Source organism: Rhodococcus sp. ACPA1 (assembly GCF_002300195.1).
Classification (GTDB): domain Bacteria; phylum Actinomycetota; class Actinomycetes; order Mycobacteriales; family Mycobacteriaceae; genus Rhodococcus_F; species Rhodococcus_F opacus.
Map to the genome: position 1 here is coordinate 173015 of NZ_NSDX01000014.1, position 54840 is coordinate 227854.

General features: G+C 66.0%; 60 protein-coding genes, 5 pseudogenes and 1 riboswitch (1 of these 66 running past the window's edge). Of the genes and pseudogenes, 39 read left to right on the forward strand and 26 right to left on the reverse strand.

Annotation, left to right across the window (positions count from 1 at the left end):
* From CJ177_RS43665 to CJ177_RS43700, 9 genes are all read right to left on the reverse strand, one after another.
* On the reverse strand, positions 1–1192 hold the 5' portion of the coding sequence (locus CJ177_RS43665) for an NADP-dependent malic enzyme (protein WP_095870834.1). The gene continues 2 nt to the left of window position 1, outside the view; 1192 of the gene's 1194 nt are visible here — the first part of the coding sequence; the start codon lies at positions 1190–1192; its stop codon straddles the left edge of the window (only 1 of its three bases is visible, at position 1).
* Between the two features lie 118 nt (positions 1193–1310).
* A complete protein-coding gene (locus tag CJ177_RS43670; protein WP_095870835.1) occupies positions 1311–1628 on the reverse strand; it encodes a WhiB family transcriptional regulator in 318 nt (105 codons plus the stop codon).
* Between the two features lie 179 nt (positions 1629–1807).
* A complete protein-coding gene (locus CJ177_RS43675; RefSeq protein WP_179443451.1) occupies positions 1808–2839 on the reverse strand; it encodes a cyclase family protein in 1032 nt (343 codons plus the stop codon).
* Positions 2836–3111 (reverse strand): hypothetical protein, encoded by a 276-nt coding sequence (locus CJ177_RS47810; protein WP_179443452.1) that lies wholly within the window; start codon positions 3109–3111, stop codon positions 2836–2838. The genes CJ177_RS43675 and CJ177_RS47810 overlap by 4 nt, the downstream gene beginning before the upstream one ends.
* A 559-nt stretch (positions 3112–3670) precedes the next feature.
* On the reverse strand, positions 3671–5062 hold the full coding sequence (locus CJ177_RS43680) for an MFS transporter (protein ID WP_095870837.1): 1392 nt from the start codon (positions 5060–5062) through the stop codon (positions 3671–3673).
* A 170-nt stretch (positions 5063–5232) separates the two neighbouring features.
* Positions 5233–6699 carry an NAD-dependent succinate-semialdehyde dehydrogenase gene (locus tag CJ177_RS43685; RefSeq protein ID WP_095870838.1) on the reverse strand — a complete coding sequence of 489 codons (1467 nt, stop codon included), beginning with the start codon at positions 6697–6699 and terminating at the stop codon, positions 5233–5235.
* Positions 6696–7817: an alcohol dehydrogenase catalytic domain-containing protein gene (locus CJ177_RS43690; RefSeq protein ID WP_095870839.1), complete on the reverse strand. Its 1122-nt coding sequence runs from the start codon at positions 7815–7817 to the stop codon at positions 6696–6698. Before CJ177_RS43690 ends, CJ177_RS43685 begins: the two co-directional genes overlap by 4 nt.
* Positions 7814–8203 (reverse strand): zinc ribbon domain-containing protein, encoded by a 390-nt coding sequence (locus CJ177_RS43695; RefSeq protein WP_179443453.1) that lies wholly within the window; start codon positions 8201–8203, stop codon positions 7814–7816. The genes CJ177_RS43690 and CJ177_RS43695 overlap by 4 nt, the downstream gene beginning before the upstream one ends.
* 68 nt (positions 8204–8271) lie before the next feature.
* Positions 8272–9138 (reverse strand): N-acyl homoserine lactonase family protein, encoded by an 867-nt coding sequence (locus CJ177_RS43700; RefSeq protein ID WP_218835195.1) that lies wholly within the window; start codon positions 9136–9138, stop codon positions 8272–8274.
* Positions 9139–9210: 72 nt separating this feature from the next.
* On the opposite strand from CJ177_RS43700, the gene CJ177_RS43705 reads away from it, so the two are divergent.
* Together CJ177_RS43705 and CJ177_RS49655 are read left to right on the forward strand one after the other, a co-directional pair.
* Positions 9211–11031 carry a GAF domain-containing protein gene (locus tag CJ177_RS43705; protein ID WP_179443454.1) on the forward strand — a complete coding sequence of 607 codons (1821 nt, stop codon included), beginning with the start codon at positions 9211–9213 and terminating at the stop codon, positions 11029–11031.
* 433 nt (positions 11032–11464) lie between these two features.
* Positions 11465–11704 (forward strand): annotated as a pseudogene (locus CJ177_RS49655) (IS30 family transposase); the annotation flags it as partial.
* Between the two features lie 140 nt (positions 11705–11844).
* Here CJ177_RS49655 and CJ177_RS43710 read toward each other — a convergent pair.
* Together CJ177_RS43710 and CJ177_RS43715 are read right to left on the reverse strand one after the other, a co-directional pair.
* Positions 11845–13188, reverse strand: a complete 1344-nt coding sequence (locus tag CJ177_RS43710) for an APC family permease (RefSeq protein ID WP_095870841.1) — start codon at positions 13186–13188, stop codon at positions 11845–11847.
* 29 nt (positions 13189–13217) lie between these two features.
* Positions 13218–14096: a carbon-nitrogen hydrolase family protein gene (locus CJ177_RS43715; RefSeq protein WP_095870842.1), complete on the reverse strand. Its 879-nt coding sequence runs from the start codon at positions 14094–14096 to the stop codon at positions 13218–13220.
* A 205-nt stretch (positions 14097–14301) separates the two neighbouring features.
* On the opposite strand from CJ177_RS43715, the gene CJ177_RS43720 reads away from it, so the two are divergent.
* The 4 genes from CJ177_RS43720 (at position 14302) to CJ177_RS43740 (ending at position 18564) form a co-directional block, all read left to right on the forward strand.
* Positions 14302–15198: a LysR family transcriptional regulator gene (locus CJ177_RS43720; RefSeq protein ID WP_095870843.1), complete on the forward strand. Its 897-nt coding sequence runs from the start codon at positions 14302–14304 to the stop codon at positions 15196–15198.
* A 120-nt stretch (positions 15199–15318) separates the two neighbouring features.
* Positions 15319–17151, forward strand: coding sequence for a hypothetical protein (locus CJ177_RS43725; RefSeq protein ID WP_095870844.1), 1833 nt, complete (start codon positions 15319–15321; stop codon positions 17149–17151).
* A 230-nt stretch (positions 17152–17381) separates the two neighbouring features.
* On the forward strand, positions 17382–17645 hold the full coding sequence (locus CJ177_RS43730) for a hypothetical protein (protein ID WP_095870845.1): 264 nt from the start codon (positions 17382–17384) through the stop codon (positions 17643–17645).
* A 739-nt stretch (positions 17646–18384) separates the two neighbouring features.
* Entirely contained in the window at positions 18385–18564 is a 180-nt protein-coding gene (locus CJ177_RS43740) for a YegP family protein (protein ID WP_005257571.1), read from the forward strand.
* Between the two features lie 221 nt (positions 18565–18785).
* Here the strand turns inward: CJ177_RS43740 and CJ177_RS43745 are convergent, their stop codons facing one another.
* The gene (locus tag CJ177_RS43745; protein WP_095870847.1) at positions 18786–19286 is read right to left on the reverse strand and encodes an N-formylglutamate amidohydrolase; all 501 of its coding nucleotides are present in this window, start codon (positions 19284–19286) and stop codon (positions 18786–18788) included.
* A 56-nt stretch (positions 19287–19342) separates the two neighbouring features.
* Between CJ177_RS43745 and CJ177_RS43750 the strand changes: the two genes are divergently transcribed.
* Complete coding sequence (locus CJ177_RS43750; RefSeq protein ID WP_218835197.1) at positions 19343–19840, forward strand: hypothetical protein; 498 nt, start codon at positions 19343–19345, stop codon at positions 19838–19840.
* Positions 19841–20204: 364 nt separating this feature from the next.
* Here the strand turns inward: CJ177_RS43750 and CJ177_RS43755 are convergent.
* Positions 20205–20524 (reverse strand): annotated as a pseudogene (locus CJ177_RS43755) (hypothetical protein).
* A 283-nt stretch (positions 20525–20807) separates the two neighbouring features.
* On the opposite strand from CJ177_RS43755, the pseudogene CJ177_RS43760 reads away from it, so the two are divergent.
* Positions 20808–21363 (forward strand): annotated as a pseudogene (locus tag CJ177_RS43760) (long-chain fatty acid--CoA ligase); the annotation flags it as partial.
* A 237-nt stretch (positions 21364–21600) separates the two neighbouring features.
* Here CJ177_RS43760 and CJ177_RS43765 read toward each other — a convergent pair.
* From CJ177_RS43765 to CJ177_RS43780, 4 genes are all read right to left on the reverse strand, one after another.
* Positions 21601–22860 (reverse strand): DUF4185 domain-containing protein, encoded by a 1260-nt coding sequence (locus tag CJ177_RS43765; protein WP_095870849.1) that lies wholly within the window; start codon positions 22858–22860, stop codon positions 21601–21603.
* Positions 22861–22873: 13 nt separating this feature from the next.
* Positions 22874–24385 (reverse strand): M15 family metallopeptidase, encoded by a 1512-nt coding sequence (locus CJ177_RS43770; RefSeq protein ID WP_095870988.1) that lies wholly within the window; start codon positions 24383–24385, stop codon positions 22874–22876.
* A 342-nt stretch (positions 24386–24727) separates the two neighbouring features.
* Entirely contained in the window at positions 24728–25081 is a 354-nt protein-coding gene (locus CJ177_RS43775) for a hypothetical protein (protein WP_095870850.1), read from the reverse strand.
* A complete protein-coding gene (locus tag CJ177_RS43780) occupies positions 25078–25293 on the reverse strand; it encodes a hypothetical protein (RefSeq protein WP_007298551.1) in 216 nt (71 codons plus the stop codon). Before CJ177_RS43780 ends, CJ177_RS43775 begins: the two co-directional genes overlap by 4 nt.
* Positions 25294–25490: 197 nt before the next feature.
* On the opposite strand from CJ177_RS43780, the gene CJ177_RS49660 reads away from it, so the two are divergent.
* Entirely contained in the window at positions 25491–25778 is a 288-nt protein-coding gene (locus CJ177_RS49660; RefSeq protein ID WP_095870851.1) for a recombinase family protein, read from the forward strand.
* Here CJ177_RS49660 and CJ177_RS43790 read toward each other — a convergent pair.
* A pseudogene (locus tag CJ177_RS43790) lies at positions 25753–25986 on the reverse strand (DDE-type integrase/transposase/recombinase); the annotation flags it as partial. The gene CJ177_RS49660 and the pseudogene CJ177_RS43790 overlap by 26 nt on opposite strands.
* Between CJ177_RS43790 and CJ177_RS43795 the strand changes: the two are divergent.
* The gene (locus CJ177_RS43795) at positions 25985–26266 is read left to right on the forward strand and encodes a hypothetical protein (RefSeq protein ID WP_257015010.1); all 282 of its coding nucleotides are present in this window, start codon (positions 25985–25987) and stop codon (positions 26264–26266) included. The pseudogene CJ177_RS43790 and the gene CJ177_RS43795 overlap by 2 nt on opposite strands.
* A gap of 65 nt (positions 26267–26331) precedes the next feature.
* On the opposite strand, the gene CJ177_RS47815 is transcribed toward CJ177_RS43795, so the two are convergent.
* Positions 26332–26640 (reverse strand): hypothetical protein, encoded by a 309-nt coding sequence (locus CJ177_RS47815; RefSeq protein WP_179443455.1) that lies wholly within the window; start codon positions 26638–26640, stop codon positions 26332–26334.
* Between the two features lie 830 nt (positions 26641–27470).
* Between CJ177_RS47815 and CJ177_RS43805 the strand changes: the two genes are divergently transcribed.
* From CJ177_RS43805 to CJ177_RS43835, 7 genes are all read left to right on the forward strand, one after another.
* Positions 27471–28046, forward strand: a complete 576-nt coding sequence (locus CJ177_RS43805; protein WP_095870854.1) for a hypothetical protein — start codon at positions 27471–27473, stop codon at positions 28044–28046.
* 6 nt (positions 28047–28052) lie between these two features.
* On the forward strand, positions 28053–29501 hold the full coding sequence (locus CJ177_RS43810) for an SRPBCC family protein (protein ID WP_095870855.1): 1449 nt from the start codon (positions 28053–28055) through the stop codon (positions 29499–29501).
* Positions 29498–29914, forward strand: a complete 417-nt coding sequence (gvpJ, locus tag CJ177_RS43815; RefSeq protein WP_095870856.1) for a gas vesicle protein GvpJ — start codon at positions 29498–29500, stop codon at positions 29912–29914. Before CJ177_RS43810 ends, gvpJ (CJ177_RS43815) begins: the two co-directional genes overlap by 4 nt.
* A 305-nt stretch (positions 29915–30219) precedes the next feature.
* Complete coding sequence (gene gvpJ / locus CJ177_RS43820) at positions 30220–30588, forward strand: gas vesicle protein GvpJ (protein ID WP_095870857.1); 369 nt, start codon at positions 30220–30222, stop codon at positions 30586–30588.
* Positions 30588–31412 (forward strand): GvpL/GvpF family gas vesicle protein, encoded by an 825-nt coding sequence (locus CJ177_RS43825; RefSeq protein ID WP_095870858.1) that lies wholly within the window; start codon positions 30588–30590, stop codon positions 31410–31412. The genes gvpJ (CJ177_RS43820) and CJ177_RS43825 overlap by 1 nt, the downstream gene beginning before the upstream one ends.
* Before the next feature lie 3 nt (positions 31413–31415).
* Positions 31416–31643: a gas vesicle protein GvpG gene (locus CJ177_RS43830; RefSeq protein ID WP_095870859.1), complete on the forward strand. Its 228-nt coding sequence runs from the start codon at positions 31416–31418 to the stop codon at positions 31641–31643.
* A 131-nt stretch (positions 31644–31774) separates the two neighbouring features.
* Positions 31775–32002, forward strand: coding sequence for a hypothetical protein (locus tag CJ177_RS43835; protein ID WP_257015013.1), 228 nt, complete (start codon positions 31775–31777; stop codon positions 32000–32002).
* 101 nt (positions 32003–32103) lie between these two features.
* On the opposite strand, the gene CJ177_RS43840 is transcribed toward CJ177_RS43835, so the two are convergent.
* The gene (locus CJ177_RS43840) at positions 32104–33369 is read right to left on the reverse strand and encodes a hypothetical protein (protein WP_095870860.1); all 1266 of its coding nucleotides are present in this window, start codon (positions 33367–33369) and stop codon (positions 32104–32106) included.
* 322 nt (positions 33370–33691) lie between these two features.
* Here CJ177_RS43840 and CJ177_RS49665 point away from each other — a divergent pair, with 322 nt between their 5' ends.
* The 5 genes from CJ177_RS49665 (at position 33692) to CJ177_RS48980 (ending at position 36550) form a co-directional block, all read left to right on the forward strand.
* Entirely contained in the window at positions 33692–34156 is a 465-nt protein-coding gene (locus CJ177_RS49665; RefSeq protein ID WP_373560086.1) for a hypothetical protein, read from the forward strand.
* Positions 34157–34247: 91 nt separating this feature from the next.
* Positions 34248–34484, forward strand: a complete 237-nt coding sequence (locus tag CJ177_RS49670; protein ID WP_373560087.1) for a hypothetical protein — start codon at positions 34248–34250, stop codon at positions 34482–34484.
* Positions 34485–34841: 357 nt separating this feature from the next.
* Positions 34842–35309 (forward strand): DUF4190 domain-containing protein, encoded by a 468-nt coding sequence (locus CJ177_RS43850; RefSeq protein WP_095870861.1) that lies wholly within the window; start codon positions 34842–34844, stop codon positions 35307–35309.
* A gap of 314 nt (positions 35310–35623) precedes the next feature.
* Entirely contained in the window at positions 35624–36034 is a 411-nt protein-coding gene (locus CJ177_RS43855; protein ID WP_095870862.1) for a PAS domain-containing protein, read from the forward strand.
* Between the two features lie 63 nt (positions 36035–36097).
* Positions 36098–36550 (forward strand): hypothetical protein, encoded by a 453-nt coding sequence (locus CJ177_RS48980; RefSeq protein WP_257015014.1) that lies wholly within the window; start codon positions 36098–36100, stop codon positions 36548–36550.
* A 76-nt stretch (positions 36551–36626) separates the two neighbouring features.
* On the opposite strand, the gene CJ177_RS43865 is transcribed toward CJ177_RS48980, so the two are convergent.
* The gene (locus CJ177_RS43865) at positions 36627–37274 is read right to left on the reverse strand and encodes a TetR/AcrR family transcriptional regulator (RefSeq protein ID WP_095870990.1); all 648 of its coding nucleotides are present in this window, start codon (positions 37272–37274) and stop codon (positions 36627–36629) included.
* Between the two features lie 279 nt (positions 37275–37553).
* On the opposite strand from CJ177_RS43865, the gene CJ177_RS43870 reads away from it, so the two are divergent.
* A complete protein-coding gene (locus CJ177_RS43870; protein WP_095870863.1) occupies positions 37554–37865 on the forward strand; it encodes a hypothetical protein in 312 nt (103 codons plus the stop codon).
* Between the two features lie 71 nt (positions 37866–37936).
* Here CJ177_RS43870 and CJ177_RS43875 read toward each other — a convergent pair whose 3' ends face one another.
* Positions 37937–38185: a hypothetical protein gene (locus CJ177_RS43875; protein WP_095870864.1), complete on the reverse strand. Its 249-nt coding sequence runs from the start codon at positions 38183–38185 to the stop codon at positions 37937–37939.
* A gap of 762 nt (positions 38186–38947) precedes the next feature.
* Here CJ177_RS43875 and CJ177_RS48985 point away from each other — a divergent pair.
* From CJ177_RS48985 to CJ177_RS43900, 6 genes and pseudogenes are all read left to right on the forward strand, one after another.
* Positions 38948–39073, forward strand: a complete 126-nt coding sequence (locus tag CJ177_RS48985; RefSeq protein WP_257015015.1) for a hypothetical protein — start codon at positions 38948–38950, stop codon at positions 39071–39073.
* Positions 39070–39426: a hypothetical protein gene (locus CJ177_RS43880; protein ID WP_095870865.1), complete on the forward strand. Its 357-nt coding sequence runs from the start codon at positions 39070–39072 to the stop codon at positions 39424–39426. The genes CJ177_RS48985 and CJ177_RS43880 overlap by 4 nt, the downstream gene beginning before the upstream one ends.
* 245 nt (positions 39427–39671) lie before the next feature.
* The gene (locus CJ177_RS43885; RefSeq protein WP_095870866.1) at positions 39672–39947 is read left to right on the forward strand and encodes a hypothetical protein; all 276 of its coding nucleotides are present in this window, start codon (positions 39672–39674) and stop codon (positions 39945–39947) included.
* A gap of 288 nt (positions 39948–40235) precedes the next feature.
* On the forward strand, positions 40236–40601 hold the full coding sequence (gvpJ, locus tag CJ177_RS43890) for a gas vesicle protein GvpJ (protein WP_095870867.1): 366 nt from the start codon (positions 40236–40238) through the stop codon (positions 40599–40601).
* Positions 40598–41401, forward strand: a complete 804-nt coding sequence (locus tag CJ177_RS43895) for a GvpL/GvpF family gas vesicle protein (protein ID WP_095870868.1) — start codon at positions 40598–40600, stop codon at positions 41399–41401. Before gvpJ (CJ177_RS43890) ends, CJ177_RS43895 begins: the two co-directional genes overlap by 4 nt.
* 337 nt (positions 41402–41738) lie before the next feature.
* Positions 41739–42231 (forward strand): annotated as a pseudogene (locus CJ177_RS43900) (hypothetical protein).
* A 60-nt stretch (positions 42232–42291) separates the two neighbouring features.
* Here the strand turns inward: CJ177_RS43900 and CJ177_RS43905 are convergent.
* The gene (locus tag CJ177_RS43905) at positions 42292–42966 is read right to left on the reverse strand and encodes a ScbR family autoregulator-binding transcription factor (protein ID WP_179443456.1); all 675 of its coding nucleotides are present in this window, start codon (positions 42964–42966) and stop codon (positions 42292–42294) included.
* A 66-nt stretch (positions 42967–43032) separates the two neighbouring features.
* The gene (locus CJ177_RS43910; protein WP_095870869.1) at positions 43033–43692 is read right to left on the reverse strand and encodes a pyridoxamine 5'-phosphate oxidase family protein; all 660 of its coding nucleotides are present in this window, start codon (positions 43690–43692) and stop codon (positions 43033–43035) included.
* 152 nt (positions 43693–43844) lie between these two features.
* Here CJ177_RS43910 and CJ177_RS47820 point away from each other — a divergent pair, with 152 nt between their 5' ends.
* The 4 genes from CJ177_RS47820 (at position 43845) to CJ177_RS43925 (ending at position 47137) form a co-directional block, all read left to right on the forward strand.
* Positions 43845–44003, forward strand: coding sequence for a hypothetical protein (locus tag CJ177_RS47820; RefSeq protein ID WP_166680860.1), 159 nt, complete (start codon positions 43845–43847; stop codon positions 44001–44003).
* Positions 44004–44613: 610 nt separating this feature from the next.
* Positions 44614–44827: riboswitch (cyclic di-AMP (ydaO/yuaA leader) on the forward strand.
* 8 nt (positions 44828–44835) lie between these two features.
* Entirely contained in the window at positions 44836–45417 is a 582-nt protein-coding gene (locus tag CJ177_RS43915) for a transglycosylase family protein (RefSeq protein WP_005570332.1), read from the forward strand.
* Between the two features lie 571 nt (positions 45418–45988).
* The gene (locus tag CJ177_RS43920; RefSeq protein ID WP_095870870.1) at positions 45989–46366 is read left to right on the forward strand and encodes an SHOCT domain-containing protein; all 378 of its coding nucleotides are present in this window, start codon (positions 45989–45991) and stop codon (positions 46364–46366) included.
* A gap of 282 nt (positions 46367–46648) precedes the next feature.
* On the forward strand, positions 46649–47137 hold the full coding sequence (locus tag CJ177_RS43925; protein WP_095870871.1) for a hypothetical protein: 489 nt from the start codon (positions 46649–46651) through the stop codon (positions 47135–47137).
* A 472-nt stretch (positions 47138–47609) separates the two neighbouring features.
* Here the strand turns inward: CJ177_RS43925 and CJ177_RS43930 are convergent, their stop codons facing one another.
* Entirely contained in the window at positions 47610–48431 is an 822-nt protein-coding gene (locus CJ177_RS43930; RefSeq protein WP_095870872.1) for a class II glutamine amidotransferase, read from the reverse strand.
* 510 nt (positions 48432–48941) lie between these two features.
* On the opposite strand from CJ177_RS43930, the gene CJ177_RS43940 reads away from it, so the two are divergent.
* The 6 genes from CJ177_RS43940 (at position 48942) to CJ177_RS43970 (ending at position 53599) form a co-directional block, all read left to right on the forward strand.
* Positions 48942–49550: a hypothetical protein gene (locus tag CJ177_RS43940; protein ID WP_095870992.1), complete on the forward strand. Its 609-nt coding sequence runs from the start codon at positions 48942–48944 to the stop codon at positions 49548–49550.
* A gap of 220 nt (positions 49551–49770) precedes the next feature.
* Positions 49771–50376: a Clp protease N-terminal domain-containing protein gene (locus tag CJ177_RS43945; RefSeq protein WP_257015017.1), complete on the forward strand. Its 606-nt coding sequence runs from the start codon at positions 49771–49773 to the stop codon at positions 50374–50376.
* 136 nt (positions 50377–50512) lie between these two features.
* Positions 50513–50884 carry a hypothetical protein gene (locus tag CJ177_RS43950; RefSeq protein WP_095870875.1) on the forward strand — a complete coding sequence of 124 codons (372 nt, stop codon included), beginning with the start codon at positions 50513–50515 and terminating at the stop codon, positions 50882–50884.
* A gap of 120 nt (positions 50885–51004) precedes the next feature.
* Positions 51005–51718, forward strand: a complete 714-nt coding sequence (locus CJ177_RS43955; protein ID WP_095870876.1) for a hypothetical protein — start codon at positions 51005–51007, stop codon at positions 51716–51718.
* 396 nt (positions 51719–52114) lie between these two features.
* Positions 52115–52468, forward strand: a complete 354-nt coding sequence (locus CJ177_RS43965; RefSeq protein WP_095870878.1) for a hypothetical protein — start codon at positions 52115–52117, stop codon at positions 52466–52468.
* Positions 52469–53314: 846 nt separating this feature from the next.
* A complete protein-coding gene (locus tag CJ177_RS43970) occupies positions 53315–53599 on the forward strand; it encodes a hypothetical protein (RefSeq protein WP_061043476.1) in 285 nt (94 codons plus the stop codon).
* Positions 53600–53911: 312 nt separating this feature from the next.
* Here the strand turns inward: CJ177_RS43970 and CJ177_RS43975 are convergent, their stop codons facing one another.
* Positions 53912–54262: a hypothetical protein gene (locus CJ177_RS43975; protein ID WP_143548817.1), complete on the reverse strand. Its 351-nt coding sequence runs from the start codon at positions 54260–54262 to the stop codon at positions 53912–53914.
* Positions 54263–54840: the final 578 nt, after the last annotated feature.

A 54840-nucleotide genomic window follows, 5' to 3' on the forward strand; every position in this document is an offset into this window, starting at 1 on the left:
AGTCGGTGACGCCTTCTGCGCGAGCAGCGGCGGCGACTGCCTCCGCGACAGCGGGGGCGACGCGAGGATCGAGCGGGCTGGGAACGATCTTGTCTACAGCCAGCTCGTCACCGACGACCGAGAGGATTGCCTCGGCGGCGGCGAGCTTCATACCTTCGGTGATCCGGCGGGCACCGGCATCGAGCGCACCCCGGAACACCCCGGGGAAGGCAAGCACATTGTTGATCTGGTTCGGGAAGTCCGAGCGTCCGGTGGCCACGATCGCCGCATGCTTGCGGGCGATGTCCGGGTGGATCTCCGGGTCCGGGTTCGACAGCGCGAACACGATGGAGTCCTTCGCCATCGCCCTGATCAGCTCCTCCGGCACGGTTCCCGCGGACACCCCGAGGAACACGTCCGCCCCATTGAGGGCTTCGGCGGTGCCGCCGCGGCGGCCGGCCGGGTTGGTGCGCGCGGCCAGATCCACCTTGACCGCGTTCAGGTCCTTGCGGTCGGCGGAGACGATGCCCTTGGAGTCGAGGACCGTCACGTCGGCGATCCCCGCGGCGAGCAGGATGTTCGCGCAGGCGACGCCGGCGGCGCCGGCACCGGAGATGACCACCCGCAGCTGGTGGAGGTCGCGGTCCTGGACCTTGACCGCACCCTCGAGGGCGGCCAGGACGACGATGGCGGTGCCGTGCTGGTCGTCGTGCATGACCGGGCAGTCCAGGGCCTCGATGACGCGCTTTTCGATCTCGAAGCAGCGCGGCGCGGAGATGTCCTCGAGGTTGACGGCACCGAAGCTCGGGCGCAGCCGGATCAGGGTTTCGACGATCTCGTCGGGGTCCTTGGTGTCGAGGACCAGCGGGATCGAGTTCAGTCCGGCGAAGTTCTTGAACAGGGCGGACTTGCCCTCCATCACGGGCAGGGAGGCGCGGGGGCCGATGTCCCCGAGGCCGAGCACCGCGGAGCCGTCACTGACGACGACCACGAGGCGGCTGGTCCAGGTGTATCGATCGGCGAGGGTTTCGTCGGCGGCGATGGCGCGGGAAACCTGCGCGACGCCGGGGGTGTAGGCGATGGACAGATCACGCTGGGGGTCGAGTGGGGCGGCCAGTTCGACGGACAGCTTGCCGCCGAGATGCCCGGCGAAGATCTCTTCGTCGGGCATCTCGACCTTCTGCGGTGTGGTGGGTTCGGACACGAGAGTCACGGCTTGTACTCCTGCTGTGGAATTGGGCGTCGGCGGTGGGAAAACTGAGTCCGGAATTTGGCGCGGGCTTTGCCGCAGCATGGGGTGCAGCTTCAGTGCACGTGCTGTTCGTGGGTGGCTAACCGCATTCGCGGGACGGTGTCGAGCAGTCGTTCGGCGCCGAGGAGAGGGAGAGGCGACGTCGGTCGTTTTCCGTCGTGCCTCCCCAGACGCCGTGCTCGCCGACCGCGATTGCGTGACTGCGGCATTCGCGCTGAACGGGGCATTGAGCGCATACGTGTTTCGCGGCGCGTTCCCGGCGGAGGCGGGCGCCGCGGGGTTCTCCGTCGTAGGTGAAGAAGAACTGGGTGTCCATCGAGCGGCATTGGGCCTGCCATCGCCACGACCATTCGTCGCTGTTCACAGGATCGTCTTGGTCCTGCGCCACAGAGTGCATTGGCAGATCTCCAGTACTTGTGATGGTCGGCGGTGGATTCGGTGTCCAGGGACGGCGGCAGTCCTATCTCCCCTTGTCGGAGGTACCGCGGTAGGGGCCGATTCCGTGTGATCGTTACGCGAGAAGCCGGTTCGCCGGCCGTGGTACGAAACGGTGCGTCGTCGGCTAGCGGGAGGGGGTCAGCGTAGGGCGGTTGCGTTGGCCGGTGATCCGACTCCGCCGACGATCGGGAGGGGCGAGACGGTGATCAGGCATTCGTAGCGCCCGTCTTGCTTGCAGGCGGCGGCAAGGGGGTCGAGGTCCCACAGTTCGCCGATGGGCATGCCGAGTAGCCCGATGAGGGCGCGGTGCATGATGCCTGCGTGCGGGTCTCCGGTTTCTCCGCGTTGTTCGGCGTCGGAGAGGAACGGCGTGCCCGGTTGCGCCGGCCAGCACTCGAAGGCGAAGTTGTCGGCCGCGACCATGGCGACACGGTGATCCCACAGCCATTCCACCACGTCCTGGCTTTGTAGCACTCCGGTGTGGAACTGCTTGTGCACGAGGTTTTCCCGCCACTCGGGTGTGCTGTGGTTGCGGTAGTGGTCGAGCCAGCCGAACCGGATCAGGACGATATCGCCGGGGCGTATCTCGGTGTCCTGGTCGTGCAGGGCGGCGGTGATGGTGGCGAGCGGGACCGGTTGGCCCGCGGTGTGGTCGATCGGTGTGCCGTTCGCGGCCAGGTATCGGTCGACGTCGATGAGGATCGCTCGCCCGGCGATGGGGAGGTGGGTGAGGTGGTGGATGCTCAGTGTCTCGGTGCCGGGTGTGAAGGTCTCTCCGTCGGCGCCGTTGTAGAACCCGTGGTCGGGGTGGGCGATGTGGCGGAGCCCGTCGAGCTGCGACCCGTATTGGGTGTAGAAGCGGTCGAGCCATTCGTCGCGGTGGAACGGTGTCCGTTGAAAGATGTGATGGATTAGTGGTTCTCGTGTCGGCGCCAGGGAGGGTGCAATGGTGTCGGAGCGGAGGTCGAGTGAGAACGCTTGCCCGGCTCGCACGGAGTGCGCGGACCGGCTCAGGTCGGCGAGCCGGAGGAAGTTCAGCGTGCCGAGTTGGTCGTCGGGTCCGAACAGACCCCAGGACGAGCCCGGTGGCGCGTCGGTTCGGGTGAGCAGTTCGCGGTAGCGGGGGTAGTTGCTGCCACGGGGTGGAGCGCTGTGTTCGTCGATGGTCACTGGATCGCCTTCCGCGCGTGGGGGTGAGCGTCGACGCCGCGATCGCCGGGGACGGTGCTGGCCGGCTCGGTGACGGCCGGTGAGTTGCCGGCATGGGCGGCGCGGAGCAGGGCACTCAGATCGTCGGCGGTGACCGGGCGGGGGTTGGATGGGGGGATGACGGGCAGGATCAACTCGACGGCCTCGGGAATGTCTTGCTCGGTCAGTCCGTAGTCCTTCAGTGCGGTCGGTGCGTGAAGCTCGGCTTGGAGGGCGCCGAGTCTGGTGGTCAATCTTCGACTGATCCATGGGATCCAGTGTTTCGGTCATCGTCTTGCCTTCTCGCCAAGAGAACTCGGCGTGTCGGCCAGATCCAGTTCAACCGTTATCCCGACAGTCCCTGCCGATGGACCGGATATCGACCGTTTGGTGCATGTGACTATCAGGTGCGTGACGACTGGCCTTCGCGAGCTCACTGGTCGAGCCCGAATCGATACCGCGATCGAAGTCGAGTGGATCCGTGCGGGTGGACTAATTGCGCACTTGTTTGCTTCGGCCGCACAGAGTTCCACTGAAGATTTCGCGCACTACAGGGGGGCCGCCAACTAAGAGCTTGTCTCATGTGGAGAGTTTCTTGAAGCAGGTGAGTGCCGCGGCTACCGACGGATCGGTGATCGTAGGTTGCGTGTGTTGCGAAACCGGATACTTCGTGATTCTGAATGTCAGCAATGCGTGCGTGCGACAGTCGCCGACCTCGGCCGAGTCGGGTTTTTCCCGGGTTCACAAAAGCAACCGCCCCTCGGCTGGCGCCGTACGTGAGGAGTGCCGTGCGTCCGGACTGGTTCTGCTCAGTCATGCTGGGGTTCCCGCCTTCGCGCCGGCAGCCTTCTCGTCCGCCAGGATCTGGGCGTCCGCCGCGTCGATCGATTCGAGCGAGATGCCCTTGGTCTCCCGGGCGACGATGACGGCGACGACTGTGACGAGGCACGCGATCGCCAGGTAGATCGCAATCGGAACGGACGAGTCGTACTTGCTGAGCAGGCTGGCCGCGATGATCGGCGCCAGCGAACCGGCCACGATCGACGTCACCTGGTAGCCGAGGGAGACACCCGAGTACCGCATGCGCGTCGGGAACATCTCGGCCATGATCGCCGGCTGGCCGGCGTACATGAAGGCGTGGAACACCAGGCCGATGATGATCGCTCCGAGGATGACGGCGTTGTGCCCGCTGTTCATCATCGGGAAGGCGAAGAAGCCCCACGTGCCCGCGGTCAGCGCGCCGATCATGTAGACGGGACGCCGGCCGATGGTGTCGGAGAGCCGCCCGACGAGCGGGATCACCGCGAAGTGCACGGCATGCGCGATCAGCATCCACCAGAGGATCTGCGCGGTGTCCGTGTGGACGACCACCTTGAGGTAGGTGATCGAGAACGTGACCACCAGGTAGTACATGACGTTCTCGCCGAAACGCAGGCCCATCGCCGTCAGCACGCCGCGGGGGTAGCGCTTGAGCACCTCGAAGACGCTGAAGGACGTCTCCTTGATGTGCTCCGCTTCCTTCTGCGCCTGGATGAAGATCGGAGCGTCCGTGACCTTCGTGCGGATGTAGTAGCCGACGAGGACGATCACGGCCGACAGCCAGAACGCCACGCGCCAGCCCCAGCTGAGGAACGCCGCATCGGACAGCGTCGTCGTCAGGATCAGCAGGACGACGGTCGCGACGAGGTTGCCGGCAGGCACGCCGGCCTGCGGCCACGACGACCAGAAGCCGCGGGACTTGTTCGGGCTGTGCTCGGCCACCAGCAGCACCGCGCCACCCCACTCGCCGCCGACGGCGAATCCCTGGATGAAGCGGAGGGTGACGAGCAGGGCCGGGGCCCAGTACCCGATCTGGCCGTACGTGGGCAGGCAGCCCATGAGGAACGTGGCCGCGCCGACGAGGAGGAGGCTGAACTGGAGCAGTTGCTTGCGGCCGAACTTGTCGCCGAAGTGACCGAAGACGATGCCGCCGAGGGGCCGGGCGACGAAGCCGACGGCGTAGGTGACGAACGCCGCGATGATCGCGTCGAGTTCGTTGTCCCCGGCGGCGAAGAAGACCTTGCTGAACACGAGCGTCGCCGCGGTCCCGTAGAGGAAGAACTCGTACCATTCGACGACGGTGCCGGCCATGGATGCGCCGACCACCTTCTTCAGCCCGGACGGCGGGGCTTCGCTCTCGAGTTTCGGCTTGTTGTGGACGTTCATCGTGGATTCTCTCGCCTTTCAAATAGGTGACAAACACTGCTAAGTCGGGGTTACGTTGCCGTCCGTGGTGCGCAGGATCCCTGGCCCCAGGACGAGCGACACAGTGGGTGAACAAACTGGGACACACCGTCAGATGCGCTCTGCGGGCGTGCACCTCTACTCGGCGTACGTCATATTCCAGCGATGCCGACGTACATCGTCTCCAGGTATTCGTTAATTCCTTCGCTTCCGCCCTCGCGCCCGACGCCGGAGTGCTTCACTCCGCCGAAGGGCGCGGCGGGGTTGGAGATCACACCCGAATTCATGCCCAGCATCCCGGTTTCCAGACGCTCGGGGAGGCGGAGCCCGCGTCCTGCGTCACGTGTGTACACGTATGCGACCAGGCCGAATGGAGTGGCGTTGGCCAATGCAACGGCCTCGTCCTCCGTGCGGAAGGTGACGACCGGTGCTACAGGGCCGAAGATTTCCGTGGACAGAATCGTCGCGTCGCTCGGTACCTCGGTCAGGATGGTCGGCTGGTAGAACCATCCGTCCCCCGGAATTGGGGAACCGCCGGTCGCGACCTTGGCACCCCGGCTCACCGCATCGTCGACCAGGGCCGAAACCTTGCCGCGGCTCTTCTCGTCGATCAGCGGACCCAGCTCCACACCTTCCTCGGTGCCGCGGCCGACGCGTTTGGCTTCGAAACGGGCGGCCAGGCGCTGCACGAACTCGCCGGCAACGTCCTCGTGCACGTAGAAGCGGTTGGCCGCGGTGCACGCCTCTCCGGTGTTGCGTAGCTTCGCCGCGAGCGCGCCTTCGACGGCCGCGTCGATGTCCGCGTCCTCGAAGACCAGGAACGGTGCGTTGCCGCCCAACTCCATCGACGTGCGCAGCACGTTGGCGGATGCCTGTTCGAGCAGTGTCCGGCCGACTGCGGTCGAGCCTGTGAACGACAGCTTCCGCAACCGCGGATCAGCGATCAGCGGTCCCGCGGCAGCTCCCGCGTGGGTCGTGGGGATCACGTTGATCACGCCTGCGGGCACGCCGACTTCGTCGAGGATCTGTGTGAACAGCAAGGTTGTCAGCGGTGTGAGTTCCGAGGGTTTGACGACCATCGTGCATCCTGCTGCGAGCGCTGGGGCGATCTTGCGTGTCGCCATGGCGAGTGGGAAGTTCCACGGTGTGATCAGCAGGCAGGGCCCCACCGGCTTCTTCAGCACGAGCAGACGTGAATTGCCGTCGGGTGATTTCGTGTAGCGACCGTCGATGCGCACCGCCTCCTCGCTGAACCAGCGGAGGAACTCGGCACCGTAGGTGACTTCACCTTTCGCCTCGGGCAGCGACTTTCCCATTTCCATGGAGATGAGGAGTGCGAAGTCGTCAACCCGGGCGAGGACCGCCTCGTACGCCTTGCGGAGCAACTCGCCGCGAACTCGGGGCGGCGTCGCCGCCCAGAGCTCCTGTGCCGCCGCGGCCGCGGCGAGCGCGGCGGCTGCGTCGTCCGGTGAGGCGTCGGCAACCGCCACCAATACCTGGGCAGTGGAGGGGTCGTCCACCGTGAATCGTGAACCGGTTGAGGATTCGCGCCATTCGCCGGCGATGAACAGCCCTGTGGGTATTGTCGCGAGAAGTTCCTGCTCGCGCTGTGCGGTCATGCGTTTGCGCCGTTCTCGAACAGGATCACCTGGCGGACGGAGGTGCCGTCAGCGAGGTTATCCATCGCCTGGTGGATCTCGTCGAGCGTGATCGTCGATGAGATGAGCGCCTCGACCGGCAGTTTTCCCTCACGCCACAGTTGGGCGAAGATAGGGATGTCCCGTGCGGGGACGGCGGATCCGAGGTAGCTGCCGACGATGGTGCGCGCTTCCGCGGTTATCCCGAGCGGGGTGATCGTGGCTGTTGCGGTGGGCGCGGGCAAGCCGACAGTGATCGTCTTGCCGCCCATGCCGGTAACCTGCACCGCAGTTTCGAATGCGCGGGCGTTTCCCGCCGCTTCGATGACGATCGGTGCCTTGAGGTCGGCCTCGATCGCTTCTTGCGGTGTGTACACGGCGGTCGCGCCCAGCTCACGGGCGCGCTCGAGTTTCTCGGCAACACCGTCGATGCCGATCACCGGGCCGCGTCCGAGCGACACCGCGGTGATCAGTGCGGCCATGCCGACACCACCGAGTCCGACGACGACGACGGTGTCGCCCTCCTGCGGATCACCGGCGTTGATGACGGCGCCGCCCCCGGTGAGGACCGCGCAGCCGAGGACGGCCGCAATCTGCGGTGGAATGTCATCATCCACCGGCACGACAGAACGTCGGTCGACGACCGCATGGTCGGCGAAGCCGGAGACGCCCAAGTGATGATGCACGTCCTCACCGTCGCGGTGCAGTCGGTGACCGCCTCCGAGCAGTTCGCCGGCGTTGTTCGAGGCCGAGCCGGGAGTGCAGGGCAGCCTCCCGTTGGTCCGACAGTTCGCGCACTCGCCGCATCGCGGCAAGAACGCCATCACGACTCGCTGGCCCGGGCGCAGGTCGTCCACTCCCGGCCCGACCTCGACGACCCGCCCCGCGGCCTCGTGCCCGAGGAGCATCGGGACGGGACGGACCCGGTTGCCGTCGACGACGGACAGGTCGGAGTGGCACAGCCCCGCGGCTTCGACCTTGACCAGAAGCTCTCCGGGTCCGGGCGGATCCAGGTCGAGCTCCCAGATGCCGATCGGCCGGGACTCAGCGTACGGCCGCGACGTGCCGATTTCCTCGAGTACGGCTCCGACGATCTTCACGCCGAATCACTCTCCTTTGCAGTAGGTTTCTGTGTTGCGTGGCTGTTGCAGCGACCGCCGCCGGATGTCGCGAGCGCGCTGGCAACGGATGCCTGGATGTCGTCGCCGGCGCGGAGGGGGCGGTCCGCGAAGATCCCTTCGTGAGCGAGAACCGGGCGGCGGTCGCCGGCAAGCTCCGGGTACCGCTCTTCGAGTGCCTCCCGCTTACGAGCGAGCTTGTGCCAGTGGGCAACGGTCTCCCTGTCGCCCTGCCTCACCGCCCGCCACGTGTTCGGCAGTTGTTCGCGGCTAGGCCCCGCCTTCGCCATTCCGCCGATGCGCACTTGTGAGAGACGCCGCCGGGTCTCGCTGCCGCACACGACGCAGTCGGGTGCCGCGGAGTTCATACTCGGTAGGACATCCTCGAAACGGTGTCCGTTCGCGCAGCCGAAATCGTAAATAATCATGTGCCCGTCTAGCTGTAGTAGCCGTCGGGCGCGAGCCGCAGTGTCTCGAACTGTTCGGCGTCGTGTCCGAAGATGACTTCCGCCCCGGTACGGTCCGCGATACCGCGCAGCTTGTCCACCGACTCGAGCCAACGGAGGTTGTCCCAGACGATCGCGGCTCCGGTGGCCGGCGGTCCCCAGCTTTCGCCGAGGTACACCGCATCGGAGGTGAAGATCTTCGTGCCGTCGTTCTCCAGGTCCAGCTGCAACGACATGGTTCCCCACGTGTGACCGGGAGTGTGGATCACGCTCACGCCGGGAAGGATCTCGGCATCTCCGTGGACCGCCTCCAAATCAAGGCCCTTGTAATCGCTGACGATGTGCGCGCCGCGCGAGTACCCGGTGATGCCCCGCGCGCCTTCGATCTCGTCAGCTTGCGCGAGGATCCGTGTCTTCGGACTTGTGAACATTTTCGCATTGGCGGCGTGATCGAAGTGCAAGTGGGACAAGATCAGGATGTCAATATCGTCGGGGGTGAGCTCGAGGCTCGCGAGCGACGTGTCGAGGTATCCCGGACCGTCTGCTGGATCGCTCACCGGAAAGAAATCGTGAAAACCGGTCGGCGCCCACCGCTCCTCCCAGTCGCGTGGGACACCTGTATCCCACAGGATCTTCCCCTCAGGGTGATCGATCAGTACGGCATGGGTAGGACATTCTCCCCACACCACGGGGTCATTCTTGTGGTTCCTGTCGCGGATCGTGTGGCCCCCCTGAAGCAGCAACCACGTCAAGTCCGTCTCCATAACGCCGGTGGAGAGGACGTGCACCTTCATATCGACCACTGCAACCTCCTTCACTTTGTGGCGTCTCTCACTCTGGCCGATCTTTTCGGCCACGAACACAGCGCAGAGTGACATACTTAGCCTGCAAAGATGGCAGTAGGTGCTACAGGTGGGTTCGGAGGACCAATGCACATTCCCAGCGATGCTTCGACGACAGTCGAAGCCGCGCCACCCCAGGCGCCCCCGTCGACGCCCGTGCTCACCCCTCCCTCGACGGACGACGTGCGCCGTGCGCTCCGCGAGTGCGCGGAGGACCTCACCAGCGTCCGGGACCGTGGAGTGGTACTGCAGGGAATTCTGCGCCGCGCCCGAACCCTCTTAGATGCCGACATGGCATATCTCAGCGTCAACGACCTCGAGCGCGGCGAGACATGCATCGAAGAGGCCGTCGGCGTGCAGACCACCGCCTACCGCTCCATCCGCATGCCGCTCGGGACCGGAATCCTCGGAGCCGTCGCCGCGGGGAATGCACCCGTGCAGACCAGCGACTACCTCACAGACCCGAACATGAACCATCTGCCCGAAATCGACGCGATCGTCCGGGGCGAAGGGGTTCGTTCGATCCTCGGGGCACCGATCCGGGTTGGCGGCCGGGTGGTGGCAGCGCTCCTCGTTGCGTGCCGACGACCCTCCGAGTTCTCCGAACGATCGGTCGCCGCGCTAGTTGACTTCGCCGCACAGGCAGGTGTCGCCTATGAACACCTGCGCATCCGGCGAGAGGTCACAGGGTTGCGGACAACATTGTCCCAGACCGTGTCCTCAACGGAGCGCCGCCAGCACGAACTGGAGTCACTGCTACTCCTCGACGACCGTCTCATGGCCGCCCTGCGCGGCTCCAGCGCCCTGGTGAGCATCATCGACGTGCTCGGTGAGTTCCTCAGCGCACCGGTGAGCATTCACGATCCCGATGGCAATCTCGTTGTCGGGCAGGCGGTAGCAGCCGACGGGTTGCTGTGCACGCCGGAGCTGCGGACGTCGGTGACGATCTCCCATCGCGAACAGGGTGCAGTTCCCGTCACAGCCGGTGACGTCCCATTGCTCGTCATGGCGGCATCCGCGGGAGAGGAACATCTCGCGACTCTCGTTGTGAAGGACGGGAGGGGGCGGCGCGAGATCATCTCCCGCGCATCGGTCTTCGTGTCCACGGCCTACCTCTTCGAGCGGACGTTGGAGGCCTCGTCCAATCGAGAACAGTTCGAACTGATCGAACTGCTGATGAACATGCGCGAACGCACCGAGCCTGCGCTACAAATGCGACTACAGTCATACGGCTTCAACAAGGGTGAAGCTCTCGAAGTGCACGTGTGCGAAGGAACGGCTTCGGTACAGCAGAGCTCGACGGTCGCGGCGATCAAGACCGCGACGGCCAGCATCCCCGCTGTTGTCGCGGTGCATGCCGGACATATCTGCGTGCTCTGCCCGGCCACCGAACCGCACACACGAGGCGCAACGATCGCGGATACGTTGAAAGCCGCAGGCTTGACCGTCCTCGTCGGCAGTGCGAAAGCGTCCGGCGTTGCCGCAGTGCGAGCCGCGCACGACGAGGCGCGCGCAGTGGTCTCGGCGATGCGAGCACTGGGCCGATCTCACGGATCCTCCGACGTTATAGACCTCGGTCTGGCAGGAGCGATTTCGGGGGCGCGAGATCAGAAGTGGGTGGCCCGCCTGATCGGCCGCTTCCTCGGTCCGCTCATCTCGTACGACCAGGATCGCCACACGCAGTTGTGTGAAACTGCATGGCATTACTTTGAGAACGGTGGCCACCTGGCCCGGACGGCCGCGGCACTCCACGTCCACATGAGCACCGTGCGACAGCGTATTGACCGTATCGACACCATCCTGGGCGAGAGTTGGCGCCGCGCACCCAGCAGCCTGGACACGCACCTCGCCCTCCGCCTGAGTCGACTCCGCGCCGCGGAGGGAGGCATCGATTTCCGGTCGTATTGATATAGATGGTTCCTGCGACGGCACTGTCACGTGTGAAAGAAGCCAGCGGCACGGGTAATTTGGAATATGCGGAGATGGAATCCCGCTGGGGGATGATCACGTTTCAGTCAGCAACATCGCGCGCGGTGACTTCTGTCGACGGAGGGTCGGATGGTTCTGGCCTACTTTCCGTGATCGATTCTGAATGTGTCTGCCGCTGAGTGGATTCGTTTGCGGACCAAGTCGAATCGGGGTGACAGACGCCAGGAAATCCCGGATTGATTTGCTTTCGCACATCATTGATTGGCAGCCACGACACCCATCTTGCGAGTTTGTCGAGGGTATCGCTGTAGTCCTCCATCCTGCGAAAGTACATTTCCCCTCGATTCGGATCCGTGAGCATCTTCGCGCCCGCCCTTGCGCACGCGACAGGTCGCGATAGGTGCAGCGGGGGCTGGCGACCGACATGCCGGTCTACTTCTGCGACCCAGCCTCGCACTGGCAGTGAGGATTGAATGAAGACACCAATGTCGTACTGCGGCAGTACTTTCCGAATAGTGCAGAACTGTCGATCCACTGACCCGCGTCCTCGAACGAGTCGCCCACGAATGCAACTCAACATCCGGCCCGCAAAACACTCGACTGGGATACCCCAGCCGAGCGCCTCGCTAGACTCATCGCCGCTGCCGCATAAACCACGTGTTGCAATGGCCCCGTTCTCGGCGAAGGCGATCGCAGCGGCCCATGGAATCCGCCTCTGATGGTGAGGGCCTTTCTCATGCCAGGAGACTAGCGGGGCCCTAGCGTAGGGCAAAGGGCAGCTGGGGAGGGGAGCTACGCGGTGACTTTGTCGGTGGCCACGGGGTCGTCGTCGAAGGTCATTTCCGGTGCGGGCCGCCGGAAGCCCTTGGTCAGAACGGCCAGATAGACAACGCCGATCGCCAACCATACGCCGCCGATTTGGAGAGCGACGTCACCGAGCCGCGTGAGCAGATAGACGGAGACGGCGCCGCCGATGACCGGCATGACCAGGTACGAGAAGAGGTTGGGGGTGCGACCGCGTCTGTGCTCTCGGATCAGGTGGGCGATCACGCAGACGTTGACCACGGCGAAGCCGAGGAACGCGCCGAAGTTGATGAACGAGGTGGCTGTGGTCAGGTCGAGTTTCATGGCGATGACACCGGCGGCCGCGGTCAACAGCAGGTTGTTGACCGGGGTGCCGGTCTTCGCCGACAGCTTGCCGAAGACGGCCTTGGGCAGTACGCCGTCGCGTCCCATGACGTACATGAGGCGGGCAGCGGACGCCTGCAGGGCGATGCAGGAGGCAATGGATCCGGCGATGGTGACGAAGTTGATGATCTCGGCGTACGTCTCGCCGCCGACCTGGACCTTCAGATGGTAGGCGGCAGCGTCGACGTCGGCGAAAATCGCACCCGGGTGGACGAGTTGCATCACGAAGGACAGCACGAAGAAGATGGCGCCGGCGGCGATGACGCACCCGACGATGCCTCTGCCGATCGTCCTCGCCCCGCCCCTGGCCTCCTCGCCCAGCGTGGAGAGGGCGTCGAAGCCGAGGAAGGAGTACGCGGCGATGGCGGCGGCCGCAGTGACCGCGCCGATCGAAGTGCCGGAGTTCCATAGGGCGTCCGTGGCGGGCGCGGAGGAGCCGTGTTTGCCGAGGAAGACGACACACAGGGTGGCGAAGAGGACCAGCGACCCCAGAGCGATGAACATCAGGACCTTGTTGACGCGGTCCGCGAGTTTCATGCCGAAGACGTTGATGGCGGTGGTGATGCCCACCGAGACGATCAGCCAGACCCATTTGGGTATGTCAGGGAACTGGGCGTTGAAGTAGATCGCCGTGATCAGCCAGCCGACCATCGGGATGAAGAAGTAGTCGAGCAGCATCGCCCAGCCGGACAGGAAACCGATGCGGCTGTCGAGCATCTTGCGGGCGTAGGTGTAGACCGACCCGGAACCGGGCACGGCGCGCGCCATCTTTGCGTAACTCAGCCCGGTGAGCACCATCGCGAGGGTGGCGACGGCGAACGCTGTCGGGGCCACGCCGCCGCTGGTGGCGGCGACCACGCCGAAGATCGTGACGACGATGCCGGGGGAGATGTAGGCCAGGCCGAACAGGATGACGGAGAAGAGGCTCAGGTCGCCTTTCAGTCTCATGGTGTTCCCAGTTGTCTCTGTCTCGCTGTTCATCGTGGGGGCTCCTCGGTGGTGTGGGCGGCGGTCCAGGTGGCGGGGTCGATACGGCCCCCGTACAGCGGGAGTTCGAGGGGCGCGTCACCGGGGCGGAACTGGTCCCAGACGCGGTTGAGGCCGGCGGTGCCGTAGCGGCGGACGTTGCTGACCTCGTCGAGGTCGATCACGTCGGTGAGGGTGGAGTCGCCGGCATCGACGGTTTCGGCGCGCACGGTGCCCTGTGGATCGACGACGAGGCTGCGGCCGATCCCGGACGGGGCGGCGGAGTTGACGCTGGCGACGAAGACCTGGTTGGTGATGGCGTTGGCGCGGCTGAGGACGACTTCCTGCGCGCGGTCGCTCGTCGGGGTGCGGACCACGTTGACGATCAACTCTGCGCCCATCCAGGCCAGATGGCGGGAGACCTCCGGGAACCAGGTGTCGTAGCAGATGGACAGTCCGATACGGCCGACCCCGGCGAGGTCGACGACCTCGAACCGGTTGCCGGGTGCGGTCGTCTCGTAGGGGCGCCACGGGCAGATCTTGCGGTACGCGGCGAGGCGCTCGCCCTGCGGCGAGTAGACGGGTGCCGTGTTGTGGACGCGACCGTCGGCGCCGCGTTCGTAGACGCTGCCGGGTACCAGCCAGATGCCCAGGTCGCCCGCGAGTTCGGCGAGGGCAGCGTCCCGTTTGCCGTCGAGCGGCTCGGCGGCCTTCTCCGGCGCGGCCGGAACGCCTGGGGCGCTCTCGCCGAGGTGTAGCTCGGGGTAGACGACGAGGGCGCCTGGTGCGCGCAGCTTCACGCGCCGCTCGACGTCGGAGGTGAAGCCTGCGAGGTCGTCGGCCGGGCGGCCGGGCGCCTGGGCGAGGATCAGGGGCAGGGGGCGGGTCATGTGGGGAACACCAGCCAATCGAAGGTAGGGCTCTGGAGGGAGCAGTTGATGGTGGTTCAGGCGCCGGGGGCGTGGGCCAGGCGGCCGGGGTGAGACAAGCGTGGGCCTCGTCACATATAATTTCAAATACTTTCTAGGGCTGACTTGCATGCCTTTGAGGCATGTAAGGGTCATGTCTCCTCCGTCTTCCGAGAGGCCACTACCAATGGAACTACGGGTGCTGCGCTACTTCCTGACCATCGTGGAGACCGGTTCCGTCACCAAGGCCGCCGAGGAGGTCCGCGTCGCTCAGCCCTCGCTGTCGCGCCAACTGCGCGGCCTGGAGGCGTCGTTGGGCATGACGCTCTTCGACCGCGGCGGCAGACAGCTGATCCTGACCGCCGCCGGCCGGCGCTTCCTTCCGTTGGCCCGAGATCTGGTCGCCCGAGCGGACGCCGCCGAGGCCGCAGTCGGAGCGCTTGCTTCCGGTCGCGCCATGCGGATCACCGTGGCGGCGCCGCCCACCACCATCACGGACGTGATCGCACCGTTCCTGTCCACCTGGGGACCGGAGGATCCGCTCGTGACGGTGCAGGCGGAGAGCCCGGCTCGTGCGTACCAGGCCCTGGGGAGGGGCGCCGACGTAGCCATTTCCACGGCGCCTCCGAGGCGCCGTTTCGCCGGGCTGCCCGTGGCGCGGCTACCGCTGTGGGCCTATGTGCGGGCCGACCACGCCTGGGCGAACCGGGACGGCGTCACGATCGGGGAACTCGCCGCGGCGCCCCTCATCGTCCTCACCCCGGCGCACGGCACCCGACGCGTCCTGGACCATGCCGTGCAGGACGCAGACGCCTCGTACGACATCGTGCTCGAATGCGACACTCCGCACGTCGCCCAGGCCATGGCGGCGTCGGGCCACGGAATTGCGGTGGTCTCCGACGATCCCCGCTTCGACCTGCACCCGCTGCTCATCCTCGACGGCGCGGGCGAGCCGCTGCAGATTCATCTGCACGCCGCATGGGACCCCAGCCACTATGCGCTGCGCAGCATCGAGATCTTCGCCACGGGGTTATCGCGCTTCTGCGTCGAGCAGTACGGGCCTCAGGTCACCGCCCGCAGATGAGCTGGACGTATACCTGGCGGGCAGCCTGATCAGACCGGACAGGCATTGTACGGCGGCCCCGGCGGGCCGCAAGGATACAGCGATATCCGTATCTGCTGCCGGCCCCAGAGGACACCCACCATGCCAAGACCGTTCTATGCCCGACGGCTGAGCCGTGCCATCGTCGTTACCGTCGCACTCGCGGCGGCGTGCACCGTCTCGCCACCGACGATCGCGGCGCCCGCCGAAGCCGTGCCCGTACCGGGCGATCCGCTCACCGGAAGCGGTGCGGTGAACCGGACCGAACTCACCGCCGGCCAACTCACCGAGGGCGCCGCCACGGACACGGTCCCCGACAGCGCCTTCGCGCTGCCCGCCCAGGCAGCACCACCCACCCACAGCTTCGAAGGCACCCTCACCCTCAATGGTCTCTCCGCCACCGGCGGCTTCCGCGTACTGAAAGACCCGTACGGATACGGAGATACGGCGGCCACCCGGCACCTGCCACCGGTCGACATCGCCCTCGTGCAGAACGGCAGCCACCTCGTCCCGGCCAAGCGCGGGTTGCAGTACACGGGGAACCAGGCGTGGAACCTGGCGGTGGGCCCCGGCCGTGCGTGGAACGAGGACGGCGACGGCGAACGCACCCGCGCCTCACTGCCTTTCGCGCTCGTCGAGCGCAACGCGAACTGCGTGCACAACGGCGCCCTGATGTTCCTCTTCGACGCCACATCGGTCTCCGAAATCCGCTACCAGATCACCACGGAGACCTGCGAATACTTCCAGCTCGACATGTGGGGCCAGGTACCGGCCGACTACCGGCCAGGCCCCGTCGACGGCGCCGAGAACCTGCGCGACGCGTACGCCTCCGAGGTCGGGGACCGGCTCCCGACCAAGCCCATCTCGGCGCTGGCCACCGACTACCCGGACAGTGGGGTAGACGTAGCGAAGTTCAGCGCCGGCATCACGCCGTCCGCACTGAGCACCTTCGGCTTCTACTTCGGCGGAGTGCACTATGTGGGCAACTGTCGGACCCGGCAAGGGGAGTACCCATTCTGCGGCCAGATGCTGTTGCCTTCGTACTCGACCGCGAAGTCGGCGTTCGCGGGAACAGCCATGCTGCGGCTGGCGAAGCGCTACGGCCCCGCCGTGGCCCAGGAGATGCTCTCCGACCGAATCCCCGAGACCGCCGGCAACACCGCCTGGAGCGGCGTCACCCTCGACCAGACTCTCGACATGGCCACCGGGAACTACATCTCGCACGGCTACGAGACCGACGAAGCGGGCCCCACCATGGCGGACTTCTTCGCAGCCGAGCCCTACGCCGACAAGATGCGACTCGCCCTGTCCTTCCCGCGTAAGGCCAGCCCCGGCAGCCAGTGGGCCTACCACACCTCGGACACCTACCTCGCCACCCGCGCGATGAACAACTACCTGCAGGACAAGACCGGTTCGGACGCCGACATCTTCGACATGCTCCGTGACGACGTGCTCGAACCCGTCGGCGTCGGGCCCGACTCGCTCGTCTCCTCCCGCACCGACAACAACCCCGGCGGAGCACCCTTCGGCGGGTACGGCATGTTCTGGACGCAGGACTCCGTCGCCCGGTTCGCCAAGTTCCTCAACAACGACCACGGCGCCGTCAACGGCACGCAGATACTCGACCCGGCACTGCTCACGGCCACCATGCAACGCGACCCGGAGGACCGGGGCATGACCACCACCGGCGCCAAGCCCATGAAATACCAGAACGGCTTCTGGGGCCAGGAGTTCACCTCCGCCGACAACCCCGCCTACACCAGCCCCTTCTACGTACCGTTCATGTCGGGGTACGGCGGCATCACGGTCGCGATGATGCCGAACGGCGCCACCTACTACTACTTCAGCGACAACAACGAGTTCAGTTGGAGCTCCGCCGTCGCCGAGGCCGCCAAGCTCGCGCCCATGCCCGTCGAGGCAGTTGGTGCGAGATAGACCCAGCGAACGTACCCTTATCGGCCTGGGATGCGCTTCGCCTGACTATGACCGTTGACGGGGGTGCCTGTGAGCGCTCGCGAACACGGCCCCCTCGCTCTCTCTGAAATGCGTTGGCGCTGAGCGTTCACCACGTTCATTTCAGCGCGGCCTGGCGGCGTCGAGTATGAGGTTTCGTCGGGAAGGTGCTTATGATCCGGGCGTGTAGCCCGACCGGAAGGCGCAGACCGATGTCCGAGAAGAAGGATCACAGTCCGAGACCCGAACCCGGTCCGCTCGGCGCGGGCGCGCGGGTGCTGGTGCGCCGGCGGTCCGAATCGGCGCAGCCCGGTCGGATCGTCGAGGATTGCGCCGAGCTGACCGACACCGAGGAGCGTGGGCATGCTTGGGCTCCGGTGCATCGGTGGGCTGTCGCCCTCGACGACGGTCGCCTGGTTTTCGCCGACAGCGACGACCTCACTGCCGACCCGAGCACGTCAGGATCCGCCGGGTAGACCGATCCTGGGCGGTGGAAGAACCAGTCAGGGACCGCACCCCCGAGGGGCGAGCGGGCTGCAGGGTTCACCCAGGGTGGCAGGACGGACCAGGTGTTGAACTGATCCGCCTCCTGACGGTACTTAGCCGAGGAGGGCGACGGAGGAGTTCGTCGCTGGTCCCGGGCGTATCGGGCGCCGGCGTGCACCCTGACACCGCCTGGGGATGGGGGCCGGCTTGTCGGTCGAGCGCCGAATGGGCGGGCCACGGTCGCGACGGCGGCGACTGTCTCGTGAGTGACACCGTCGGCCGGAAGTCGCGGGCCCGGGGACATCTGTGGCAGCCAGTGGCGGTGTGGGTTGTGTTGGGGGACAGCCAAGCGCAGCCCCCGCCAACGATGAATATCAGCTGGCAGGGGCGCTACACGGTCAACCTGCACGTAGTGACGAGCGGCGCATGAGTGATCTTCGTGAGCTGTGGTGGGGAAGTCCAGGGATTGTGATCCACACCATCACACTATTTTCGAACTCGGCGGCTCGGTGGGATGCGTTGGCCCAATCTCCCACTGCGGTGCTTTCCGCCCCGGTGCGGTGGGAGACCGAGGCCGAACACATCGACTGACCTGCGAAGATGACATGTCCCCGGCTGGGGGTCAAGTGCGCCGCCGTAATGGTGGTTCCGCCACCGATGAGGGTTTGTCGGGCCTACCGTGAGGGGACGGGGTCTGCGACCGGCGTGGGCTCACGCGGAGGAGGGGCGATGACTGCGAAGTTCGAGCTTTTCAAGGACACCGGCGGCAAGTTCCGGTTTCACCTGAAGGCAGCCAACGGGGAGATCATCGCGGCCAGCCAGGGGTACACCTCGAAGGCGGCGGCCCAGAACGGGATTGCGTCGATCAAGGACAATGCGGCCTCCGCTCCCACCGAGGATTTGACCTGACCCGAGGTGTGGCCGGCGGCAACGATGCGGGGCCGGCGGGCATGAGGAGTGGTATGCGGCTACGGAAGTCGTCGTCGGGGTGAAGGGGTGGCCGCATGATCACGGTGATTGCAGTCGGCGATCCGAAAGGTCTTCGTTCGCAGGCTTTCCCGATGGTCCCTGGCCGACCTTGTACGGCCGAGGTGGGTCGGCGCCGCGGTGTCTGGTTTCTGCCGTGGGGGTCAGGCCTTGGTGGGAATGGTGATCTCGGCTCTGCCGTCGAGGCCGGGTAGGAGGTAGTGCGGGCAGGTGACCAGCTGATGCGGCACGGGTATCGGCTGCCGGTCGGTGTCGAGGTAGAGGCGGTAGGGGAGCTGCCCGCGCCGGTGGGTGCCGGTGTTCGGGTCGACGGCGTCGAGGAAGTAGCCGTGCGCGGCGCCGGCGGTGGAGAAGATCGCCCGCGCCCACTCGGCAGGTTCGGCGGGCGGCAGATACCGTGGCTCGCCGGTCGCCGCGTCGAGGGTGTGCACGATGACCGTGACCACGAAGCCGGCCGCCGCGGGGAACCACTCCTCGGCCGCGACGTCGAACGGTGCGACGGATGTGTGAATCCGCAGCTCGATGTCCGTTCCGGTACGGGCCCCGGCTGTGATGATGTGGGGATCCGTCGAAGCCTCCTGCCGAGCCAGGTTCGGCAGCGCCTGGTGGCCGTCGGCGCGGATGCTGCCTGGGTCAGCGGACATGGGGCAAGAGTACGGGCCGCCGATACACCGCCCTTGTGATGGAGGACCCCGGATCCGTGCTCGACGCCTTCGCCCACCTCCTGCGCGGCGTGATGCACCGGGCAGGCGCGCTGCAGCACGTACTCGCCACCTCGGCGTTCGTCGACGACGATGCCGCCCAGATGCTGGAGGTCACCCGCCGCCAGCGCCATACTCGACAGAGCCGCATTGTGCGCGCCCTGGCCCGGCGAAAGATGCTCCGAACCGGGCTCACCCAACCCAAGGCCACCGACATCGTCTACACAGTGATGTCCCCCGAGGTCTTCCGCATCCTCACCGTTGAAAGGGGATGGAGCGAGGACGAGTACGAAGCCTGGCTGGCGCGCACGCTCCGCACCCAACTGCTCCCGCCCGCCCCCGTTGGCATGAGAGCCGGTTCGGCACCGAGCCCACTCCGGCTGCGAACCTCGAGCCTTGAACGTGAAGAGAACCTCTCTGCTCGGGTCGAGGAACTCCGCATCCGTGACACCAGCCGGTATCGCCGAACATCGGGTCTATCTAGCCTCCACGACTGAACCGCACGTGGTTCGCGGGCGAAAGCTGTCACTTCGCTCAACCGCGGCCTTCTGGGAGGAAGGACGCTGCCCGTCCCCGTGGCGGGGTTCGGGTCTGTCCGCCATCCATCGCTCGACGGACACTTAGGGGTCGTGCTTTTGCTCGGCGAACACCGCCGAACGCGGGCACGACTGGGCACCCGTGCGTCGGTGGGCGGTTGCCCTAGAGAACGGGCGTCTGGTCTTCGCCGATACCGCTGATCTCACCATCGAGCCCGGAACCCGGGGATCCGGTCCGGGGGCCAGGACAACTGGCTGAGCGGCCGCATGCGGCCGAGTGAGCTTCCAGATGCCTACGGTGACAGGTCCGGCTGCGCCGAGCTGGTCACTTCACGGTCACGCTCCCGGTGAAGAAGAACGGGGCCTGGTTGCCGAAGCAGAAGACGGTCACGTTGGATCCCTTCGCGAAGCCGCCCAGCCTGCCGACACCTGGGGCGAAGGCCCCGGTCTTGAAACTGAACCCCGAGTCGAAGCCGAAGCAGGTCCAGTTTTCCCTGTCCGGCACGGTGACACAGTTACTTCCCCCGAACTTGTTGCCGCGACGCTCAGTGCCGGCACTGCCGTTGCGGTACCCGTCCCGAGCGCGATCGCGGGAGCGATGACGGCCGATGCGATGGCCATGCGCACCGCGCTCTTCTTCTTCACCTTGCTCACCTCATCCTGAGAGTCCCCGACTCCTGTAGCGAACGGGTGGGTGAACATGCGGCGCGTCACGTCGTCCGGGACCACCGTCGAAGTTCAGGAACCCGTTCTGTGAACACCTCAGAACTCCCCTAAAAAGTGCAGGTCAAACCCTTGTGCCAGAGGTGACTCCGCTGATGCCTCATGGTGACCGCTGACGCGGCGTCTCGCAGGCAGGGGCCGGAACGGGCCGATCAGGTTGCATCCGACCCGGAGTCACGGGTGCTCACCGTCGAGTCGCGGCTCCGGTCCGCTGGTGATGCGTGGTTACCGCAACGATCCCGGGCGGACCGCCGAGGCGATCGACGAGGACGGGTGGCTGCACACCGGCGACTTCGCCGAGATCGATGCCGACGGATATGTCCGCATCGTCGACCGTAAGAAGGAGCTCATCGTCAACGCGGCGGGCAAGAACATGTCGCCGGCGAACGTCGAGGGCGCGCTGCGGGCGGCCTGCCCGTTGCTCGGCGGCGCTGCGGTGATCGGCAACGACCGGCCGTACAACGCGGCGCTGTTCGCGCTCGACCCCGACGGTCTCGCCGCGTTCGCCGAGCGCCACGGGCTGACCGCGCAGACGCACGAGGAACTCGCACGGGATCCGGTCGTGCTCGCCGCCGTCGAGGAGGCGGTGCAGGCCGCGAACGCGAAGGTGTCCCGGGTCGAGCAGATCAAGCGGCACTCGGTGCTGCCGAACATCTGGGAGCCGTCCGGCGACGAACTGACCCCCCGCTATGAAACTCAAGCACCGGCCGATCGATGCCAAGTACGCGGCCACCATCGAGGAGCTGTATTCGGGTCGCTGAGCCGCCGCCGCGGCTACCGCTCTGTCGAGCGGATTCATGATCGCCTCCGCGTCCGTCCCGCGGTAGCGTGCGTACATCCGAACATCAAGTCCTGATAGCTGTTTCGCTGCATCGAACAGAACGTCGTGACGGACCATCACCGTCTCGAGGGGGCGTACCACGCCGCCGCGGCCTGGTTGTCGCTGACGTAGTGAACTTGTACCCGTTGACCGCGTAGGCCACGGGGGTTGGGTCCGTTCAGGTGAGGACCTCGTCGACGTCGATGCCCGCCTTCTCACACAGTGCCCGGAGCAGTTTGTTGTTCTGCTCGGCCAGCGCGTGAGTGGACAGGATGTGGCCGAACTGATCGTCCTTGCGGTCGACGGGCACCGGGCGGCCTTCGAGACCGAGGTTGGTGACCTCCTTCCATAAGATTTCGGCGATGGCTTCTCGTAGATCGAGCTTGCGGCCGGATCCGTCGTAGAGGGCGACTGGGTGGTCGTCCCGGAACGCGGCGGCGACTTCGCGTGCACTCATGTGTTCGTCCTCCTCGATCGGTACTGCGGGTTGAACCTGTACCCGAAATTGCATGGCCCGGTAGGGCCATCCGGATTCGGCCCATTCGGACACGATGATGTGAAAGTTGTCGAATGTGCTGTCCGGGTGCACGTATCCGCCGTACAGGCGGGTTACGACGTCGGGGCCACCGTTTCCCGACGGTCCCCGTACCGGCCGGAATGTTGGGGCGGTGTGCCAGTTGTCGGTGATCTGTCCGACGACGCGGATGGTGATGTTGTATTCGGCTTCGTTGAAGTAGCTGAGTACCCAGTTGTTCTGCATTCGGCGCAGGCACATTTCCCCGACCTTGGAGCCGACCGGCAGGATCGGGGTGGGCGGATTACCCCATGCCCAGGCGCCGTTGCTGAATCCCCAGGGCTCGTAGAAGTCCCGGTTCAGCAGCTGGTCCTCGGGGCAGCGGAATAGCAGCACGTTCTTGTCCCGTTCGAGGCCGCCGGTGGTCATCACGTAGACGAAGCCGTCCCCGCCTCGTTCCCAGGTCAGCATCCGGCGGTGACCGCCGAATTCCCATCCTTCCCACCGGGCCTTGGGTCCGCCGTGGGTCCAGGTCTCGCCGTTGTCGTCGGAGTATTGGATCTCGGTCCACCGCGTGTCGGGCAGGCCCCGGACCACGAGGACGTGCAGGTAGATTCGGGTGCCGATCACGATCGCGTCGGTCGGGAGTACGGTGCTGAACTCCGGGTTGTTGTGCGGGTAGTCCCAGAGCTGTTTCGCGGGGTTGCCCCCGGCGGCGCGGTGAAACCGCACCCCGTCATCGAGGTCATGGGTGTGGCTGTAGAGCAGTATGGGGCTGCGCCAGCCGGGGCCGCCGACCCGGTTCTCGGCGAAGGTGTCACCGAAGAAGAAGCCGATCTCGCCCGTGGGCACCCGGACCGGGATGCCCAGGTCGGTGCCGCCCACACCGAACTGCGGCACCGGAGTGAGATCCCTGATCTTCATGACCGCACCAGTGTCATCGGCCGAGAACCTCCCCGGCGATGTAGTCCCACAGCGCCGCGTCGTCGACCGGGAACGGTTCCGGACCCGGGGGCGGGGGGCTGTGCCCCAGCCCGAGCATCGCTTCGAGTTCGTCGGTACTCAGGTGGGTGTAGTTGAGGTCGCAGCGTCCGAACGGTGGGCACGGGCCGTTGTCGGTGTATTGGTGCGCGAAATAGCCGTCCGGCTTGATCTTCGGCGAGCCGGGCTCCCGGCCGTAGCTGGGAGTCACCAATCGCAGACCTGGTGGGCGGGTGCGCCACAGGTCCGCGTTCGAGACCGGGTTCCAGTAGCCGATCACCCGCCGCTCGCCGAGCCATTCACGGGCCCGCCGGATCTCGTCGTTGACCTCCGCCGACTGGTCCCCGGTGATCGCCCCGGCCGCGTCCTCGACGTCGGCCATGACGACCATCCGCGGATGCGGCCCGCCCTGCTCGGTGACCATCTGCATCAGTAAGTCGATGTTCGCCTGACCGGGCCGGAAGAACCAGTACACGATGAAGAACCGCAGCCTGCCGTCGTCACAGGCACGCACCGCCCAGTCGTGGTTCGCCGCGAACTTCGTATCCCGCAGGTTCCCGCTGTTGGACCGGAAACAGAAGATGTCGTACGGGTATGCGTCGGTGACCGGGGTGATCTGGTACTGCGACACATCCGCCCAGGTCTTGCCGCGCACCACCGGCGGCGGGGTGACCGGTCCGCCGAGATCGGGGCGTTGCCCGTGGCGGATCACGACATTCCATTCGCCCTCGAACACATAGCCGGTCACCGGCCATCCGTTCGAGATCTGCAGCGCGGTCGCTGCGCGGGCGGTGTCCGTGTCCCAGATTCCGGTTTCCGGTATCCCGCAGGTCTTCTGCCAGCGCCTCAGGCCGTCCTTCCAGGATTGCGGGTCGGTGGGGAACAGGCCGCTGATCGACTCGGCGGGTCCGTCGAGCGGACCGTAGTAATACCCCGCCGGGAGGGGGAACGCGTCAGGATCGGGCGGCCCGTACACCCAGAGGTAGCCGTTTTCGAGCCGGGTGGCGAAGGCGTCCAGGCGGGTGTCACCCTCAGGGAGGTTGATCTGGGTGTGCATCGGGTCCTTGGTGGCCCAGTCCTCACCCCAAAACACCGTGCCCTCGAACTCGGTGAGCATCTGGCGGACCGCCGCGATCTTGTCGGCCGGCATGTTCACCGACGCCCGCACCTTCCAGGGCAACCGGGTGGCATTGAGATCCACGGCCGTCCCGCTGAGATGATTGCTGTTGGCAATATCATTGTCCCAGCTGAATCCCCAGTAGTCACGGGGCCGGTAGCTGTCGATCCGCCAGATCCGCCGATGCCACACCGCGGCCCAGGCAATCAGGATCGTCGCCGCCGCGCCCCGGCGCACCTCCGGCCGCACGTTGTCCGTGCCCGGCACGAGCGGCTTGACGATCTCGCCGGTATCGCAAATGCGCCAGCCGTTCTCGGAGACTGTGTTCCCCTTGTAGCTGCGAAATCCCATCGCGCTCACCCTCCGTCGTCACCACGGTCCTGGCTGCACTGCTTCCTTCCGCCGCGGCTGTGTGTCGCTCCGTGCATCCCGGACGATAGGACCACATACCGACACCAACGCCCCGCCCGGTTCTCCCGAGCTTCAGTGTGACGCCCGAGCCGGGAAAATTTCGCGAGGCGTGCCGTACTCATTCCCCGGTGCCAGGTCAGCCGGCGCGTTGCCCCGGCGGACCGAGCCGGATGACCGCGGTGCTGTGGAACGCCTCTGAGGGTCGGCGTAGCAGTGAGCAGGGGGATCGAGATCGATGGGGACGGGACCCCGGCGCGGGGCTGCTCCGTGTTCCCCAATCGGTTACGACGGGGGATTGCGCGAGGAGAAGTAGTAGCCGATCGCGCTGCCGGTCAGGCCCACCATCGCGGTGAAGACCACCTGGAACGGGCTGCTGGCGCGATCCCACTTGTCGGCGCCGGCCCACAGCGGCACCAGCAGGTAGATCAGGCCGACCAGGAAGGTGGCAATGGACAGGCCGATCGCCAGGGCCTTACGGGTGTCCTCCTGGCGTTCGTCGAGGCGCCGGATGGTGACCTCGGGCTGTTCGGTCACCTGGGGGTCGGTGCTGCCGACGTTGACCTCGTCGACGGTCGTGTCGTCCCGGGCGGTGACACCGTCCTCAGCGGGCACGGTGGGCCCGTCGGGTTCGGTCACTTGAAGACGACCTCCCGTTTGGTGCCGTCGGGCTCTTCGATGAAGACCTTGGCACCGTTGGCGGCGGCCTCGTCGATGTAGGCGGTGGTGCGGATGGCCCGGACCAGGGCGCTGGTCTTGGTCGAGGCGTGCCGCTTGGCGATCTCGTCGAGCGTCTTGATGTCGTCGTTGGGCAGATTCGCGGTGACCTTGGAAACGTCGTCCTTACTCATGATGTCCTCCTGAGGGTGATCCCGGCCCGCTCAGTCTACCTCGAAAGCCGTACCAGGTACGGCTCAGATACGCATCGGTCTCCGGGTAGGGCTGAGAACCGGCCAGGACGGGCGGCAACACGTCCGCACCCTCGATGCCGACTGCGATGGGCCCGCGCTCCGGACCGGCCGAGCCGCTGCGCGACCGGTAATCAGCGATGTACATCGGGTATGCACGAGTGTCCACCGATCAGCAAGACCTGACCGCACAGCGCGCTCTGCTCGGGCTCGGGGTGTCACCGGAACGGATCTACGTTGATCACGGCGTGACCGGTACCGATCGTCAGCGGCCCGGTCTGCCGAACCCCCTTCCAGCGTGCTGGAACTGGCGAAAGGGCGCTGTCACGTTGATTGAAAGAATCAGCGGCGCCGTTGGTTTGGAGCGCACGGCAGTGTACCCCCGTTCGGGTTGTTCACGTTTCAGGCAGCAACACCGCTCGCGGTGACTTCCCGCCAGACCGCGAATCGGTCGGCCATCTCGGTGCGCGGCTCGGGCGCGGTCAGTCGGTGCCGGCGGGGCCGGAAATGCGGTGAGATCGAGCTGAACGCGGACAGGAATCGTTGCGCGTGCGCGACCGATTTGAAGCGTTTCATCGCCCGCTCCCGCTGTCGGGTCGGCTGATGGGAATTCTCGGCCCGGTTGTTCAAGTACTTGGATATCACCACCGATCACGACGAAATCCGCGCTTGGATTCAGGCGCATCACGGCGTACCGGCACGAACGGCGGCGAAAACCGACATCGCAGGCACCCTGCATATCGACTTTGCCGCGGTCCGCCCTGGCGAGCTCGAGCACATCTCCTGGCAGGAATGGTTCACCGCGTTCGATGCGCAAGGCCTCGCCCTGTGCTACCCGGATCCGCACCTGCGCGGCGGAACGAGCGCATGGTTTGAACTCGTGCCCCGCGGTCGCGGGGGCGGGATCCATCCATGAGGTGAGTGGCGTGCCCCACCTCCGGGGTGCGTTGGCAGTCCCACCCAGCGGTTTCCAGCCAGCGCTCACCTCGGTACACCATCGGGCCTGACCAGCGGGATTTGCTCACGCCGTGACCGGCTCGTGCCAGTAGCGAGCAGCGATTGCTCCTGCTCGCCCGCGGTGGACGGCTCCCGGCCGATCACCCCGATCAGCAGCGGGCGCCCGTCCTCGTCGCGTTCGGTGACGAAGACCGACAGGACCGCCGGGATCGGCGCGCCGGTCCGCACGTGCCGCAGCTCCGTCGGCCCACACCACCGCCCCCGTTCGGTCAGCGCGGCCCGAGCCCTCGGGTGCCTGCGCTCGACTGCCCGGGTCGCCTGCCGACCGGGCACCCCGGAGACCGAACTCGCTTCCCGGCCGAGGACGGCGGTAGGGCAGGTGGCGACCTGGCCGGTGATCGTGTTGATCAGGGCGGTGGACCGGCTGCCCCCAGGTGAGCCGGGCCACCGCTGTGCGGATTCGCTCCGTCGGTCAGCTCAGGCCGATGCCGCCGCCGATGGTGACGCTCGGCCACTTCAGGAACGCCTCGAACGGGCGTTGAAGCAGAACCCATCGGAATTCACGCCTTTCCTGGTGATGAATCCACGGGATCGTCGATCACCGCTTACGGTGCCTATCGCGCTCGGGCTCGTGGAGTATTTCGCAAAACAGCGAATTTCTCAAATAATGAAATTTAACAACCGCCCATAATGTTCTGGGAAATCGGTTAGGCAATTAGGGTGAATTCGAAATTGATCGGCGCATGTATTTCTCGTGTGTATTCGCGTGATCCACGAGGTTGCGAAGGTGGGTGCCGCGCGCGGGCTGAGGCGGGGTGGGCGAACACGTGACCTCGGCCCCGCGCGGCGGGGGCGCCCCGCGGGCCGAGGGGTTCAACGGCCGGAGCGGGGCTGGCTGCCCGGACCGCTATTGCGGGGCGGGCAGCGTACTCGGCGGGTACCCGCTTGCCACTGCGCTACGCGGGCTTCCCTGGAAGCCGGCCCCGGCCTGCTTCGTGCGGTGGCTGTTTCGGATCGGGGATGTGGTGTACGGCCGGATTGAGCGTCGCCGCCCCGGGGTAGTCGGCGGGAACGAAGGCACCACCCACCGACCACGGCCCCACCCTTTTTCGCCGACGCCGGCGCCGAGGTGCACCACATCTTCTCGACAAAGGGGTTGGGCGATGACAGGCAAAGGTCAGATGGCGTTGGCCGTGGGTGCCGGGTACATGCTGGGCCGCACGCACAAGATGAAGTTGGCGCTGATGCTCGCGGGCGCCGGAGCATCCAGTCGGTTTCCTTCTGGCTCACTGGGTGTGCTCGGTCAGGCTGGCAAGCTGCTCGCGGATTCGCCCGAGGTCGCCAAGCTCGGCGGGGTGGTCCGGAAGGAGTTGATGAACGCGGCGAAGACGGCCGCGGTGACCGCGGCCAGCCATCGCATCGACTCACTCAACTCGCGGTTGCAATCGGGCGGTGACGAGGCCGCGGGCGGGAAGGGGGCGAAGTTCAGGCGGCACGAGGAGCCCGAGGACGACTACGACGACGACTACGCGGAGGACGAGACCGCCGAGGAGGAGGCGCCCCGCGCCCGCAAGCGCCCGGCCCCGCGCCGCCGCACCTCGAGCAGCGGTGGTTCCCGGCCCACCCGGTCACGGTCCCGGTCGTCGAACAACGACGAGGACGAAACCCCCACCCGCACCCGGAAATCGCACGCCAAGGCGACAACCGATGTCATCCCCATACGACGCAGCCGGAAGTGAACGACGATGACCTCGAATCTCGACAATGCGGCGAAGAAGCTGCGCCAGAACGTGTCCGGTGCGTCCGGTGAGGCCGCATCGGTGTCACCGCTGAAGAAGGCGGCGCAGGGCCTGCTCGGCACCGTGACCGACAAGGCGGTCTCCACCGTCTCCGACAAGGTGCAGGGCGCGACCGGGAGGCTCACCGATTACGCCGAGGGCGGCGGCGGAAGCCTGCTGTCCGCGGTCACCGGCACCGGAAACGGCAACGGTGATGGTGACGGGGACGAGAAGGGCGATGGTAAGTCACTGTTCTCCGGGCTGACCGACAAGGTGAAGGGGACGGCGTCGAATCTGAAGGACGCCGTCACAGGCGGCGGTGGCGGGGGCAAGGGCAAGAAGCTCAAGTTGACCAATATCGTCGAAACGATCGATGTCGGTGTCCCGGTGCAACTCGCGTACAACCAGTGGTCCCAATTCGCCGACTTTCCCTCCTTCATGAAGAAGGTCGAGCGGGTGGAGCAGGAGGCGGACGAGAAGCTCGAGTGGAAGGCTCAGATCTTCTTGTCGCACCGGACCTGGGAAGCGTCGATCATCGAGCAGGTCCCGGATGAGCGGATCGTGTGGCGCTCGAAGGGTGCCAAGGGTTTCATCGACGGGGCGGTGACGTTCCACGAGGTGACCCCGGATCTCACCCGCATCGTTCTGATCCTCGAGTATCACCCGAAGGGCTTGTTCGAGAAGACGGGAAATCTGTGGCGTGCACAGGGACGTCGAGCACGCTTGGAGTTGAAGCATTTCGGACGCCATGTCATGACCCAGTCTGTTCTCCATCCCGACGAAGTCGAGGGCTGGCGCGGGGAGATCCGGGACGGCAAGGTTGTCGAACCCGAGGAGTCCGAGGACTACAACGAGGAACCGGCCGAGGACGAAGCACAGCCCGACGAGGACGAGCAGGACGACGCGCAGCTGGACGAGGGCGACGAGGACGAGGACGAGGAGCCCGCCGAAAGAGACGAGGACGAGGAGCCAGAGGAGGACGAGGAGCCGGAGGAGACAGACGAGTCTGAGGAGCCAGAGGAGGACGAGGAGCCGGAGGAGACAGACGAGTCTGAGGAGCCGGAGGAGGACGAGGAACCGGAGGAGGACGAGGAACCGGAGGAGGACGAGGAGCCGGAGGAGGACGAGGCTGAGGAGCCGGAGGAGACAGACGAAGACGAGGAGGAGGAAACATCGCCGCCGCCGGCACGCCGTGGCCGCCCGCGCAAGACCGCGGCCGCGAGTGAGGACAAGCCGCCGGCACGCCGTGGCCGCCCGCGCAAGACCGCGGCCGCGAGTGAGGACAAGCCGCCGGCACGCCGTGGCCGCCCGCGCAAGACGGCGTCCGCCAGTGAGGACAAGCCGCCGGCACGCCGAGGCCGCCCGCGCAAGACCGCGGCCAAGTCGGCCGCCTCGAAGCAAGGAGCGCGGCGATGACGTCGATACAACCCGCAGGTCGTGGCGGTGGCGGCGGGGGAGTCAGCGGCGGACCGAGCTCGAGCAGCCTCGCCGACGTCATCGACACCATCTTGGACAAGGGCCTGGTCATCGATGCGTACGTGCGCGTCTCGCTGGTCGGCATCGAACTACTGACCATCGACGCCCGCGTTGTCGTCGCCAGCGTCGACACCTACCTGCGGTTCGCGGAGGCGGTGAACCGGCTCGAGATCGGCAGCGAGCCCAAGGGCCTGACGGACCTGGCCGGGGGCGGCGGCGAGAGCGAGTCTGAATCGAAAACCCAGGGCGCACTCGGGGCCGCCGGCGAGAAACTCGGCGACCTCCTCGGCGGCGGACAGGAAGAACCTCAGCGCGAACGGGTTTCACGCAAGTCCACTCGCGGGGACAAGTGATGTCGACGTCGGAACAGGCCAACGGGCACCCGAGGAGCCGACCGGTCGCACCGTTTCGAGCAGGGGTGTATTCGTCGAATTACTCAGTCCCAGGCGGCCTTTGATCGATTGAACAACTGCCGATCCGGGTAGTCCGGTAGTCCGCACCTACCTCTCCACTTCGGGTGTGCCACAGGGGCGAGCTGGACGAGGCGGCGGCGAGAGCGCAGAGCGGGCCGAGGAACGACCGGTACCGCCACACGTCGCCGAGCCGCTCGCACACCGGCGTTGCCAGGGGCGATAGCGGGGGAGCAAGGAGCATGAGCATGACTACAGCGGGTGGGCCGAGTTCGAGCAGCCTGGCCGATGTCATCGACACCATCTTGGACAAGGGCTTGGTCATCGACGCGTACGTGCGGGTCTCGCTGGTCGGCATCGAACTGCTGACCATCGATGCCCGCATCGTCGTCGCCAGTGTCGACACCTACCTGCGGTTCGCGGAGGCGGCGAATCGGCTGGCGATCGGCAGCGAGCCGAAGGGGCTGTCCGATCTGGTGTCGGGCGGGACGGAAAAGATTGCGAAGTCGAAGACGAAGAGCGCCATCGAAGAGAAGCTCGGCGGCCTGCTGGGCGGCGGGCAAGAGGAACCGGAACGGGAACGGGTGTCGCGCAAGTCGACTCGAGGTGACAGGTGATGGCTACATCGGAGCAGGCGAAGAAGCAGAAGAGCGAGAACACAGAGAAGTCGGACAAGTCGGACAAGAAGCAGACGGCGGGGGTGTACGTCTACGGCATCGTCCCGGCCGGCGTCGAACCTGGGGACGACGCGACCGGGGTCGCCGGCGGGAAGGTGGACGTCGTCACGGACGGTGACATCGCCGCCCTGGTGAGCGCAATGTCCGTGGACCGTCCGATCGGCAAACCCGAAGACCTCCGAGCCCACGCGAACGTGCTGGACGGGACGTCCCGGGTGGCGCCGGTGTTGCCGCTGCGGTTCGGTGCGGTGCTCACCGACGCCGACGCCGTGAAGGAGGAACTGCTCTCGGCACATGCGGACGAGTTCGCGGCGGCCCTCGAACAATTGGAGGGAAAGGCTCAGTACGTGGTCAAGGGCCGGTATGTGGAGCAGGCGATCCTGCGGGAGATCCTCGACGAGAACGAGCAGGCGGCGCAGTTGCGTGATGAGATCCGGGACAAGTCGGAGGACGCCGGCCGCCAGGCGCGGATGGCGCTCGGGGAACTGGTGAACAACGCGATCGCCGGCAAGCGCGAGGAAGACACCCGCAAGACGGTCGAGGCCCTCGACCACCTCATCGACTCCGTCAACCGCCGCGAACCCACGCACGAGGAAGAGGCCGTGCAGGTGGCGGTGCTCGCCGACGTGGACAGGCAGGACCAACTCGAACAGGCAATCGGGGAACTGGCCCAGGAGTGGGACGGCAGGGTCGAGATAAAGCTGCTCGGGCCCATGGCCGCCTACGACTTCGTGGTCACCCAGAATCCGGCGGGGCAGGGCTGAACCATGGGACTGCTGTCATTCATCGTCACGCTGCCACTCCAGCCGGTGAAGGGTGTGATCTCGCTGGCGGAGTTGATCCAACGGCAGGTCGAGGAGGAGATGCACAATCCGGCGGCCATCCGCCGCGCACTCGAGGAACTCGACGAGGCCCGTGCCCGGGGTGACATCACGGCCGAAGAGGAGGAGCAGGCGCAACAGGCGCTCATCGACCGGCTGACGGGATCGCCCTAGGGATTCGGGCACTGGAGCGGTGCGGGCGGGGTCCATCCGATTCCGCGGCACCTCACTGTCATGTCAGTTGTCGGAGCGCTTGCTGCGGTTCCCGTGCCCGTAGGGGACAGCACCCGCTGCGCCGTCCCGTCATGGCTGCCATCCCGGACTCGACGAAGACCTCGCTGCGCCAACGCTTGTCCGCCCGCGCTCTCGACCGATGGACCGCGATCACCCGGATCGACCTGCGGTCCCGGGCACCGTACGCCTATGTCGACGCCGTCCTGACCGACGGGCAGACCCTGCAGTTGTGCCGCCTGAAGTACGCCGGCTACGCCAACCACGACGACTACCAAAACTCCTACCTGCCCACCGGCTAGCGCCGGCAGCGCCGAGGACGCCCTGGACACCGCTTGCGGCCTCTATCTCGCCGACCCCACCGTGTGGACCTGAACCCCCGACGAACTAACGCCGACCACCACTAGTTGGTGAATCTGAGCGTGTCTCCCCAGTTTCCGATTTCCCAGCTCCCGTTGTAGCCCGAGAACGCGTGGTCCGTCTTGGTTGCTGTTCCGCTTTTCTGATCGGGATTATCTGCCGTACCCGTGATCTCCGCGATCTGGATCCCGAATTGGGTGATCGAGCCCCACTGCTGTATTTGATTCTGCATCTGCTGGATGTCGCGTCCGGCGCTATTGCCAGAGTCGGGCTGGATTGCCGCCTTGTATGCACGCGCTGACGTTTTTATTCCGTTAAAATAGTCGAGGTAGCTTTGCTTAATGGGCCCGTTCAGTTGATCGCACATCTTGTCACACTGGGTGACTACGTTCTCAATGTCCAGGATTTCAAACACAACGTCCGCTACCGACATGACGACGGCGACAACTGCGATGAACTTGCCGACAGCATCCATGGCGCCAAAAGCAGTGGCGTCTACTTCCTCCACAGGAAGGCCGGCAGCTTCTGCTTGTTCCCTAATGGTGGCGTTCGCAATTTTCAATTTATAAAACATAATCGCTATGCACGCATTTTGGACCATGGATATCTCAGTCTTACCAGGGAAATTAAAACCCGCCAGAAAGTCCATGAATTTCTTGACGTCGGCATCAGTCTTTTGACTGAGATTCAGCGTATCCAAAGCATCGTAGACCGCGTTTATCTCGTCGCTGTTGTATAGACGCCGCGCGGACTCAGCGTACTGCTTGAAAGTCCCAACATCCAACGTCGTGTTTCTCTGCACCTGCGCTAAGAATTGCAGTAGAAGGCCTCGACATGTTCGCGTGTCGAGGCCCACCGGAGCCTTGCTCGCAATCAGATTGTTGTTTTGCTTGTATTTAGCGACGTAATCACTCACCGGCGAGTTGATTTGAGCGGAGATGTCAGCGTCGACCGATGTCAGCTTATTGTTGAGATCGGTTGACTTCGATGAAATAACTTTTTCCTGAATTATCTCGGCAGCTTGGAGAGCGGCGAACGCTGCCATCCCAAGTCCGAAAGACCAGATTGCAGCTACCGCGGCTCCGTCGGCGGCAATCTGGGTAGCGTCCTTCGCAACGGTCAGGTTACGCACCTCGCACGACAAGTCGTACAGCGTCGTGAATTCGGCGTTGACCGCCGTGTCTGAATCGAATTCTCCAAGATTTACAAAGAGAGCCTGCTCAGAAATAATGCCGTCGATGTTTTCATCTGATTCGGTCTCCCACGTAGACATGTAGTTCAAGTAGGTGATGAGGTCCGTGCTGCCCATGGCAGGTTGCCTTTCGAATTGACTCTTCAACCGACGTACACGCCGGCCGTCGTGAAGCTGTGGTCTTGCTGACGGAGTGCGGTGGGGCCACGGATTCCGGCGGGAAGATGGGTGAAAATCTAGGAACCTTCATCGTCCGCTGCTGGTCGGCGAAAGGTCAAGACCGGTTGGTCCTGTTTAACAGTAGGTCCGAGCGTATCGGCATGAATTTTGCATAGTTATACACCTCTTGGGATTGACTCTCATTCGAGCAGTGTTGAGGCTGTTCCAGACCCGGCACGACATCGCCGGTGTCGAGATGGTCGTCGCCGCGGACGCCGGCATGCTGTCGGCCGGCAACCTCAAGGACCTCGACGACGCCGGCCTGAAGTTCATCGTCGGGTCTCGTGTCACCAAGGCGCCCGCTGATCTGGCGAACCATTTCCATTGGAACGGTGACGTTTTCACCGACGGTCAGATCATCGACACCGTCACCCCGAGGCATGCGAAGAGCACCGTCAACATTGTCCGTCACCGCACCGAACCCGTCTGGGACGCAGCCGGACATCCGAAGTCGTGGCGGGCGGTGTGGCAGTACTCGAAGCGCCGCGCCGTCCGCGACAACCAAACCCTGAACGCCCCAAGACGCCCGGGCCCGCAAGGTCGTCGACGGGGCGAAGTCACCGAAATCGACGCGGTTCGTCAAGACCACCGCGGGCGGCCGCACCCTCGACAGCGCATCTCTCGCCCGGGCCCGGTCGCTGGTCGGGTTGAAGGGCTACATCCGCCAACCTCTCCGCCACCCTGATGACACCGGGCGAGGTCCTCGGAAAATATCACGACCTCTGGCACGTCGAGCAGTCGTTCCGCATGTCGAAAACTGACCTACGGCGCGGCCGATGTTCCACCACACCCGAGACGCGATCGAAGCCCAGCTCACCGTCGTGTTCACCGCCCTCGCCGTAGCCTGCTACCTGCAAGCCGAGACCGGGATCTCGATCGGACGCATCGTAAAAGCCCTCCGGCCCCTGCGAGAAATCAGCCTGACCATCGCTGGCCAACCCCACACCGCCGCTGACCCACTCACCGCCGACGCAGCCCGCATCCTCACCGCACTGGACATCCCGCATTCGTAGTTAGCGTTGCACACTAAATCTGTGCGAGTCAGGCCGTAGGGGGCAGCACCCGCTGCCGTCCCGGGGGTGGCGGGGGTGGTGCCCCGCGACCGGATACCCCGCCCGCTACGCGAGCGTGATGACGCCCCGGAGCCGGCGGACAGTTCCGCGGCGCCGACTCGGGGATTGGTGATCGCCGCAGCGGTGGCACCTCCCACGCCCGAGAGAAACCGCCGCCCGTGGTGACGGCCACCCGGTGGTCGGCTCGTCGGATTGGAACACGTGTGAGCTGGGCATGCGTTGTGGGTGGCATACCGGGCAGCGAAGGGGTGTGCCGCCCGCACCGAATGCGGCGGATCGACGACACGGAGGTAAGCGATGAGCAGACCACTGACCGGCCCGGGACGCGATGACGACCCGCGGCGGATGGAGCCCGGGGTCGACGACCGCGGTGTCGTCGATGACCGCCCGGTCGCGGTGGAGGAGCGGGTGGTGACCAAGCCCGCCCGCACCAGCGCGGCCGCGGCATTCGCGCTCGCCGTCGGGACTGCCGCGTTCGTGTGTGTGCTGATCGTGATCCTGTCCCCGATCGGACTGGTCCTGGGCATCATCGGGTTGATCCTCGGTGTCTTCGGTGTGCGGGCGGCCCGCCGGGTGGGGATCACCGGGAAGGGGGTGGCGATCGCCGGCCTCGTGCTGAGTGCGCTGGCGATCGTCATCTCGATCGCCTTCGCCGCCGGCGTGGTCACCGTCCTCAATAACGACAGTGCCGTCGACCGGATCGAGCAGCAGGTGGACCAGATGCGCGACAAACTCCCCGACCACGTCGAGGTCCGGCAGCCCTGACAGCACCAGGGCACCGGGTGTCACGAGGAACGTCTCGACCAGTCCACCGATGAGCAGGGACTCATCGGGAGAGCTCGCCGTGAAATATGGTGACTGCGAGAGCAATTTTCCCAAATAGGCCGCTGAAGGGCTTCGTCGCGTGGCGGGGCGACGCTGCATGACGTCCCGGCGGGCCCGGCCCGTCCTCATACCCTCGGCCGCGAGGACGGGCGGGCTGCGTCAGGGTGTCGACGTGGCCCGATCGAGGGGTCGCCGCCGCTGCCGGTGTTCCAGCGTCGGGGGTAACAGTGAGGCCGCACCCTCGATACATCATTATGGAGAGACGACGTGCGGATCCCGATACCGCACTGGGCTACCTCGAAGGACTTCCCGCGCTGGTGCTGCTGGAACGGCTCCCGGTGCCGGTGCTCGCCCTCGACCGCGACGGTCACGTCGTGCACGTCAATAGCGCGTTCGAGGCCATGTTGGGGTATCCGCACGATGCGCTCTCGGGGCGATCGATGCGCGACCTGCTCCCGACGGCGTCCCCTCCGCGGCCGGTCACAGAGGATCTGAAACAGTCGGCGGGCACGATCGTGACGCTCACACACCGAGACGGTTCTGCCGTGCGGGCGGCGATCAGCAAGTCCGTGCTGACACGGGCGGACGACCCGGTGCTGCTCGTCTGCTTCCACGACGTAACCGAGCAACTGTGGGACGGCGGACACGCGCCGACCTTAGGGTAAAGGCCGCGATCGCGTCGGTTACTGGCCTGCGCCCGATGCGGCGGGGCGCCGCCGCGCACGGAGATGAGCGAGCATCTCCCGCTCGATGTCGACTACCACTGCGGGAGCGGCACGCCGGTCTCGAACGACACGTCCTTCACTTGGAGTGGCCGGCGCTCCGACTTCGCCGCGGGCGAACGTCGCCTCGTCACCGGCTGGGGGTCCGATACAGTCCCGAAGATGCCGCCAGTCCACCATCAGGATCGGCGGCGGCAGCACCGAGACGACGATCGCACTCAGCTCGCCCCGCCCGGGGAGCTGGGCGAGGAACTCCTCGCCCGGGCGGTGACCGCCGCCCTGACACAGGGCGCGTCCTGGGCACAGATCGGCGCCCGGCTCGGGGTTCCTCATCCCTGCGCACCGGACCGCGCATGCTCGGACTGTCAGTGGCAGGACGCGATCGTCGACCACGAAAACGCACGAGCACAACGCATCCACACCACCATGCCCGGACCGTCCTCGGCGCCCGGGAGGTGATCGGAAATGATCACTCCCTACCACCCATCGAACGCGGCCGACGTGTGTTCGAACATCGGGATCGAGGTTCTGCAGGTCATCCGGGCCGATCCGGAACCGCCTTGGTGGCGATGATCTGTACCAGGTCGTCGAGTGCGGCGAGGGCGGCGTCGCCGTCCCGGTCGACGAGCCAGCGCAGCACCAGTCCGTCGAGCGCAGCCAGGGCGAAGCGGGCGACCTGATCCACGGGCGTGCTCCAGGTGACGGCGGCCCGGTGTGCGCACAGGTCGAGGAATGCCACCGCTTCGGTGTCCATGGTGCGGTACTGCCGGGCGGCGATCGCCCCGGCCGCGGCGTGGCCGGCCCCGCGTTGCCGGAGGGCCTGCGCGGTGATCTCGTAGGTGAGCAACTGCTGGTCGGGGGTGGCCTCGATGATTGGCCACAGGCCCCCGATGCCGGCCCGCAGGAGTTCACGAAGGCCCTCGATGCCGCGCGGGTGCGCGGTTCCGATGAGGTCGGTGAACGCCGTGCGCATCGACTCGCTGATGGCGAGGATCAGGCTTTCCGCCATCGCGGTGAGAAGTTCGTCCTTGTCCTCGAAGTGGTAGTGCACCACTCCGAGCGACACCCCGGCGGCCTCGGCTACGCGGCGGATGGTCAACGCGGCGACACCCTGTTGCGCGGCGAGCATGAGCGCGGTATCGATGAGCTGTCCACGGCGTACTTCCGCGGGAAGCCATTGCATCAGCGGATCGTATGCGCTCGCACGTCCCACCAGCAGACGAATCGCACGAGACGTTCGCGGGTCTCCTTGTCGATACCGGGCGCAGTCAGCGGTCGTCGGAGAGGGTGCTGCGTACTCGAGCTTCGACCCCGTTCCGCCGTTTCACCTGCTGTTTTTCGGGGCAATCCTGATGTGTTCACACGAACGGGTGCCCGAATCGGCGCCCAGAGGGGCTGTGTGGGGCTGTTCCGCCACCCGTTCGCTGCAAGAGTCGGGGACTCTCAGAATGAGGTGAGCATCATGACGAAGAAGATCGCGGTCCGCACCGCCATCGCGTCGGCGGTCCTCGCGCCCGCGATGGTTTTCGCGGGCGGTACCGCCGCCGCGGTACCGGCGCTGAGCGCCGGGGCGACCGGGGAAGTGGTGGTGACGGTCCCCGCCGGTGAGAACTGGACCTGCTTCGGTTTCGACTCGGGCTTCAACTTCAAGACCGGTGCGTTCGGACCCGGGGCTGCGGGAAAGCTCAGCGGTTTCGTGAGAGGTAACGCGACCGTCTTCTGCTTCGGCGGCACGGCGCCGTTCTTCTTCACCGGCAGCGTGGCGGTGAGGTAACCCGGTTGGTCGGTCCCGGGGGCATGGCCCTGGCTGGTTGTTCCACCGGCCAGGGTCGGTCTACCGGTGAATCATTGCGTGCTCGGGTCCGCGGTCAGGTAGTCGGTGTCGGCGAAGACCAGCCGCCCGTCGTCGAGGGCGACCGCCCACCGGTGCACCGGTGCCCAGGCGTGCCCGTGTTCGTCGGTGTCGGTCAGCTCGGCGTAGTCCTCGATGATCTGCCCGGTCTGGTCCGCTTCGGATGGCCGGCGCACCAGCACTCGTGCGCCTGTGCCCAGTGGGCCGGGCTCGGGTGTCGGTTTGTGTTTTTTCTCGGGCATCGGTCTGCACCTTCCGCTCGCTGCGACCCGGATCATAAGCACCTCGCCGGGGAAGCCTCATCCGGCGCTCCCGGGAGGGTGTGCCGCTCACCCGCCTCTGGTCTCTCTGGTTGCTCACAATTCGCTCTAATAAACACGAGAAACACACGAACTCTCACTGGAACGGCGATTTTGATCAATTGTCCAGCAATGTGGACGGTTGTTAAATTTCAATATGTGAGAATTTCTCGGGTTTGGTGAAACGTCCCGAGATTGCGAACGCGATAAATGGTGTAAGCGGCGATCGACGATCCCGTGGATTTTCATCACCAGTGGAGGAGTGAATTCTGATGGGTTCTGCAGGAATCGACTTCAGCGTCGCGTTCGAGGCGTTTTTGAAGTGGCTGAGCGTCACCTTCGGCGGCGGCATCGGGCTGAGCTGACCGACGGAGTAATCCGGGACAGCGGTGGCCCGGCTCGCCTGGGGGCAGCCGGGCTACCGCCCTGATCAGCACGTACGTGTATGCCACCGCCTGCTCCACACCGTCGCGGGGACTCGGGCGCAGCAGCTCACCATGACCGCCTCGCCGGGGGTTACCCGCATGTCGACGGGCAGGGAAGGTCGACACTGTGACCCGGATTTCGGGCGCACCCAAAACCGAAATGCACGATTGCAGCATGTGGCGGAATGTGGGGTATATAAGAAAGCGACTTTGGATGCGGTCGCCAGGCATTTCGCTGCCACTAAAGATGGCCGGTATTTCCTTTTCGGAGAGGACCGCTATGTTGATCGGACTCGACCCCGCCGCGGCCGATCCGCCACTCGGCGACGCGACCACACCCCGGGATGTGGCCGTGCTCCAGGCGCTGCGCAACGTGCACGAGTGCCGGATAGCGGCCCGATCGTGACAACCTTGCGCGGCTCGGCGCTGGCCCTTCTGCGGTTCAATTACCACCTGGCCCGCATACCGTTGCAGTTGGCGGAATGGGGCGTGCTGTCCCGGCTCGACGAGCAGGCCTCGACACGATTGGCGTATGAGCAACTCCTCATCGACTGCGACCGGCTGGCTGCGCGGCTACTCGACGATGAGGAGGCGGCCCGGCGAGCCGAAGACCTGGATCGGCACATCGTGCTGGTCCGGACGGTGATCGCCCGGGACTCTCACGAGATGCAGCGGCGAGGGGTTCTGCTTCTCGACGAACAGCGGGAGCGCTTCCAACGTCGCCGCCGCGAACGCAAGTCCCCGGGTGCACCGCTGTGAACGGGTTGCGCTCATCGGGCCCTACCGGGCCGGGACGACAAATGATCTGAATCACACGTGGAGGTTCGATCTCCTCGCGCCCCGGCGAATTACCTGCTCGAAGGTGGTCTCGGGCGTCGACGAGTGGGATGGAGCGTGGGACGCCGAGCAACACGGGAGGTTGTCTCGGCGATGCACGAGGCGGCGGGACCGATCGCGGTGAGGTGCGGACACCACACGCAAACAGGAGATCCGAAGTGCTTGGTATGAACATGCCCTGGATGGTCGTGGTCCTGGTGGCCACGCTGGTGGTGATCGTCGCGTCCGTCGGCGTCGCGGTCACCGCGGACGCGGTATCTCGCCGCCGAGTGCACCGATCAGCTGACACTGCCGCCGCGGATCCGGAGTCACCGCTGCGCACCGTCGACGCGGCGTCCCGGGTTCGCGATTGGCACCGGCTTGCAGTGCCGGCATGGATGACCTGCGTCGGCGCCTCGGTACTCGCGGTCGCGGTGGTCGGCGTACTCATCGTTGTCGGATGAGAGCGCCGACCACCTCGCAAGCGGACCTTGCCGGTGGCGTGATCGACGAGGGCTTTGTGCGGTTCGAACGCCGCAGCGGCGGCCGAGGCACGCCCCGGGCCCTGCGTCCGGCCGCCGGAGTTGGGCCGAGGCTGATGCGCTGGCGGCATCGGCGATGCCGCCGACTCCGCCAACGCTCGCGGTCGTCGGGGCCCTGTTCAGGGGGAAGGTTGGTGGGGTACTCGCGGTCGGTCGGGATCGGCGCGCCCAGGCGAAAACACCTGGGAGCCGGAAGTGAGGAGCACAGCAATGACCACAGCGGGTGGTCCGAGTTCGAGCAGCCTGGCCGATGTCATCGACACCATCTTGGACAAGGGCCTGGTCATCGACGCGTACGTGCGGGTCTCGCTGGTCGGCATCGAACTGCTCACCATCGACGCACGCATCGTCGTTGCCAGCGTCGACACCTACCTGCGGTTCGCCGAGGCGGCGAACCGGCTCGCGATCGGCAGCGAACCGAAAGGCCTGAGCGACCTCGTCTCCGACGTCAAGGGCAGTGGCAGCACGAAGTCCAAGACCAAGGGTGTCCTCGAGGGCGTGGGGGAGACGCTTGGTGAGCTACTCGGCGGAACCTCGAGCGAACACGAACCGGCACCCCGACGGAGGCACAAATGACCTCCCCAGAGGACACCGACACCGACGACAACAACGACAACAACGAGGGTGCTCCGATGGCCGTGATCTACGTGTACGGAATCGTGCCCGCCGACGTGCAACCCGAAGAGGACGCCACCGGCATCCACGACGCCCCGATCGAGATCGTCACCCACGGCGACATCGCGGCCTTGGTCAGCGAGATCGACCCGGACCAACGACTCGGCACCCCCGCGGATCTGCAGGCTCACGCCCGCATCCTCGATGGCACCTCGCACGTCGCGCCGGTGCTGCCGCTGCGGTTCGGTGCCGTCGTGTCCGACCGCGACGCGGTGGTCAACGAACTGCTTGCCGAACACGAGGACGAGTTCGCCTCCGCTCTCGAGGAACTGGAGGGCTTCGCCCAGTACCTGGTCAGGGGCCGCTACGTCGAGGAGGCCATCATCCGGGAGATCGTCGACGAGAGCCCGAAGGCCACCAGCCTGCTCGAGGCGATCCGCGACCAGCCCGAGGAGGTTTCCCGGGATGACCGGATGGCGTTGGGGGAGATGATCGGCCACGCCCTCGAGGCCAAGCGGGAGACGGACACCGGCACCACTCTCGACGTGCTGGCACCGCTGACCGACACCGTCACCGTCCGCGAACCCACCCACGACGAGGATGCCGTCCAGCTCGCGGTCCTGCTCGAGGTGGACCGGCAACGCGAACTCGAGCAGACGGTCGGAGACCTTGCCGCGCGCTGGGAGGACCGGGTCACCATGCGCCTCGTCGGCCCGATGGCACCGTACGACTTCGTGGTGGCACCGAAGCCGGAGGGCTGACCGAGGGGTCTGCTGTCAGTCATCGTCCCGCTGCCCATCCGGCAGGTGAAGGGTGTGATCTCGCCGGCGGAATGATCCAGCGTCAGCAGGCGAGCAGGCGATGCGCAATCCGGCAGTGGTTCGGCGTGCGCTCCGAGGAACTCGAGGAAGGCTGTGCTGCGGTGACGATAGGGCTCGTACTGCGGTGGCGATAGACCGGGATGCGGTGATGCTGTCGACGCCTGCGAGATCTGCCGGGGGTTTGGCTGCCGCGGGCACCGATGCGGATGCCGGTGGTGTCGGTGCGCTTCATGGACCGGGCTGTGTCGTGATGCACGGGGTCGGGCACTCCCCAAGGATGGGATCGAACGCAGGCCGCCCCACCAGCTCGTCGGCCGCAGCTCTCGGTGGCCGGTTGCTGCAACTGGCCGGTGACCGTGACGCCGCCCGGTTCTCGTGCGAGGGTATCCCGGCTGTGCGCCGAACCGCACCCCACCGACGGCCGGTCGGACTACGGCGAGGTGCTCGCGTGGGTGGTCGATGCGATCGTCGACGTGATCATCGCGCGCCTGGGCGCGGCCGGTCCGGGGGAGAGGTTCATTCTCGAGCTCCGTTTCACCGATGGGGGATACGTCGATGTCGACGAGTTGCCGGAATCGGGGCGTTGGGTCCTGCGGACGGTGTCGGCGTTACTCGCCGGGGATCTCGCGGACGGGGTGCGGTCGCTCACCGCCGCCGAGCAGCACTTCGACATCACGATGCGGGCGGAAGCGCTGGCCGACGCACTCATCTGGCTCGACTTTCTTCTCGATGTCGACCTTCCCGATCCGCCTGACGTCATCACCGCATAGCGGGGACGCTTTAGAACCAGTGTCGGCGGCCGCCGACGGCGCGGCCGGTGGCACCGCAAGTCAGGACGCGGTCGGCTCCATGCCCCGCGGGGAGACCGTGGTGGGCCTGCGCCGGGCGGCGAACTGCCGGAAATACGTCTCGGCGGCCGGGTCGGTGAGGGTCGGCAGCAGCAGTGTCCATCCGGTGGTGACCCGGTGCGTGGGGCTGTCGAGGGCGCCGGTCGCCGTGGCGAGCACCCGGGCCCCAAAGGCCAACTCCACCAGGACTTCGGCGAGCTCGTCCGGGTCGATGCCGGCACGCAGATCCCCCTCCTCGCCGGCCCGAAGGGCGAGGTTTCGGCAGTGCAGCGTCCAGGTCTCGAAGATGCTCGGCGCCCCGCGGTCGCCGCGGTAGTCGCCGATCTCGAAGAGCAACCGGAACGCGGCCCGCACCAGCGGATCGTCGCGGCCGTAGTCGGCGAGGACATAGGAGAGATCGATGAGGGTTTCCAATGCACGGGAATGGGTGGCCATCCGCTGTGCGCAGGCCCGCTCGAATCTTCGGAAGCCCTCGTCGATCACTGCGCGGGCAAGGTGCTCCTTCGTGGGGAAATGGAAAAACAGGCCGCCTTTGGTGGTGCTGGACTTCCCGGAGATCGCATTCAACGTCGCGTGCACATACCCGTGGCAGTCGAATTCTTCCGCCGCCCGCTGCAGTAACGCGCACCGGGTCAGGTGTGCCCGTCTCTGGGTCACGAGACCGGCTCTTCTCGCGTGCCCCCGTCGGTCAGTGGCGGCCGGCGACCGTGACGCTCAGCCACGTCAGAAACACCTCGACGGCAAGGCCGGAGTCGATTCGGGCGGTGCGGTCGCCGCCGCTCTGTCGTATCGCTGGGTGTCTTTCGCGTCGAAGTAGTCACCGCCCTTGCGTTTCGCGTCGTCGGTTCCCCAGTCCCGGTGGTGCGGAACGGGCTCCATGCGGGGAATGTGCTTGCGGCAGTGAATGTATGCCTCTTCGACCTCCACCATCACCCACCGCTGCGGGATTCGTCCCGGCGCGCAGTCGCCCGGTAGATCCGGGAGTTCGGAGCGCAGCACCTCGTCCTCGACGATCCGCGCCGCGCCGTTGATGTGCAGCCCGATCAGATCGTGGACGAAATCGACGAGCACGAGTCCGACGTGCGGGTTCTCGGCGATGTTGCCGAGACTGGCCATCACCCCGTTGCCTCGGTACTCGGGGTAGGCGAGGGTTTTGGGGTCGATCACGTGCAGGAATCCGGGTGCGCCGGCCCGCAGGCTGTTGTCACATTCGCCGGCCGCGTCCGCGGTGGCGACGAACGCGATCTCCTGGCGGCCGACGAAGTCGATCATGGCCGGAGTGAGATGGTCGAGCACCTGTTCGGCGTAGAACCGGACGGCACGCTCGACGGTGCCGTACCGATGCTGGAGGTCTCGTTCTCCGGCGCTACCGAGCTGCCTCATCTGTCTCTCCATTACGGTTCGGCATCATTGGCCGGTTCACCCTACGGGACCCACGCGGGTGCGTCGCGCCGCGCAACAACACCATGGGAGGGCTGCAACGCGGGCGATCCCGGGGCAGGCATCGGTCGGTGACCTGGGCGTACCGTGAATGGATGAAGACCAAATCCCCTCGAGACGAGCTTGCCCGCCGGCTGGCCGAGCGGGACGAGTTAGTGGTGGAAGTCCTCGAACTCGAGGGCCGGCTGGAGCGGGCCAAACGCCGCCTCGACGAGGTATCCGCCGAGATCGACTCGTCCGGGCACATCGAGTAACACTTCTCCGGGGCGTGCAGCACGACCGATGTGGGAGTGTGTACCGGCCACGCGCTCATGCTGGAGCGGACCGACGAGTTCAGCGCTCTCGTCCTGGGTTTCCTGCGGGAGCGCGGCTGCCCTGAGGTGGCCCGCAGGGCCGGGACCGGTCAACGGCCGGCCCGGGAGTTTCGCACGCCCTGCGCCCATCCCCTCCATCGCAACCGTCTTCCTCCTCAGCTGATCAATCTCGCCCCTCCACTGTCTACCGGGCCATCGCCGCGCCGAAGACGCACAACGCCCACCGATCGGACCCTGAGTGTCAGATCCACTCATCCCACCCATCCCCATCTCCGCTCAGGGCACGGCCAAGGAGATCGTCGACGCACCCCGGTGGCGTGAGCTTCCTCACATAACGGCCCGGTAACGGAAGGGCCACGGTTCGGCAATGCCCGCGTCTCGTCGCTACTAGCTGGGCATGGTCTCTGTGCCTCCAATGTGGTCCCGCAACAGGCGAAGACACTCCGCGTTATCAAATGGTGACACTGCGGCCTCGGCCCGTTACCGTCGTCACCGGCCGAGGAAACATCGGCCACATCCGGCCCGCCGCGCCAAACCTCGTCCCGCGGGTACCGGAGTCCCGACGAAGCATTCCAGGGACGAGGACGGGGGACCCAAAGTCCTCCAGGGAACGCAAGTTCTCAGACGGACACCGGCCCGAATGTGCCTCGCACACTCGGATCTTGGGGTGAAGCCAGACCCTCTCCAGCCAGGAGAGGCGAGGCCGGGCGACCTCTCAGCCCGAACCCGACAGCTGACCTCGCAGGCGCGTGTGGAGAGGATCTCGACCACTATGAGCGGACGCCATCGCAAGCCCACCACCACCGGCCGCACCGTCGCCAAGGTCGCCGTCACCGGCGCCATCATGGGCGTCGCCGGAGCAGCCTTCTCGGGCACCGCGAACGCGGCACCCGACTCCGACTGGGACCGCCTCGCGCAGTGCGAGTCCGGCGGAAACTGGGGAATCAACACCGGAAACGGCTTCCAGGGCGGACTCCAGTTCTCCCCGAGCACCTGGAACGCACACGGTGGAACCCAGTACGCGGCCACCGCCAACCAGGCCTCGCGTGAAGAGCAGATCGTCGTCGCCGAGAAGGTCCTCGACTCCCAGGGCTGGGGCGCATGGCCGTCCTGCTCCTCGAGCCTCGGCCTGAGCAGCGCACCCACCCAGCGCACCGCCCCCGCAACCGTGCCCGAGGCCCCCGCGGCGCCGGCACTCCCCGACCTCACGGGCGGCGTCCCCAGCACCAACGGCACCTCGCAGTACGCCGGCGCCGTCGACAGCGCGATCGAGGCCGTCAAGGCTCAGGGCATCGCGATCGATCCCCAGATCCTGCAGCTCATCGACGCAAACAAGGGACTGCTCCCGCAGTAATCCCCCGCAATTCACAGAAGAGGGGCCCTGCACCGATCCGGTGCAGGGCCCCTCTTCTGTCGTCGGGTCAGCGGTTGATCACGGTGTGCGGATGCGCATACGGCAGCGACTCCGCCGGTCGCCTGTCGACGCCGATGGATTCTTGGGCTGTCAGCCCGCGGATGAGCCTGGCGGTGGGGCCCGACCTGGAAGGGTCACGCACTGTTGCTTCGAGCACGCCGGTCAGATTTTCGGTTTCCCTTGACCGAGGCCCCGGGGCGGCCGTGTCTCTATGTCGTTGCTGGACCTGACCGAGTCAGCCCTCCCACGCGTTCCCGCGGCATCTTCCGTTCCAGCTCGCCGTCTCGACGAGCTGCAAAGTCAGAGGGAAGACTTGTCGGCGAAGGCATCGACACTGATGATCGTCAGTCCAGTGCTGGGGCAAGGTGCCGGCGCTGGCGATGTATAGACGAACAACGATCCCACTCTTGTTTTCCCACATGACCTGGGCTGTGGGTGGGAAACTGTGACCACTGGGCGGCGGTGTCCGGCCTCCTGACCGGAGAATCACCGAGTGGACGGAACACCCACCATGGACAGTTTCTTGGAGTTCTTCTGGTTCATCTTCGTCTTCTACTTGTTCGTGGCCTACCTGAGAGTGTTGTTCGCGATCATCACCGACCTGTTCCGGGACCACCAGATGTCCGGGTGGCTCAAGGCGCTGTGGCTGCTGTTCTTGTTCCTGATCCCGTTCCTGTCGGCGCTGATCTACCTGATCGTGCGCAATCAGGGCATGACCGAGCGGTCCGCGGCGGCCTTCGGGCAGATCAAACAGGCCCAGGACACCCATATCCGGGAGGTCGCGGGCAAGTCCCCGGCCCAGCAGATCGCCGACGCCAAAGCGCTGCTCGATTCGGGGGCGATCACCCCGCAGGAGTTCGAGACGCTCAAGAGCACAGCACTGACCTAGTCGCCGCGAACGCGGGGCGCGGGCGCAGGGCGTACCCCGGTGTCGGCGTCCGCCGCCTCGTGGCGGCCGGGTCAGTCGCCCGCCGCAACGCCACGGCCAGGCGGACGATGCAGGGATCTCTCCGGCCTGTACCGATCGGGTCCTCTGATCACGATGCGGCACGCACCCTCCCGGAACGGCACTCCGGACAGTTTGCGGGACAGAGACTTCCGGAACCGAAAACGGTGATCCTCGCCGGGCCGATCGCACCCCGGTGGGTGATGAGGGGTGCGATGATGAGATATGCGCCGCCATCGTTGGCCGGCCATCGCGCCGCCTGCAGATCGGGGTCTTCGCGTGCACGCGCCGATGCCGATCGCGGCCGAGACAGACCTGACCCTCGAACTGTCGACGGTCACTGCGTTCGCGTCCGGGTTGCTGCTGCAACTGGCGCTTCGGGTCACCGGGATCCGCGCCGACTTCGCCCGCTACGAAACCCGTTCCCTGACCGACCCGCACGACTGGTCGGCGCGGTGGTCCTATCTGACGGTGCTGGTCCGCGTCGACGACCGCGACGGACCCGCCGACGCGATTCACCGGAGCGAACCCCACTGCGGCGAATCCGGTCCGTATCGGACGACGCCGCTGTATTGGATCGGCGCCTACCCGCGGACCGGGTCGCTGACCGTCACCACCAGCTGGAGCGAGATCGGACTTCACCCCACCTCGATCATCGTTGCTCTCGGCCCCAGCCCGTTCCCTACCGCCTCCGAATCCGGTGCAGGAAGGTAGCGGTCACAGTCACAGCCACTGCCATACACCCGGCCGCATCACCGAGCCACCACCGGGGACCACCAACTCGTCCCGATCATCAGCGGGTACCCACCACCGCAGGTGCACCGAAGGGAATGCCTCGGCCCGAGCATCCAGAGTCGATCCCTGTCACCCGGCCGTGTACCGAGTGCGCGGTCTCCGCCGTGGAACCCCAGGTAATGGGACCCGAAACGTGTTCCTACCAGCCCGGCCGGGCGGACAATAAGTGGCATGGACGACCGCGAAGAACATGAGATAGATGTCGTCCGAACCCGACTGATCGAGCGCTACCGGGTGGCGAGCACACCCCGGTGAGCCGGGTCCACGAGTTCGATCAACTCGTCGTCTCCGCGCATTCGTTCATCGTCTGCCCCGCAACGGAGAAGGGTCAACACACGAAATGGCAACGACACGTGGTGTGGTCACCGGTTGATATCGGTGCCGCGCGACCTCATGTCGGTGAGATCGGTTCGAAGGGCCGGACTTCGTCGTCGCCGGGCCGGACTACCCCGGCCGATGATTCGGGAACTTCGTTCCACGCTCCTTCGAGGTCGCGGAGAGGCTCGGAGACCACGAAGCGAGTCTCCCCGCCCAGGCGGTGCAGGACCTCGACCTCGGGGTGCAGTGCGCGTAGCTTCGCGATCTCGGTGGAGAAGAACAGCGACCTCGACTGTCGCTCGCTCGAATAGCGGAAGATCCACACCGATTCGCCGTCGGTGGTCGCGACGGTCATCTGCACCGGATGCTCCACCCCGTGCGTGCGACCGACGTCTTCGACGAAGCCGACCGCACGGGCGACAGCACCGAACGGATCGTCGACGAGGCCGAACGTCAGGGCGAGGAAGAACAAGGTTTCGGAGTCCGTCGACCCCTCGATGTCGAGGAACAGCGCCGGGTCGACGGCCATCACCAACTCACGCCTGATCTCGTGAAAACCGCGCAGTGCGCCGTTGTGCACCCACAACCACTGCGCATGCCGGAAGGGGTGACAGTTGCTGCGCTGCACCGGTGTCCCGGTCGAAGCCCGCACGTGCGCGAGCAACATCCGCGTCCGCACCTGACCGGCGATCTCCCGCAGATTGCTGTCGTTCCAGGCCGGTTCGATGCTCTTGTACACCGCCGGTTCGGTGCCCTCGCCGTACCAGCCGATACCGAAGCCGTCACCATTCGTGGTCGTCGCTCCGAGACGTGAGTGCAGACTCTGGTCGATCAGCGAATGTTTAGGGCGGAACAACAGGTCTTCCGCGAGGATCGGCTCACCCGAGTACGCCATCCACCGGCACATACATCAATTCAAGCAGAGCCGAACCTGCCTGCGACAGCCCTGACAGGCACAGACCCCGAAGCCCGACCGTATGGTCACCGTCCTACGGCGAATCAACGACTCCGCATATCGGCATGGCCGTAGCGGTCTTGTCGTCACGGTCTTCGTCCTGGTCGACGCAGTCGAGTTCCCGTCGGCGAATTTCGTCGGTCCGGCATCCGGCGAACAGCCACACGCCGACCAGGGCACGGACCATCTCGCTCGGGTAAACCTGCCCCCTCGGCCGGTGCTTCGTCAAGGGGCACCGGGCGCATCTTCGCCCCTTACCGGCGGAGAACTGTGCACTCGGTCCAACCAGCGACGCCCGCCGCCTTTGCGCCTGGTGAAGTTGGGTACGTAGCGGTGACTCTCCAGCATTCGGCTCGAACAAAACCGCGGCCCAGTAATGTGAGGTGCATCACACTTCAAACTTCGGTGGACCTGTCGGGTCCCGGACAACCGCTCGGAAAGGGCAACAGCATGTCAGTCGTAGTTCGTCACCACGCACCGGGCATGACCAAAGATCAGTACTCGGCGATCGCGGAGGTCACCCTGGACGATCTCCAATCGGCGAAGGGATTCATCGCCCACTACGCCTTCCTCGAAGGTGACGGCCTCACCGTCTCCGAGATCTGGGACACCCAGGCCGATCACGACGCGTTCTTCGGCGAGCACATCAAGCCGAAGCTTCCCCAGGAGATCCCCACCCCGGCGGTGTTCGAGGTCCTGGGCGCCACCACCGCCAGGACCATGGTCGGGGGTGCCGCGCACACCGCCAGACATGCAGTCGAAGTGCTCGGGGGAGCAGCTGGAGGCGCGTGGTCCTGGACGCGCAGCAAACTGGGAGACCTAACGCACAGATCGGAGAAGGCCGAAGCCGGGACCGCGGTCGAACCCGCGGGCACGACCACCCCCGCGCCGCAGCCGGCACCGCCGGCAAAGGGAGCCGCCGCCAAGTCGACGTCTGCCAAGGCGGCGCCTGCACAGTCGACGCCGTCCACGGTGCCGCCCGCCACAAAAGACGCCCTCGGCAAGGCGAAGGCCAAGCCGGCGCCGTCCACCGGCAAGTCCGGCGGCACCTCCCCCTAGCGGTGCACTCCGATCACCACCGCAGTGCTCTCCCTCTCTGCTGCGATCGGCCCTCGCTGGGCAGAGGAGAATGGGCTGACCCTCGAAGGGGTTGGCATCACAGCTTCGGATATCTCTTCCGGGGCTCCGGCTCCTCCTATACGCGGGAGACACCCGCCCGAGCCCACAGTTGGTGTCCACAACGGGACCGCTTGCAGCGGCTAATCCGATGGGAGCAACGGTGTTCGAGAGGTTTACCGACCAAGCACGGCGCTCCGTCGTCCTGGCGTCCGAAGCGGCCCGGGCCCACCACCACGACTATCTCGGAACCGAGCACATCCTGCTGGGCCTGATCCGCGAACGTGACGGGGCAGCGGCGCGATCGCTGGAAGCGTTCGGCGTGTCGGCGGCCGTCATCGACGGCCGACTCACCACCGGTCAGGGCGAGCAGGCCCGATCCGGGCACCTCCCGTTCACCCGGCACGCCAAACAGGTCCTCGAACAGAGCCTGCACGAAACTTCGCTGCTCGGCCATGAGCGCATCGGCACCGAACAGATCCTCCTCGCCCTCATCGACGACGGCGAATCCACCGGCGCCCGGTTGCTCGGCGAGGTCCTCCCGGTGGACTTCGACCAACTGCGGCAGCACATCCTCCGCCAGGTCACCGAGCATCGGCTCACCGCAGAGCTGGGGTTGGGGCCGACACAGGTCACCAACGTCAGGTTGACCGACGCAGAACATGAGTTGTGCGTGGCCGCGGCCGCCAAGGCCGGCCAACGCATCGACGTGTGGATGCGGGAGCGGATCCTTGACGCGGCACGTGCCGGCGGCGCGAGTACCGAATAGGGCCTCTGCCTCGGGTGACACCGGGCGACAAGACGCCGCTACCCGTCCTCGGCACCATCCCCACTGCGGTGAGGCCGTGTCGGGACCTGCCCGGTAACGCGTCACCACAGCCCGTGCCGGCGGTTACGATCAGGCCATGGGACTGGGCGCCGCGGCGCAAGCGCTGCTACGGGCCACCTACCGGCTCGTTCGTTTCCCGTTCCACCTGGTCGACGACGTGGTGCTGCCGGTGATCTTCGACGAGCAGGCACCAGTGCGGCGAGCGTACGGGAGATTCCTCCTCGGCTGCGACGGCGCCGCGGCGTACCTCCTCGCCGACGACACGGCGGTGGTCCGTGCCGTCTTCCTCCGTGGACGCAGCGCAGCCTTCCACGATGCGATAACCCGCCATCCCAGTAGCCTCCACACCGAATCCGACGCCGTGATGATGCACCATCGGGCACGTTTTCGAGAGCGCCGCAGCGCTACCCACCCGCCCGGACACTCGACAACCCGCCCGCCGCGGTAACAGCCCCCGGGGACTGAGGCGTGTGACGGAAATCGTTGGATTCTCGACAAGTTGGAGGACTGGAGGATTGCACGCGTTCGACTCGCAAAGTTCCGTCGCGGATCGTGTCAGGGGGCGAGGGTGTATCCGCTTCCGGAGGTTTTGGAATCCGCGGACCGCGAATGGGCCGACTTCATGGCCGGACTCTCCGACGATGCGCTCGCCGCACACGAGGGTTGGGCCGTGCCCTACGGCCCCGATACTCCACTCACCGACCGACTGCAGGGCAGGGTCCCGGACTCGATCCTCAACAATGCCCGGTGGCCGAAAGTCGAAGACCGATTCCGGGAACTCGTCGACGCCGGAGCGGATCCCGCGATGCTCTCGAATACCCTCGCCGAACTCGACTGGGACAACGCCCGCTCCCCCAGCGGATACGCCGTCTGGGCCCTCGACGACGCCGACAACCGTGTGCGCGAAGAACGCAAAATGCTCGCCGGCGAATGGTTGCTCAACACCGACCCGGACGACCCCCGCCACCGTGCCGAGGCCGCCGAAATGCTCGGCCAGATCGACAACGACTTCGACGCACAACTCGGTCGCCGATTCCCCGGGCTGCTCGACCCCACCGCCACGATGCTCGAGCAGCGGGCAAGGAACGAGCTTGCCGGCGCCGACGCCACCGATGCACTCGCCGATCATCTCAACGCCGAACCCGACATCGACCGCAGCGACGTGCTGGCGTCCATCGCGCAACAAGCGATGGCCTGGCACGACAACGACGCCGACGACATCGAGGAACCGGTGGCGAACCTGTGGACGGAACTGTCCGCGTTCGCCTACTACGGACGATGACGACCAACTCGAAGCTCAACTACGCGGCACCGCGGCCGACGATCGCACCGAGGCCGACGAGGACCTCGCCAAAGCGGACGCCTTCGACTCCACCGTCGTCGCCGCGGCGCAGACACCGCTGACCGCACCGAAACGCTCCCCCAGTCGCGGCAGCGACCGCCGAGCGCCACGCAAAGCAGCCGCACCGGCCGCCCAGCGACACCAGAGCGTGCACCGCGGCCGAGGCCGCTGAAACCCTCCTATGGGGCCGGGGCGTTGCCGAACCCTCGACTGGAGCAAGCGAAACGTCGAACTTCAGTCCGAACCGGCAGCAATCGGCGCTCGTCCCATAAGCCGATCGGCTACATGCAGCAGGGTCGCTATCACCTGTCCTGTTGGATCGCTACTGTGCCAGGTGTGAGGGAACCGGTGCTGGATCGGCACGTCGACGTTGCACAGCTGTGGCAACTGGCCACTGAGGCGGCCCGGAAGGGCGAGAAGTGGGGGCAGCGCAAGAAGTCGGTGAGCGACGCCATGGTGACCTACTACGCCCAGCTGCGACGTGACAGACGCGGCGCGAAACGGTGGGTCGCCGAGGTCGTTGATCTCCTGGGATATTTCGATCTGTCAGCGGACTGGCGCGCAGTTGAGAAAGGCCTGCAAATACTCGACCAAGCTGACGGTGACGTCACCGGTGCCGGTGCAGAGCTACAGCGGCTGGAGGTCGTGCCGGCTTCCTCGACGAAGAACTCTCTCTTCAAGAGCTCCTAGTAGGGCGGAGTCAGGCGAACCGCTCGCGTTCGCGATCCCTCGTCGAGGACGTCACGCGTCATTGGAAGACCGACCAGATCGCCGCGACGGCGAGCGTGACGATGAGGGAGCCGGGGCTATAGCCTCGTTCGGCCTGGCCCAATAGGGGCTGGCTCTGTCAACTCGACCTGGCCCCACCGTGTCGGCTCGAGTTGGCCCCAGCCGACCCTTATCCGAGGAGCGTGGGCACGCCTGGGCTCCGGTGCACCGGTGGGCGGTCGCCCTCGACGATGGGCGTCTGGTCTTCGCCGACACCGACGACCTGACCACCGACCCCGGCACCCAGGGAACCGGGTAGATCGACCCTGGCAGGTGGAACAACCAACCACGGGCCGTGCCCCGGGGCCGCCTTGGTGAACGCCGTGTGAGACTGCGCCGGACCCCACATTTCTGTGTTGGTCGGCCCGGCCGTGCGACTGCACGGCCAACCCCGGCGAGTCCGGCACCGAGGAGGGCTAGCAAGGGCGACGACAAGCAGAAACCGGCCCCAGCAACAGCCCGAGAATGAGGGGGAGGACGAGGGCGACCGATGCCGTGCCGCTCAACCCGGACACCAGGCCCTAAACGCGGCTCGCATGGTGTAGGCGAGTGCGGCGTCGAGGGCACCCTGCGCGAGGCCGACTGCCTGCGCGCCGATGGTGGGACGGGTGTGGGACGACTGATCAGAATGTAGAAGAAAATTCGTGGACCGATCGGCGCAACATAGTGAGCCCCGCCGGCGATACACGACAGGGCGGGGGACCGATGGGGTTTCCGATCGCCAACTGCGGTGGGCGCCCGAGAAACACGGAAGTTCGAGTTGCCCGAATGAATATGTTCTGGATGGTCGAGGTCCTGGTGGCCACGCTGTGCGCGATTGCTGCGTCGTTCGCCGCGGCGGTGACCGCGGATGCGGTATCTCGACGTTCTCACGCGCGGGTGTCGGACCGAGCCGACACTGCCGCATCACCCTCGCCGACGGGGGTGCTCACCGCCCGGACGGCGCGCCGCGAGCGGGACTGGCACCGGGTCGCGATACGGGCGTGGGCGATCTGTGTCATCGCCTCCGTGATCGCGGTCGCGTCCGTCGGGCTGCTGATCATCGTGGGATAAGCCCTCGGCCCCGGCCGCCGAGCATTTACGCTCGGCAAATGGCGAAGAAGGTCCCCGCCGATGAGCGCCGCGCCCAACTTCGCCGAGGCGGCGTTGTGTTGTGCAACGCAACAGTGAGCACGCCTGAACGCCTGGTGCGAAGCTGAGCGGCGGGAGGCGAGTTGCCGACTCGGATTCCTGCAGGAAGCAGGATACTTTCAGAACCTCGCGGTGAAACGTGACGGGGCACTGGCCTGTGAGTTGACCGCGGGGTTTCCTTTCGTCTCGGCTGTGCACACGAGCCTGCACGACTCGTCGACGGCGCCGGAAACACTAATCGGTGTCTGTGGCGTGCTTCCGGTGCCGCGCGAGGAAACGAGCGCGGTGCCGCTCGAGGGTGGCCTCCGTATCGCGGAGGAGCTGCCGATGCCGGCGGGCACTGGCGTATCGCACAGCGGCACCGCGCTGCCGCAGCATCTGTGCGTGGGCAGCCGCGGACTGGTCGTCGAACAGAACCGCCGCGGCCTCGTCACACTCGATCAGCACCCACTCGTACGCCAGCCGGGCCGGGCCCGCGTCGTCGAAGAGCGCCGGCATCACCGTGTCGTCGAACAGTTGGAAGGGGACACGCGCGAGTCGGTACTGGAGGCGGCCGAGCGCTCGTGCCACGGCTGCGACTCCCATGGAATTCGATGGTAAGTGGTAGGACGTGCGTGCCGCATCAATTCGACTGCCTCACAGTCGGTCCATGTCCTTGTGAGGAGGTCTCCCTCAAGCACCCGATCAATCGCCGTTTCCGAAAGAGCCGGTCGGGTATTCCGTCCGAAGGACGAGGAGGTCTGCGTTTGCTTGTGCTGGTCGTGTCCGCCGGTGTGCGGGGCCGGGGGCACCGAAGGACCCCGGCCACCTCGCCGAAGAAACCGCCGATAACGGAGATATGTCAACCGAAACTTTGAAGTGATTGCGCGCCAGTGCTTCTGAATCACCACCAATGTACCGACGACGCCGGGCGCAGAGCCCGATCCCCGGCAAGTACGACCTGATACACAGTGGAGGCTGACCATGCAGATATTTCGGACAGCATTCTCAGGTTCGGGTCGTAGGGTCACGCAGATCATCCGGGTCGGCGATTTCCGGCTTCACTCGACACATCTGGTTCGACAGAGAGAATCCAATATCAGTTATCCGCACCGCGCCGGAACGTCACCGAGAACAGATAATCTTCGCCACGCAACTGCTGGCACGGCCTGGGTACTTTCGTT

Coding starts and splice junctions, on each gene's coding strand:
- CJ177_RS43850 (WP_095870861.1), top strand. CDS start 34,842: ATGAGCAGACCACTGACCGGCCCGGGACGCGATGACGACCCGCGGCGG.
- CJ177_RS49665 (WP_373560086.1), top strand. CDS start 33,692: ATGCTGTCGGCCGGCAACCTCAAGGACCTCGACGACGCCGGCCTGAAG.
- CJ177_RS43810 (WP_095870855.1), top strand. CDS start 28,053: ATGACCTCGAATCTCGACAATGCGGCGAAGAAGCTGCGCCAGAACGTG.
- CJ177_RS43920 (WP_095870870.1), top strand. CDS start 45,989: ATGGACAGTTTCTTGGAGTTCTTCTGGTTCATCTTCGTCTTCTACTTG.
- gvpJ (WP_095870867.1), top strand. CDS start 40,236: ATGACCACAGCGGGTGGTCCGAGTTCGAGCAGCCTGGCCGATGTCATC.
- CJ177_RS43975 (WP_143548817.1), bottom strand. CDS start 54,262: ATGGGAGTCGCAGCCGTGGCACGAGCGCTCGGCCGCCTCCAGTACCGA.
- CJ177_RS43840 (WP_095870860.1), bottom strand. CDS start 33,369: ATGGGCAGCACGGACCTCATCACCTACTTGAACTACATGTCTACGTGG.
- CJ177_RS49660 (WP_095870851.1), top strand. CDS start 25,491: ATGTACATCGGGTATGCACGAGTGTCCACCGATCAGCAAGACCTGACC.
- CJ177_RS43745 (WP_095870847.1), bottom strand. CDS start 19,286: ATGTCCGCTGACCCAGGCAGCATCCGCGCCGACGGCCACCAGGCGCTG.
- CJ177_RS48980 (WP_257015014.1), top strand. CDS start 36,098: ATGAGCGAGCATCTCCCGCTCGATGTCGACTACCACTGCGGGAGCGGC.
- CJ177_RS43705 (WP_179443454.1), top strand. CDS start 9,211: ATGCACATTCCCAGCGATGCTTCGACGACAGTCGAAGCCGCGCCACCC.
- CJ177_RS43950 (WP_095870875.1), top strand. CDS start 50,513: ATGGGACTGGGCGCCGCGGCGCAAGCGCTGCTACGGGCCACCTACCGG.
- CJ177_RS43680 (WP_095870837.1), bottom strand. CDS start 5,062: ATGAACGTCCACAACAAGCCGAAACTCGAGAGCGAAGCCCCGCCGTCC.
- gvpJ (WP_095870856.1), top strand. CDS start 29,498: ATGACGTCGATACAACCCGCAGGTCGTGGCGGTGGCGGCGGGGGAGTC.
- CJ177_RS43910 (WP_095870869.1), bottom strand. CDS start 43,692: ATGAGGCAGCTCGGTAGCGCCGGAGAACGAGACCTCCAGCATCGGTAC.
- CJ177_RS49670 (WP_373560087.1), top strand. CDS start 34,248: ATGTTCCACCACACCCGAGACGCGATCGAAGCCCAGCTCACCGTCGTG.
- CJ177_RS43765 (WP_095870849.1), bottom strand. CDS start 22,860: ATGAAGATCAGGGATCTCACTCCGGTGCCGCAGTTCGGTGTGGGCGGC.
- CJ177_RS43695 (WP_179443453.1), bottom strand. CDS start 8,203: ATGAACTCCGCGGCACCCGACTGCGTCGTGTGCGGCAGCGAGACCCGG.
- CJ177_RS43895 (WP_095870868.1), top strand. CDS start 40,598: ATGACCTCCCCAGAGGACACCGACACCGACGACAACAACGACAACAAC.
- CJ177_RS43715 (WP_095870842.1), bottom strand. CDS start 14,096: ATGACCCGCCCCCTGCCCCTGATCCTCGCCCAGGCGCCCGGCCGCCCG.
- CJ177_RS43725 (WP_095870844.1), top strand. CDS start 15,319: ATGCCAAGACCGTTCTATGCCCGACGGCTGAGCCGTGCCATCGTCGTT.
- CJ177_RS43825 (WP_095870858.1), top strand. CDS start 30,588: ATGGCTACATCGGAGCAGGCGAAGAAGCAGAAGAGCGAGAACACAGAG.
- CJ177_RS43925 (WP_095870871.1), top strand. CDS start 46,649: ATGCGCCGCCATCGTTGGCCGGCCATCGCGCCGCCTGCAGATCGGGGT.
- CJ177_RS43835 (WP_257015013.1), top strand. CDS start 31,775: ATGGCTGCCATCCCGGACTCGACGAAGACCTCGCTGCGCCAACGCTTG.
- CJ177_RS48985 (WP_257015015.1), top strand. CDS start 38,948: ATGTTGATCGGACTCGACCCCGCCGCGGCCGATCCGCCACTCGGCGAC.
- CJ177_RS43930 (WP_095870872.1), bottom strand. CDS start 48,431: ATGGCGTACTCGGGTGAGCCGATCCTCGCGGAAGACCTGTTGTTCCGC.
- CJ177_RS43720 (WP_095870843.1), top strand. CDS start 14,302: ATGGAACTACGGGTGCTGCGCTACTTCCTGACCATCGTGGAGACCGGT.
- CJ177_RS43710 (WP_095870841.1), bottom strand. CDS start 13,188: ATGAGACTGAAAGGCGACCTGAGCCTCTTCTCCGTCATCCTGTTCGGC.
- CJ177_RS43685 (WP_095870838.1), bottom strand. CDS start 6,699: ATGACCGCACAGCGCGAGCAGGAACTTCTCGCGACAATACCCACAGGG.
- CJ177_RS43740 (WP_005257571.1), top strand. CDS start 18,385: ATGACTGCGAAGTTCGAGCTTTTCAAGGACACCGGCGGCAAGTTCCGG.
- CJ177_RS43885 (WP_095870866.1), top strand. CDS start 39,672: ATGAACATGCCCTGGATGGTCGTGGTCCTGGTGGCCACGCTGGTGGTG.
- CJ177_RS43870 (WP_095870863.1), top strand. CDS start 37,554: ATGACGAAGAAGATCGCGGTCCGCACCGCCATCGCGTCGGCGGTCCTC.
- CJ177_RS43865 (WP_095870990.1), bottom strand. CDS start 37,274: ATGCAATGGCTTCCCGCGGAAGTACGCCGTGGACAGCTCATCGATACC.
- CJ177_RS43730 (WP_095870845.1), top strand. CDS start 17,382: ATGTCCGAGAAGAAGGATCACAGTCCGAGACCCGAACCCGGTCCGCTC.
- gvpJ (WP_095870857.1), top strand. CDS start 30,220: ATGACTACAGCGGGTGGGCCGAGTTCGAGCAGCCTGGCCGATGTCATC.
- CJ177_RS43940 (WP_095870992.1), top strand. CDS start 48,942: ATGTCAGTCGTAGTTCGTCACCACGCACCGGGCATGACCAAAGATCAG.
- CJ177_RS43805 (WP_095870854.1), top strand. CDS start 27,471: ATGACAGGCAAAGGTCAGATGGCGTTGGCCGTGGGTGCCGGGTACATG.
- CJ177_RS43875 (WP_095870864.1), bottom strand. CDS start 38,185: ATGCCCGAGAAAAAACACAAACCGACACCCGAGCCCGGCCCACTGGGC.
- CJ177_RS43855 (WP_095870862.1), top strand. CDS start 35,624: ATGGAGAGACGACGTGCGGATCCCGATACCGCACTGGGCTACCTCGAA.
- CJ177_RS47820 (WP_166680860.1), top strand. CDS start 43,845: ATGAAGACCAAATCCCCTCGAGACGAGCTTGCCCGCCGGCTGGCCGAG.
- CJ177_RS43780 (WP_007298551.1), bottom strand. CDS start 25,293: ATGAGTAAGGACGACGTTTCCAAGGTCACCGCGAATCTGCCCAACGAC.
- CJ177_RS43670 (WP_095870835.1), bottom strand. CDS start 1,628: ATGCACTCTGTGGCGCAGGACCAAGACGATCCTGTGAACAGCGACGAA.
- CJ177_RS43770 (WP_095870988.1), bottom strand. CDS start 24,385: ATGGGATTTCGCAGCTACAAGGGGAACACAGTCTCCGAGAACGGCTGG.
- CJ177_RS43970 (WP_061043476.1), top strand. CDS start 53,315: ATGAATATGTTCTGGATGGTCGAGGTCCTGGTGGCCACGCTGTGCGCG.
- CJ177_RS43915 (WP_005570332.1), top strand. CDS start 44,836: ATGAGCGGACGCCATCGCAAGCCCACCACCACCGGCCGCACCGTCGCC.
- CJ177_RS43830 (WP_095870859.1), top strand. CDS start 31,416: ATGGGACTGCTGTCATTCATCGTCACGCTGCCACTCCAGCCGGTGAAG.